This window comes from Nocardiopsis nanhaiensis, assembly GCF_054778635.1.
In genome coordinates, this window is the sequence record NZ_BAAGZJ010000041.1 from 1 (window position 1) to 57,289 (window position 57,289).

Here is a 57,289-nt window from a genome sequence, read left to right on the forward strand (position 1 = left end):
TAGCCGCCAACCCGCCGTCGTAGCGGAGCGGGTCAAGGTGGAGCGCCGTTGACGCGCGAAGCGCTCGATGGCGACGACCTTGAGGCGCGCAGCGGAGACGGCCACAATCGGGCGGCGGGAAAGGAGGGAACCCGCACCAACAAGGAACCTCAGCCATAGAGCGACTATCCCCACCAACAATGAACCCCGTCACACGAGACCAGCCCAACCCAACGGAGCAACCCCGAACGCCCTAAGGCAACGGTGCCGGTCCCGAGGCGGTGGCGCGGCTCACCCTGCGGCGGGGGCGAGGGCGCCTATCCTGGGGTGGTCAGCACCGTACACCCACAGGGATTCGATCGATGCACGTACTGCTCACCGGTGGCGCCGGGTACATCGGCTCCCACACCGCCGTCGAACTCCTCCAGGCCGGTCACGAGGTCGTGGTGGCCGACTCGCTCGTCAACAGCCACGAGGAGTCCCTGCGCCGGGTGGAGCGGATCACCGGCCGCAAGGTCGCCTTCCACCAGGTGGACTGCGCTGACCCCGGCGCGATGCGCGAGGTCTTCGAACGGCACGGCATCGACGCGGTCATCCACCTGGCCGGGCTCAAGGCCGTGGGCGAGTCCACCGAGCAGCCGCTGCGCTACTACCGCAACAACCTCGACGCGCTGCTGACCCTGTGCGAGACCATGGACGCCGCCGGGGTACGCGACCTCGTCCTCAGCTCCTCGGCCACCGTCTACGGCGACCCCGAGCGCGTGCCCATCACCGAGGACTCCGGGCTGTCGGCCACCAACCCCTACGGCAGCACCAAGCTGTTCGCCGAGGGGATCCTGGACGACCTGGCCACCGCGGACCAGCGCTGGAGCATCGTCTCCCTGCGCTACTTCAACCCCATCGGCGCCCACCCCAGCGGCCTGATCGGTGAGGATCCCCAGGGCGTTCCCAACAACCTCTTCCCCTACATCGCGCAGGTGGCCGCCGGCCGCCGCGAGCGGCTCAACGTGTTCGGCGACGACTACGAAACCCCGGACGGCACCGGCGTGCGCGACTACCTGCATGTGGTGGACCTCGCCCGCGGCCACCTGGCCGCCGTGGACCACCTCGCCGACGCCTCCGGGCACCGCGTCTACAACCTCGGCACCGGACAGGGCACCTCGGTCCTGGAGAGCCTGCGCGCCTTCGAACGGGCCACCGGCACACCCATCCCGTACGAGGTCGTCGACCGGCGCCCCGGCGACATCGCCGTCTGCTACGCCGACCCGGCCGCCGCCATCCGCGACCTGGACTGGAAGGCCGTGTTGACCGTGGACGACGCCTGCCGGGACGCCTGGCGCTGGCAGTCCGCCAACCCGGGCGGCTTCGCGGGCTGATTCGCGGGCTAACCCGCGTGCGGTTCCGCACGTCCCCCCCAACGCCCCGACTACGGCAACTACCTGCCGCCCACGCCTTAGACTGGACGGACATCCCATTTATCTGCGGAAGGTCCTCCGTCGTGTCCGTTGGTGCTGACAGCACGTTCGACACCGTCCTCGTCGTCGACTTCGGTGCGCAGTACGCGCAGCTGATCGCGCGACGGGTACGGGAATGCCACGTGCACAGCGAGATCGTGCCCTCGACCATGCCCGTCGAGGAGATGCTCGCCAAGAAACCCAAGGCCATCATCCTCTCCGGCGGCCCTTCCTCGGTGTACGCCGAGGGCGCCCCCAGCGTGGGTGCCGAGCTCTTCCAGACCGGGGTCCCGACCTTCGGTATCTGCTACGGCTTCCAGGCCATGACCCGCGCCCTGGGCGGGGTCGTGGACAAGACCGACCTGAGTGAGTTCGGCCGCACCGAGCTGTCGGCCGACATCGACTCCGTCCTGTTCGAGGGGCTGCCCGAGGACCTGAGCGTGTGGATGTCGCACGGCGACTCCGTGGTCCAGGCCCCCGACGGCTTCAAGAGCACCGCCAGCACCGCGGGTGCCCCGGTCGCCGCCTTCGAGGACACCGGCCGCGGCCTGTTCGGCGTGCAGTTCCACCCCGAGGTCATGCACACCGAGCACGGCCAGGACCTGATGCGCCGATTCCTCTACGAGGGCGCCGGGTGCCGCCCGACCTGGACGATGTTCAACATCGTCGAGGAGCAGCTGGAGCGCATCCGCGGGCAGATCGGCGACAAGCGCGTCATCTGCGCGCTGAGCGGCGGTGTCGACTCCGCCGTGGCCGGCGCCCTGGTGCAGCGCGCCGTCGGCGATCAGCTCACCTGTGTGTTCGTCGACCACGGCCTGCTCCGCAAGGGCGAGGCCGAGCAGGTCGAGAAGGACTTCGTCGCGATCACCGGAGCCAAGCTGAAGGTCGTCGACGCCGAGGAGCGCTTCCTGGCCGCGCTGGCCGGGGTCGGAGACCCCGAGGAGAAGCGCAAGATCATCGGCCGCGAGTTCATCCGCGTCTTCGAGCAGGCGGCCCGCGAGGTCGTGGCGGAGAGCGGCGAGGGCGCCGAGGTCGAGTACCTGGTCCAGGGCACCCTGTACCCGGACGTCGTCGAGTCCGGTGGCGGCACCGGCACCGCGAACATCAAGTCGCACCACAACGTGGGCGGGCTGCCCGAGGACCTCCAGTTCACCCTGGTGGAGCCGCTGCGCGAGCTCTTCAAGGACGAGGTGCGCAAGGTCGGCGAGGAGCTGGGCCTGCCGCCCGAGATGGTGTGGCGCCAGCCCTTCCCCGGCCCGGGGCTCGGTATCCGGATCATCGGCTCGGTGAACCGGGAGCGCCTGGAGATCCTGCGCGAGGCCGACGCGATCGCCCGCGAGGAGCTGACCCGCGCGGGCCTGGACCGCGACATCTGGCAGTGCCCGGTCGTCCTGCTCGCCGACGTGCGTTCTGTGGGAGTTCAGGGCGACGGCCGCACCTACGGCCACCCCGTGGTGCTGCGGCCGGTCAGCAGCGAGGACGCGATGACCGCGGACTGGTCGCGCGTTCCGTACGAGGTGCTCGCCCGCATCTCCAACCGGATCACCAACGAGGTACGCGAGATCAACCGCGTGACGCTGGACGTGACCAGCAAGCCCCCGGGCACCATCGAGTGGGAGTAGAGCGAGCGGGGTAGGGCCGCCTCCCAGGGCGGTAGGACCAGCCCGGGGCGGTCACCCCGGCTGCCAACGGCTCCCTCCCGCGAAGCGACGGGTCCCGGCACACGGAAGGTGTGCCGGGGCCCGTTCGTCGCTGGGCCCTCGCGACGGAGTCCTACTCGAGGACCGCGTCGACCTCGACGGGGGTGGGCGGGGCGTCGGCGTCGTGGGTGAGCTCCAGGACGGCGGGGTCCTCGTCGGCGCTGACACCGACGAACACCAGCTCGCCCTTGGCCCGTTCGTTCGGTCCAATGGGTGACCACAGGCTCTCCTGGGACCCCGTGGAGGTGGGCGTGTGGGCCTCGAAGCGCTCGTCGCTGTCGGTGATCAGCTGCTGTTCCCGAGAGCTGAAGTGGATGTTGTCGTCACCCAGGTTCTCCAATTCGATCTCGGCCACGCAGTACAGGCCTCCGGTGATCTCCGACCGGCCCGGGAGGTCCTCGACGCAGCTGACCTTCGTGACGTAGTACAGGGCCGTCTCGTCCTCGGAGAGCGCCATGCCGTCGGTGAGCGCCGACTCGGACGGCTCCATGTCGCCGAGGTTGTCGTCGGGGGCGTCGGCTCCGGACGTCGGGCCGCTGTTCCCGGGAGCTTCCTCGTCGGCGCCGTCACTGCCCAGGCTGAGGGAGTCCGCCACCATGAAGACCATGAGGAGGAGGACGATCAGCAGGCCGAAGCTCGCCAGGGCCACGCCCAAGTAGAGCCCGTTCCGCCGGCCGGGCGCGGTGGGTCGGTGCGGCGGCGGCGGGACCGGCGGCACGTAGGGCTGCGGACCGCGCTGCTGCTGGTCGTTGGGCGCCGCCATCGGGATCGGGCCGGTCTGGGCGGGGTGCTGCACGGGCGGTGGACCGCCCTGCCCGTGCGGCTGCTGTGCGTGCGGGGGCGGCGGCGGAGGCCCAGTGGGGTGTCCGGCTGCGGGGTGTCCGGGAGGCGGCCCCTGCTGGGGCCTGGCGTAATTGCCCGTCTGGTGCGGGGGCGGCGGCATCGGCGGGGCGGCCTGGTAATGCCCGGGGGCCGGGTGCCGCATGCCCGTCATGGTCTGGTGCGCCGGGTGGGGCATTCCGGGGGGCGGTCCGGGCGGCATCGGCGGCAGGTTGGGCCGCCAGGACTGGTGCAGGGCGTGGGACACCATGTCGTTGGGGTTGGTGGTGTCCTCGCCGCCGGCGAGCTCCAGCAGGAGGTCCTGCGCGGTCGGGCGGCGGCCCGGCTCCTTGGCAAGGGTGCGCGCCACGAGGCGGTCCAGCGGGTTGTCGAGGTTGCCGATCTGGGGCTCGGCGAACAGCACGCGCTTGCCCAGGGTCATGGCGTCGCCGTTGCCGAAGGGGTGCGTGCCGTTGCCGGCGAAAGCGACCAGGCAACCCCAGGCGAAGATGTCCGCCGAGGTGGTGACCTGCTCCTCCAGGAGTTGTTCGGGCGCCATCCAACCGGGGCTGCCCATGACGATGCCGGTCTGGGTGTGGTTGGTCGCGGTGTTCATCGCGCGGGCGATACCGAAGTCGATCACCCGGGGCCCGGAGATCGACAGCAGTACGTTGGCCGGTTTGAGGTCGCGGTGGACTAGACCGGTGCGGTGGATGGCGGCGAGCGCGGCGGCCACCCCCAGGGCGAAGCCGTGCAGTGTGGAGGAGTCCAGCGGACCGTTCTCCGCGATGTGCTCGGCCAGGGCCGTGCCCGCGATGTACTCGGTGACCATGTAGGGACGGTTCTCGAACGTCCCGTGGTCGAGCACCTTCGCGGTGCAGAAGGAGGCGACCTTGCGGGCGTTCTCCATCTCGTCGCGGAAGCGCGCCCGGGTCTGCTCGTCGAAGGCGAGCTCCGGGCGGATGACCTTGATGGCTACCTGATTGTTCTTATCCGGAGCACTGCCCAGGTAGACGGTTCCCATCCCGCCACTACCCAGTTTCCCGGACAGCGCGTAGGGGCCGATGGTGGCCGGATCTCCGGCGACCAGCGGTTCCAGGTTCTTCGGGAGCCCATCCGACGGCAAGCGACCCTCCCCGACGGTGTCCAAACTCCGCCTTGCCCCAAGGTAGCGGTGTTTGTGCCCTGATTCCCACTCACGGGCCGGATTGGGCCGTTCTGGGTGCGGGCGGTAATTGACATGACAGTGGTGACGAGTCCGGGATCTCCGGGTCCCGCTCTCCTTGGCGCGGGTGTTGTCGCCGGTGGGAGACGGTGAACACGGAGATCCCCGACCGGGGGTGTGTGTTCACACAAGGTGGGGGTTCCTTTACGATTGGGGACTCGTGACCGTTAATACCACCGTAACCGTGCGGGTCCCCGCGAAGGTGAACCTCCAGTTGGCGGTGGGGCCCAAGCGTGAGGACGGGTTCCACGACCTCGTCAACGTGTTCCACGCCGTCTCACTGTTCGACGAGGTTACCGTCAAGGCGGTGCCTACGCGTCAGCCCAGGGCCCTCACCGCGCTGACCGCCAGTGGCCAACTGGGATCGCACCTGGCCAGAGTGCCCTTGGACGAGAGTAACCTCGCGGCCCGCGCCGCTTCGTTGCTGGCGGAGGAGACGGGCCAGGGCACCCCGGTCGACATTCACCTCGACAAGCACATTCCGGTGGCCGGGGGCATGGCCGGCGGCAGTGCCGACGCGGCGGCGGCCCTGGTGGCCTGTGACCGGCTGTGGGGCTGCGGCCTGCCTCGGGGGCGCCTCCTCGATCTCGCGGCCCGGATTGGCAGCGACGTGGCCTTCGGGCTGGTCGGTGACACCGCGGTCGGAACCGGCCGCGGGGAGTTCCTGGAGCCGATGGCCAGCACCGGGCGTTACCGCTGGGTATTCGCCCTCTCCACACGGGGTCTGTCCACGGCAAGGGTCTTCGGGGAGTACGACCGGATGCGTCCGGACGCCCCCGAGCCGCGCCTGGACGGGGCGTTGGCGAAAGCTCTGGCCACCGGTGATGCCGAGGTGCTGGGCCGTTCCCTGACCAACGACCTCCAGCCCGCGGCGGTCTCCCTGCTGCCCGAACTCGAACGGACACTGGACACGGGCCGGTCGGCCGGGGCGCTGGGCGCCCTGGTGTCCGGTTCCGGCCCCACCTGTGCCTTCCTGGTCGGCGGCGGTGACGAGGCATCGGCTGTGGTCACTGAACGGGAAGCCGAGGTGGTCTCCGCGCTGGAGGCCACGGGGCTGTGCGAGCAGGTGGTCGCGGCGGACGGCGATGTCCCGGGAACCACGATTCTCTAGCCTCGAATGTGTGAGTTAAATCACCTGGGTTGGCGCCGCCGTCGCCCGCCTCTGCGCCCTTGACCTCAAGTTTGGTTAAGGACGAAGACTGGCGGACATGACAGCCGCAGCACTCTCCAGGTACGCCGACCTCCCGGCCCTCATCGGGCTGATGGAGGGGGACGACAAGCACACCGACGCCTCCAACTCCACCCTCGACGTCCTCTGGGTGCTCTACGACCGGATCCTCGAGGTCACGCCGAGCACCGCCGAAGACCCGGCCCGGGACCGGTTCCTGCTCTCCAAGGGACACGGGCCGGGCGCCTACTACGCGATCCTCGCCGCCAAGGGCTTCCTCGACGTGCCCACCCTGCGCGGCTGGACCAGCTTCGACTCACCGCTGGGCCACCACCCCGACCGGGTCCTCGCCCCCGGTGTCGAGATCGGCAGCGGTTCCCTGGGCCACGGAATGCCGCTCGGCCTGGGCACGGCCCTCGGCCTGCGCGCCCAAGGTGTGCGCAGGGCTGACGGCACCGAACCCCGCGTGGTGGTGCTGGTCGGCGACGGCGAACTCGACGAGGGCAGCAACCACGAGGCCATCGCTGCCGCGGCCCGCTTGGGCGCCGACAACCTCACCGTCGTGGTCATCGACAACTCCTCCGCCAGCCACGGCTGGCCGGGCGGGATCGGCAGCCGCTTCGAGGTCGAGGGGTGGGAGAGCCGTGAGGTCCAAGGCCGCAGCCACAACGCACTCCACGAGGCGTTCGCCCCACCCAGCACCGGACGGCCCCTGGCCGTCGTCGCCCGCGTCCGCAACGGAAGCTAGAGGAGCCAGGCCATGCGTGAGACCTTCATCGCCACCGCCGAACGGGCGCTGGACCAGGACCCCCGAACCGCCGTCGTCCTCGCGGACATCTCAGCGGAGCGGTTCCGCCGAGCGTCCATCGCCCACCCGAACCGCGTCATCAACCTGGGCATCCGCGAACAGGCCATGATCGACGTGGCCGGGGGCCTGGCGCTCACCGGCATGCGCCCGATCGTGCACAGCTACGCACCGTTCCTGGTCGAGCGCCCCTTCGAGCAGATCAAGATCGGGCTCACCCACCAGGACGTCGGCGCGGTCCTGGTGAGCATCGGCGGCTCATACGACGCCTCGAACGCGGGCCGCACCCACCAGTCACCCGGTGACGTGGCCCTCCTCGACTCCCTGCCCGGCTGGACCGTACACGTGCCCGGTCACCCCGACGAGGTCCGCGACGTGTTGGAACGGGCGATCCCCGGTGACGACCGCGTGTACGTGCGCCTGTCCGGCGACACCAACCGCGCGCCCCTGCCGGCCGGTCCCCGCCTCAACGTCCTGCGCACCGGCTCGCCCCGCTCGGCCGGAGTGGTGCTGGCGGTCGGCCCGATGCTGGACCGGGTCCTGGAGGCCACCGCCGACCTCGACGTCACCGTCGCCCACACCGCCACCGTGCGGCCCTTCGACCGCGAGGGCCTGAGCAAGCTGACCGCGGCCGCGGGCAACGCCGACGTGCTCCTCGTGGAGCCCTACCTACGGGGCACCTCCGCCCACGAGGTGTCCGAGGCCCTGTCCGACCGCCGCCACCGCCAGCTCTCCCTGGGCGTGGCACGCGACAGCGAGTTGCGTGCCTACGGAACCCCGGCCGAGCACGCCAGCGCCCACGGTCTGGACACCGAGGGAATCGCCAAAGCCGCCAGGGACTTCTTCTTGGTATAGGCCTTCCGTGGGAGGGCCTCCCTCACTCGGACCCGCCCGGGGCCTTGCGTGGTGCGGCCCCGGGCGTTCCCCCGCCGCAGGAACCTCCCAGCATCGCGCGGTTCGTGCACCTCTGCCGGGACCGCACAATGGAAGACGATGTCGAATCTGGTCAACCTTCAGGACGTGTCCCTGGCCTACGGGCCGCTCGTACTCCTCGACAAGGTCTCCCTTGGCGTGGACGGGGGCGAACGCATCGGTGTGGTGGGCCGCAACGGCGGCGGCAAGTCCACCATGCTCTCCGTGCTCTCCGGCTTCACCGAACCCGACTCCGGCCGGGTCGTGCACAACCGGGGCCTGCGGGTCGGCTTCCTGCACCAGCGCGACGACTTCCCCGACAGCACCGTCGGCGAGTTCGTGCTGGGCGACCGGGCCGAGCACGAGTGGGCCGGTGACGCGCGCATCCGCGACATCCTGCGCGGGCTCCTCAGCGGCTGGGACCTGGACCTGCCGATGTCCGGCCTTTCCGGGGGTGAGCGCCGCCGCTCCGGCCTGGCGCGCCTGCTCGTCGGCGACCACGACCTCATCGCCTTGGACGAGCCCACCAACCACCTCGACATCGAGGGCATCGCCTGGCTCGCCGAACACCTGCGAGGCCGTCCCGAGGCGCTCGTGGTCGTCACACACGACCGCTGGTTCCTGGACGCCGTGACCACACGCACCTGGGAGGTCGGGCGCGGCACCGTCGAGCGCTACGAGGGCGGGTACGCGGCCTACGTGCTGGCCAAAGCCGAGCGGGACCGCCAGGCCGCAGCCGCCGAGGACCGCCGCCAGAACCTCATGCGCAAGGAGCTGGCCTGGCTGCGCCGGGGAGCCCCCGCGCGCACCTCCAAACCCAAGTTCCGCATCGAGGCGGCCAACCAGCTCATCGCGGACGAGCCGCCCGCCCGGGACACAGTGGAACTGGTCCGCTTCGCGAGTTCGCGCCTGGGCAAGACCGTCATCGACCTCAAGAACGTGTCGTACTCCGTGCCCGACCGCACACTGCTGGACCGCCTCACCTGGCAGCTGGGCCCAGGCGACCGGGTCGGTCTGGTGGGGATCAACGGCGCGGGCAAGTCCACCCTGCTGAAGATCCTCGCCGAGGAGCGCGAGCCCGACGAGGGCACCGTGCGTACCGGGCGGACCGTGAAGCTGGCGCACCTGTCGCAGAACGTCACCGAGCTCGACCCCAAGGCCCGCCCGCTCCAGACCGTCATGGACGTGCGCGAGCACATCACCATCGGCAAGCGGGACTACACCGCGAGCCAGATGCTGGAGAAGTTCGGCTTCCGGGGCGAACGGCAGTGGACGCCCAACGCCGACCTGTCCGGCGGGGAGAAGCGCCGCCTGCAGCTGCTGTGCCTGCTCATGGACGAACCCAACGTCCTGCTGCTGGACGAGCCCACCAACGACCTCGACATCGAGACCCTCACCGAGCTGGAGGACCTCCTCGACGGCTGGCCCGGCTCCCTCGTGCTCGTCAGCCACGACCGGTACTTCCTGGAGCGGATCACCGACCGCGTGCTCGCACTCATGGGCGACGGTTCGCTGGCGTTCCTGCCCGGCGGAGTCGAGGAGTACCTGGAGCGCCGTGCTGCCGGCGCCGGAGAAGCCACCGTGCCGCTTGGCGCCTCCGAGACGGCCACCGGCGACGCCCCTGCCGCCGCGCCCGCCGTTTCCCAGGCGGAGCGGCGCGCCGCCCAGAAGGAGATGCAGCGGGTCGAGCGCCGGATGGACAAGATCGCCAAGCGTGAGGCCCAGCTCCACGAGCAGATGGCCGCGGCGGCCGAGGACTACACCAAGCTCGCCGAACTCGACGCCGAGGCCAAGACCCTGGCCGCCGAGAAGGACGAGCTGGAGATGGCCTGGCTGGAGCAGGCCGAGCTGATCGGCGACTGAACCGCTACCAGCGGCGGGTGCGGGTGATGAGGCCGACGACGAGCATGGCGGCTCCGGTGGCGGCGCAGCCCGGACTCGCCCCGCGGTGAACGCGTGCCCTTCCCCGTGCGTAAACACCCCTGACCGCCGCCCGGTGCGTGTCGGACCGGGCGCCCTTAGGTTGGTGAGGACTTTCCCGAACGCAGGAGGAGAACGCGATGGCCGCCCTGGACGAGATCCCGGTGACGTTGATCGACGGACGCGAGACCACCTTCGGCGAGTGGGCCCGAAAGACGCGGCTCGTGGTGAACGTCGCCTCCCGCTGTGGGCTCACCCCGCAGTACGGGGCGCTGGAGGAGCTCCAGAAGCGCTACTCCGACCAGGGGTTCACGGTGCTGGGCTTCCCCAGCAACCAGTTCCTCCAGGAGTTCGGCGGTGACGGCAAGATCGCCGAGTACTGCTCGATGACCTGGGGCGTGACCTTCCCGATGATGAGCAAGGTGAAGGTCAACGGCCGCGGCCAGCACCCGCTCTACAAGGAGCTGACCGAGACCGAGGACGCGGACGGCAAGGCCGGGAAGGTTAAGTGGAACTTCGAGAAGTTCCTCGTCCTGCCCGACAACACCGTCCACCGCTTCCGCCCGAGCACGGTCCCGGATGCTCCGGAGATCGTCGAGCGCATCGAGCGGTCCCTCCCCGGGCAGGCCGAGTAGGCGAAGCCCCCACCCAGCCGCCCCGCCGACCGAGGCCGTTTCAGAGACCTGCGGCGGCCCGCCCGCCTCAGACCTGGGTGTTCTCGGCGAACACGACGAGGTTGTCCTCGTAGCTGCCCTCCTCGGGGTCGAAGGCGCCCGTGCAGGTCACCAGGCGCAGGACGTCGCCCCCGGAGCCGCTGAACACCTCGAAGGTCGGGAACTCGTCGTAGGGGTGGACCTGGACGTCCACCACCTCGTACGTGTGCGTCCCGCCCTCGGCGTCGTCCACCTCGACCGTGTCCCCGTCGGCGAGTTCGTCGATCCGGGCGAAGACCGCCGGACCGTCGTTGGAGTCCACGTGCCCCAGCAGGACCGTCGGCCGCCCCTCGCCAGTGCGGCCGCCCTCCTCGTACCAGGAGGCCAGATCGAAGTCCTCCGGTACCTCAGCGGTCCCGTCCTGCCGCACACCCGTGTGCAGCAGATCCGACTCCACGTCCAGTGACGGGATCCGGACGCCGACCGGTTCGGGTCCCCGGGGTACCGGGGAGGGCTCCTGGTCCGGCGGCGACAGGTTGTGCGAAGTGTGGTCGTGGCCGCCGTCGTCGCCCTCTCCGTGACCGGACCCGTGCTCCTCGTGCGCGTGCCCGTGGCCCTGGCCGCCCCCGGCGTGGTCCGCGTGTCCCGCGCATCCGCCGAGGAACAGGGCCGAGGCCGCCAGAGAGGCGGTCAGGGCGCGCGGAGCCGTCCCGCGACCCAGCAGGGGACCGGAACGCCCGGGGGCGGGCCGTTCAGGAACGCGCATGGCGACGCAGCAGAGCGAAGGACGCCACCGCCGCCAGGAGCACACCCGCCCCGGTGGCCGCGGCCGCCCCGCCGATCCCGGCGCTGTCCGGGGCGAGGCCGCCCGCGCCGGTGTCCACCCCGCCGTGCGGCACCTGGGTCAGCTGACCGCGGACCGCACCCATCGGGTACTCCTCGGTGTGCGTGTCCCCGTAGAACTGGTCCGGGTCGTCCTCGATCTGGGAGAGCGTGAAGCCCTCGCCGGTGTCCACCCCGTCGTCGTCATCCAGCCCGGTCGTGAACGGTCCCTCCTGGCAGCCGGAGCTGCGCAGCATGCCGTCGTCGTCCTCCTCGGGGTCGGGGAAGGACAGCCGGGGCGGGCCCTGCACGCCCTCGGGGCTTTCGTGGATGTGCGTCGCGGTGTCCGCGGGGCTCTCGTAGGGCGGGGTCACCCCGTCGAGCTCGATGTCCCAGCAGACGATCTCCTCGTCGCTGTTGACCATCACGTCGAAGGTCCCCGTGGCGCCCTCCTCGCCGGGCTCGGAGTTTCCGTCCTCGTCGACGACCGTGTCCGGCGTCGCCTGCGCGGTGAACATGCTGGTGAACTCGCTGGGCTCGGACACCTCGTCGTCGGCCTGCGCGACGCCCAGGTTGAGGCCGACGAGGGCCCCGGCGGCGACGGTCGCGACCGCAGTACCCGCGATGATCCTGAATCTGCTGTTCATGGCTTTCCCCTGACGTTCCCGCCCTTGGGCGGCGCGGTCTTTGGGGGTGTATACGAACGGCGGTGCCGATGTGTTCACCATCACACCAGAAGGATGCGGGCGGGTGGAGCCGCGGTGGGGCCCGCCGACATCGGCGGACCCCTCGGTCCGTTCTGCTGCCCGGTCCTGCGTCCCGGTCGCCTGGGCCGCTAGCGGACTTGGCTCTCGAAGACCTCGGCGATCTCCTGGGCCCCGGCCAGGTTGGTGTGGATGTCCGGGCCCTGCGCGACGTTGCACATCCAGGTCAGGTCGCAGATCCGCTGCAGGTTCACCGGCATGTCCGTGTCGCTGTTCTCCGGAACGTCGGTGTTGGCGCCCTCGAAGACGGTGTCCACGTCGGCCACGTCGATCCCGGCAGCCTCGTAGGAGTCGGTCAGGGAGTCGTTCACCTCGCCGAGGATCTCGACGGTGCGGTCGGCCAGCTCCTCGTCGCCGTCTTCCGTGGACACGGCCCCGTCGTCTTCCTCGGTGCCCTCCGCGTCCTCGTCGCCTTCCGCTTCCTCCTCGTCCAGGAGGGCCAAGGCCAGGAACGGGTTGTAGTAGGTCATCGCGACGACCTGGGTGTCCGAACCGGCGGCCTCGGTCAGCCGGTCGGCGATCTCGGGGACCTCCGTCTCCAAGCGCTCCTGGCCGTCGGCCACACAGTCCTCGTCGACGCCGACGTCCTCGATGTCCAGCTCGATGTCGGGGTCGCGGTCCTCGTCGATGCCCTCGACGCAGTTGGTGAAGTTGTTCCCGCCGATGGTGACGGTAACGAGGCCGACCTGGTCGCCGTGCTCGTTCAGGAACTCCTCGGCCTGGTCGAGCTGCGAACCCTCTTCGTAGAGGGTGTCGCAGTGCGGGAGGCCGCCTCCGATGAAGGTCGTGGTGTCCTCGCCGCCGCAGCCCATGCGCTCGTGCTGGAGCGTGGAGTCCTCGTCCTTCAGGGAGCGGTAGAGGACGTCTGTGTACCCTTCCGAGGTCTCCTCGGCCTGGCCCTCTTCGTCGGGCTGTACGCCCACGGTCAGGGAATCGCCCAGGGACAGGTAGAAGTTCTGTGCGGTGTTCGCTTCGTCGTCGCCCCCACCGGAGCAGCCCGCGACCACCACGGCCGCGGTGACCGCGGCCATCCACCGGATTCTCAAAGTGCTCTCCAACCAAGACCCGTACTGGAAATGATGCGCGCCCAGAAAGGCGGGTCTCCCGGTGAGCAGACGGATACCGCCGAGTAACTACCCTTGCGGACCGGTGGGCGTCCTGTCGAGGGGGGCCAGGAGGCATCTCAGTAACGATGCCAGCTGCTCGCGCTCGGCAGCCGGCATGGGCGCGAGGAGGGTCTCCTCGTAGCTGAGGAGGGAGGCCAGGGCGGCGTCGATCCGCTCCGCGCCCTGGTCGGTCAGCCGGACCAGGACACCGCGCTTGTCGGCGGGGTCGGGCCTGCGGCGGACGAGTTGCGCGGCGGCCAGGCGATCCACCCGGTTGGTCATGGTCCCGGAGGTCACCAGGGTGGCTCTCAGTAGGCGGCCGGGGCTCAGCTCGTACGGAGGGCCGGAGCGCCGAAGTTCGGCCAGGACGTCGAACTCCCAGGGCTCCAACTCGTGCTCGGTGAAGACGGTGCGCCGGGCACGGTCCAGGTGGCGGGCAAGCCGGGACACCCGGCTGAACACCTCAAGGGGTGTCACGTCCACGTCCGGCCGTTCGGAGCTCCACGCCTCGATCAGCCCATCCACCTCATCGCGCATGGCACCAGCATATCTCTTGACATCAAGATAGTGGGGCGGGTATGCGCTTCACACCCGCCCCACCGGTGACCATGGACGATGTCCCCTCCTGTGAGTAGCCCCACAGGAAAGGGTCGTCAGTCCGAACGCCGTCGGCGCGTGTCCAGCTTCGGCTTCGCCTCCAGGGACGAGAGCCCGTTCCAGGCCAGGTTGACCAGGTGCGCCGCGACCACCTCGCGCTTGGGCTTGCGCACCTCCAGCCACCACTGGCCGGTCAACGCCCACATACCCACCAGGGCCTGCGCGTACATGGGGGCGAGCGCCGGGTCGTAACCCCGTTCGGCGAACTCGTCGGCCATGATGTGCTCGACCTGGCTGGCGATGTCGTTGATGAGGCTGGCGAAACTTCCGGTGCCGGAGGCGACGTGCGAGTCACGGGTCAGCACCCGGAACCCGACACTGTCCTCCTCGACGTAGCGCAGCAGGGCCAGAGCTGCCTTCTCGATCTTGCTCCGGGCGTGTTCGGCGGTCAGGGCCTCGCCCATCATGCCCAGGAGCGTGCGCATCTCCCGGTCCACGACGACGGCGTAGATGCCTTCCTTGCCGCCGAAGTGCTCGTAGACCACGGGCTTGGACACGCCGGCCCGCGCGGCGATCTCCTCGACGGAGGTCGCGTCGAACCCCCGCTCGGCGAACAGCTCCCGGCCGATCTCCAACAGCTGTTGCCGACGCTCCTTGCCCGTCATGCGCTTGCGGCGCACGCGGGTCCTCTGCTCGCTGTCGGCTGCTCCCATGATGGTTACCGATCCTAGACCTTGACCCGCTTGGCTGCGAGCCGTTCACTCTTGGGCCAGCGGACCTTGGTGGCCCAGCCGAACTTCTCGAACATCCAGATGACCCGTGCGGAGATGTCGATCTGGCCCTTGAGGACACCGTGGCGGGCGCAGGTCGGGTCGGCGTGGTGCAGGTTGTGCCAGGACTCGCCGAAGGACGGGATGGCCAGCCACCACACGTTGCGGGAGCGGTCGCGGACCTCGAAGTTCTCCTCGCCGATGGTGTGGCAGATGGAGTTGATGGACCAGGTCACGTGGTGCAGCAGCGCGACGCGGACCAGGCTCGCCCAGAAGAACGCGGTGACCGCGCCCCACAGGGACATGGTGACCAGGCCGCCGATGACGGCGGGGGCGAACAGGGAGAAGAGCACGATCGGCAGGAAGAGCCGGTCGATGAGGACGACGTCCTTGTCCTTGAGCAGGTCCGGGGTGAACCGGCGGGGCGAGGTCTTCTTGTCGTCCAGGTACATCCACGCCATGTGCGCGTAGTACAGGCCTTTGGCCACGGACTTCCAGTCGTCGCCGAAGCGCCACGGGGAATGGGGGTCGCCCTCGGCGTCGGCGTACTTGTGGTGGCGGCGGTGGTCGGCCACCCACTTGATGACACTTCCCTCGATCGCCATGGAGCCCGCGATCGCCAGCGCGATCCGGAGCGGGCGCTTGGCCTTGAAAGAGCCGTGGGTGAAGTGCCGGTGGAAGCCGACGGTGATGCCCAGGCCGCTGATCAGGTAGAAGACCGACGCGATGGCGATATCCGTCACGCTCAGGCCCCAGCCCCAGAAGAAGGGGACGGACGCGGCCAGCGCGATCAGCGGGATGAACACGAACGCGAAGACGGTGTAGCGCTCGGCCTTGCCCCTCAGCTCGGGCTCGTACTCGGGGATCGCTTCGCGCTTCGGCGCGCCAGTAGCGGTCGCAGTGCCGTCGGTCGGCACCTCGGGGGCAGCGGTCATGTTCTTCCACACCTCGTCATGGGGAGCTTCTACGCCGGTCAGGGCGGCTTCAGAGGGGTGTGGGCACCCGTCGAGACGGCCTAACCTATTCCTACGTAACCGTAACCTACGTACCCGTAGGTTTGGCAAGTCCTCCGTCAAAGGCGCTATGTTGGTGGCGAACGCACGGGCCGCACGGCCCGGCGCGTTCCCGGATGATGTAATCGGCAGCATGCGGGGTTTTGGTCCCCGTCGTCCAGGTTCGAGCCCTGGTCCGGGAGCAACCCCCGCCGCTACGGGCTTTTTGCGCATGCGGCGCCAGGGTGGGGGAGGGAAGCGGCGGCGTCACACGGCCGATGGGCGCCCGTGACACGCATGTATCCTTCCCATGTCGGCCGCTGGTCATCCGACGGCCGCCCGCGCGGCATGCGGGTCGCGCCGCCGCAGGGTGAGCCGACTGTTCATATGCCAGCTATCTCGAGGGGTCTCCTCCAGTGAGCGTGAACCGTCCGGCTGCCGTGATCATTCTCGCGGCGGGTGAGGGCACCCGGATGAAATCCAAACTTCCCAAGGTCCTTCACGAACTCAACGGCCGCAGCATGCTCGGCCATGTGCTCTACGCATCCCGTGAACTCGACCCCCTGAACTCGGTCGTGGTCGTCGGCCACGCCCGCGACCAGGTGCGGTCCCATCTGGAAGAAGTCGCCCCTGAGGCGACCACAGCCGTTCAGGAGGAACAGAACGGCACCGGTCACGCCGTGCGCATGGCGGTGGAGGACCTCGCCGCCAAGGGCGTCGAGCTGTCCGGAACCGTCGTCCTCACCTGCGGCGACACACCCCTGTTGCGGGGCGGGACACTCGCCTCGCTCGTCGCGGAGCACGAGAAGGCGGGCAACGCGGTCACCGTGCTGTCCGCCCGGGTGCCCGACCCCCACGGCTACGGGCGCATCGTCCGCGACGCCGACGGAGGCTTCACCGAGATCGTCGAACACGCCGACGCGACCCTCGAACAGCACCGCGTCGACGAGATCAACTCCGGTATGTACGCCTTCGACGGGGCGCTCCTGAGCCAGGTCGTCCAGCGCCTGTCCACCGACAACGCGAAAGGTGAGGAGTACATCACCGACGCCGTCGGCCTGCTGCGCGGCGACGGCCACCGCGTTGACGCGTGGAGCGCCGAGGACTGGAACGAGGTCCAGGGCGTCAACAATCGCGTGCAGCTCTCCGAGGCTCGCCGGGTGCTCAACGACCGGCTCCTCATCGAACACATGCTCTCCGGTGTCACGATCGTCGACCCCGCGACGACCTGGGTGGACGCCCAGGTCAGCATCGGCGCGGACACCGTGGTCCACCCCAACAGCCGCCTCTACGGCACCACCCGGATCGGCGAGGACGCGGTGGTCGGCCCCGGCGCCGACCTGCGCGACACCGTCGTCGGTGACGGCGCCGAGATCCGCGAGACCACCGCGGACCGGGCCGAGATCGGCGACGGGGCCTCCGTGGGCCCCTACACCTACCTTCGGCCGGGCACAGACCTGGCCGGGCGGACCAAGGCCGGAGCCTTCGTCGAGGTCAAGAACTCGAACGTCGGCACCGGGTCCAAGATCCCGCATCTGACCTACGTCGGTGACGCGGACATCGGTGTGGGCAGCAACATCGGCTGCTCCTCGGTGTTCGTGAACTACGACGGGGTCAACAAGTCCCGGAGCACGATCGGCGACCACGTGCGCATCGGCAGCGACAACACGATCGTCGCCCCCGTGCACGTCGCCGACGGCGCCTACTCCGGGGCCGGGACCGTGGTCCGTGACGACGTCCCACCGGGTGCCCTGGCGGTCTCCGAAGGGAACCGGCAGCGTAACGTCGAGGGCTGGACGCAGCGCAAGCGTCCGGGAACTCCGTCCGCGGAGGCGGCGGAGCAGGCGGAGCGGCGCAGAGCCGACGACGCGAACTAGTAGTGACTGTGGGGGAGAAGAACGTGACCGGCATGAAGGCCACCGGCCAGAAACAACTGATGCTGTTCTCGGGGCGTACGCACCCGGCGCTGGCCGAAGAGGTCGCGAAGGAGCTGGGGATCGAGGTGGTTCCCACCCGGTTCGACACCTTCGCCAACGGCGAGATCTTCATGCGGTACCTGGAGTCGGTGCGCGGCAGTGACGCGTTCGTCATCCAGAGCCACGCCGACCCGGTCAACGAGTCGATCATGGAGCAGCTGATCATGGTGGACGCGCTCAAGCGCGCCTCCGCCAAGCGGATCACCGTGGTCATGCCGATCCTGGGCTACGCGCGCCAGGACAAGAAGCACCGGGGCCGTGAGCCCATCTCCTCGCGTCTGGTGACCGACCTGTTCCGGACCGCCGGCGCGGACCGGATGATGGCGGTGGACCTGCACACGGACCAGATCCAGGGCTTCTTCGACGGCCCGGTGGACCACCTGTTCGCGCTGCCGATCCTGGCCGACCACGTCGCCAACCAGGTCGACCACTCGGAGATCACCGTGGTCTCCCCGGACGCCGGGCGGGTGCGCACCGCCGACCGCTGGGCCGACCGCCTCGGTGCCCCGCTGGCGATCATCCACAAGCGCCGCGACCCGGACATCGCCAACCAGGTGAAGGTCCACGAGGTCGTCGGTCAGGTCGAGGGCCGCACCTGTGTGCTGGTCGACGACATGATCGACACCGGCGGCACCATCGTGAAGGCCTCGGAAGCGCTCTTCGAGCAGGGCGCGAACAAGGTCATCGTGGCCGCCACGCACGGTGTGCTGTCGGGCCCCGCGGCAGAGCGCCTGCAGAACTCGCGCATCTCCGAGGTGGTCATCACCAACACGCTGCCCGTCCCGGAGGAGCGTTCCTTCGGGAAGCTCACGCAGCTCTCTATCGCCCCGCTGGTCGCCCGCGCGGTCCGCGAGGTCTTTACCGACGGCTCGGTCACGAGCCTGTTCGACTAGGGCGCGGCAGCTGCCGGGCTTCTGAGGCTCTCAGAACATCCCAGACGCCGTACCCGCCCACCGGTGGGACCGGGCCAGGTCCCACCGGTGGGCCATGTACGGAGTCGTCCCCAGAACCAGTAGACTTGACCGAGTGTCCCCGTGTCCGGACGGATTCCCGTTGTGTCTCCGTCCGGAATCAACGCGGGCAGGGGTGCGCGACGAGCGTTCCCGGGCCGGACGGGTCCGGTGGCGGCTCGCCGGGCACGCCTGGAACCAGGGCGGTCGAGTCCCCAGCCAGCTGGGTGACCCCGCCGCTTTCCCCGCCTAGGGCGGGATTCGTTCGTACTACTGGAGTCGTGTTCCCCGTGCTGCGGGGTTGAACCCGAGGAGTTTTGTCGTGTCCGAGGTACGTATCGCTGCCGAGCCCCGCACGGAATTCGGCAAGGGCGCCTCCCGTCGCGCCCGCCGCGCGGGTAAGGTGCCGGCCGTCCTCTACGGCCACGGCACCGAGCCCCGCCACCTGAACCTGCCGCGCCACGACCTCATGCTCGCCCTGAAGACCCCGAACGTCCTGATCCGTCTCGGCGGTCTGGACAAGGACAACCTCGCCCTGCCGAAGAGCGTGCAGCGCGACGCCATCAAGGGCTTCCTGGAGCACGTCGACCTGCTCGTCGTCTCCAAGGGCGAGAAGGTCGAGGTCGAGATCCCGGTCACCCTGACCGGTGAGGTCAAGGCTCCCGGCGTGCTCAACCAGGAGCTCGTCGCCGTGTCCGTGGAGACTGAGGCCACCCACATCCCCGAAGGTGTCGAGTTCGACATCGACGGGCTGGAGGTCGGTGCGACCCCGACCGCTGCCGAACTGAAGCTGCCCGCGGGCGTCACCATGGTCACCGACCCCGAGTCGGTCCTGCTCACCGTCGCCGCCCCGCGCGTCGAGGAGGAGCCGGAGACCAGCGAGGAAGCCGCTGAGTCGGCTGAGGAGGCCGCCGCCGAGTAAGGCGGTGCTCGCACCACAAGCTGCACGACCGGACGCGCGGTCCCCTGAGACGGGGCCGCGCGTCCGGCGTTTCGGGACCCCTTGGGCACGCGGTTTCCGGTGATGGCCCGGGGTCGGTAGTGTCGTGCGGCATGTGGGCTTGGTTGAGCAGGTTGGGCATCAGGAAGAACGAGGGCGACGAGGACATGGCTGAGGCTGAGCGCTGGCTGGTCGTGGGGTTGGGCAACCCGGGCCCCAAGTACGCGGGGAACCGGCACAACGCCGGGTTCATGGTGGTGGACGCCATCGCCGCGGAAAAGGGTGAGCGGTGGAAGGTCCACAAGGCGCACGCCGAGGTCGTGGAGACGCGGATCGACGGTGTGGCCGCGGTGCTGGTCAAGCCGCGCACGTTCATGAACCTGTCCGGGGGACCGGTCGCCGGGCTGGCGCGGTTCTACAAGGTCCCCATGGAGCGGATCATCGTCGTGCACGACGAGTTGGACATCGACTTCGGGGCCCTCAAGCTCAAGAAGGGCGGTGGCTCGGGCGGCCACAACGGCCTGAAGTCGACCACCGCTTCCCTGTCCGGTCCCGACTACCTGCGGGTTCGCTTCGGTGTCGGTCGGCCTCCGGGCCGGATGGACGCCGCCGCCTACGTGCTGCGCGACTTCTCCTCGACCGAACGCGCCGAGTTGGACCTGAACGTCGAACGCGCCGCCGACGCGGTCCGCACCGTCCTCACCGACGGACTGGGCAAGGCCCAGAACATCTTCCACACCGCGGCCTGACCGCCCTGGGGCGGGAACCGGCCCGAAGTGGGTCCTTGGTCTGAGCCGGGCCCGGGCGGGGCGGTGATCTGGGAGCTGCCCCGCCCGGGGGTTCCGGTTTCTAGGACGCGGCCAGGAGGGTGTCCCGGAGCGCGTCGTAGGCGGGCTTGGTCGTGTAGTCGTCCCACATGATGGTCGCCGCGCCCTCACCCTCGAAGGTGTTCGGGACCCAGGAGTACATGTCCGGGAAGCCCCAGGCCGTGAACGACTGGCAGCTGCTGACGTTCAGGCAGGCCTCCAGGGCCTGGGCGTAGTAGTCGGCCTGCTGCTCCAACTGCTCCTCGGTGGGCTCACCGCCGTCCGGCAGCTCCATCCGCACGTCCACCTCGGTGAGGGCCGTGCCCAGGCCGAGGTCCTCGAAGCGCTCGAGGTTCTCCTGCAGGGAGTCCGGGAAACCGTACTGCAGGCTCAGGTGGGTCTGGGCGGAGAAGCCGTCCAGCGGGACCTCATCGGCCAGAAGCTGCTGGGCGAGCTCGTAGTATGCGTCGCTCTTGGGGTCGATCGCCTCGACGCTGTAGTCGTTGAGGTAGAGCTCCGCTGACGGGTCGGCCTCGCGCGCCCAGTGGAACGCCTCCCCGATGATCTCCTCCCCGAGCTCGCGGATCCAGATGTTGTCCTCGGTGCGCAGGTTCCCGTCGTCGTCGAAGATCTCGTTGGCGACGTCCCACTGCTGGATCTGGCCCTCGTACCTGCCGACCACGGTCTCGATGTGGTCCTGGAGGATCGCGCGCAGCTCCTCCTCGGAGAAGTCCCCGTCCTCCAGCCAGTCTGGGTTCTGGCTGTGCCACAGAAGGGTGTGGCCGCGCACGTCCTGGCCGTTCTCCGCGGCGAACCCCATGATGGCGTCGGCGTCGTCGAACGCGTACTCGTCCTGGCTGGGACGCAGGTGGTCCCACTTCATCTGGTTCTCGGCGGAGAGCGAGCTGAACTCCTCGCCCAGGAGGTCGCGGTACTGCTGGTCGCCGGTGAAGGGGTCGGGGTAGTCCTCGTCCTCGTGGTGACCGCCGCCGGCGACGGCACTGCCGATGACGAAGCCGCTGGGCGCGGCGTCGCGCAGCGTTCCGTCCTGGGCTTCGGCGACGGTCTCGACCGCCGCCGGCTCGGATCCGGACAAGTAGGGGATGGCGGCGAGGGGGACCGCCAGTACGGCGGCAGTGAACACTGCGGTGGAGAGTCGTACGGGTTTCACAGCGGGGGCTCCAGACTCTGGCGTTCGCATAAGTTCCGGAAAATTCCGTAACTTGTTGGAAATGGACAGTAAGTTCTGGAGGGGAGGCCGTCAAGACCTGTTCCACGGGTCAATTAGCGGCCCCGGAGTGGGGCGAGGTCCCCCGTGTGGTCGGGGCGTGGGCTCGGGAAGGGCCGGAAAGCTCGTACTCTGGGTGAGTACAAAGGAGGTTCAGTGGGCGCCACCCCCTCACGAGACGTCACCATCTCCGTCATCGCGGCGGAGGCGGGCGTGTCAGCGCCGACGGTCTCCCGTGTCCTCAACGGCCGGGGCGATGTCGCACCGGCCACCAGGGAGCGGATCGAGACGTTGCTGCGCACGCACGGCTACCGCCGCCGCGGTTCCCGGCTGAAGGAACGGGTCGGCCTGCTCGATCTGGTCTTCAACGACCTGGACAGTCCGTGGGCGGTGGAGATCATCAGGGGCGTCGAGAACGCCGCCCACCTGTCGGGCGCGGGAGTGGTCGTCTCCGCCATACACCGCGAGGCCAGTTCGGCCCTCCAGTGGTTGGACAATGTGCGCGCCCGGGTCAGCGACGGCGCGATCCTGGTGACCACCGGCCTGGAGCCGGCGCTCAACGAGGAACTGCGCAGCCTGGACGTGCCCGCCGTCGTCATCGACCCAGTGGGGATCCCCGACCTCACCACGCCGACCATCGGCGCCACCAATTGGGCGGGCGGGCTCAGCGCCACCGAACACCTGATCCACCTCGGGCACCGGCGGATCGCCTTCGTCGAGGGACGACCGGAACTGTGGTGTAGTCGCGCGAGGCTCGACGGCTACCGGGCAGGGCTGGAGACGGCCGGTCTGACCGTCGACCCCGACCTGATCGCCCCGGCCGAGTTCACCTACGAGTCGGGTTTCCGCGCGGGTGAGCGCCTCTTCGACCGCGACGAGCGGCCCACCGCGGTGTTCGTCTCCAGCGACCAGATGGCCCTCGGCGTGTACGAGGCGCTCAGGCAGCGCGGTCTGCGTGTACCCGAGGACGTCAGCGTGGTGGGCTTCGACGACCTGCCCGAGGCGCGCTGGTCCTCTCCGCCGCTCACCACCGTGCGCCAGCCCTTGGCCGACATGGGCAGGCTCGCGGTGCGTACGGTGCAGCGCCTGGTGCAGAACGAGACCATCGAGAGCTCTCGGGTGGAGCTGGCCACCGGCCTGATCGTCCGGCACAGCACCGGCAGGGTCCCGGAGCCGGAGACCGGCTGAACCCTTGGCGCGCGACGAGCGGGACCCCACCCGAGAGGCGGGACCCCGCTGACGTGTCCTGAACCGGGGCCTGTACGTGCCGACACCGCAGTACGGTGCCCCTCGCTAGCCGGTGCGCACCAGTTCGGCGAGCAGGTCGAGCTGGCGGGGGTCGGCCAGGGCCGAGCCGACAGCGACGGTCCTGGCTCCGGCGGCCAGGTAGTCCGCGGCGTTGCGGGCGTCGATCCCTCCGGTGGCAACCAGGCTCACCTGGGGGAACGGGCCCGGCATCGCGGAGAACCACTTCGTGCCCAGCGCGGTCGCCGGGAACGCCTTCATCCACGTGGCCCCGGCGCGGAGCGCGTCCTGGATCTCTCCCGGGGTGGCCACCCCCGGCAGGTGCGGCATCCCGGCCTCCTCGGAGGCCGCTAGAACCCCGGCGTCGAACCCGGGGGCGACGGTGAAGGACGCACCGGCACGGGCCACCTCCGCGACCTGTTCGGTGTCGATGACCGTCCCGGCTCCGATGGTCCGCCTTCGCTCCGCTGCGGCAGCCACGGCCGCGCGAAGCGAGGGCAGGGCGTCGGGTGTCTGCACGGGCACCTCGACCAGTTCGATGCCCAGGTCCCACGCCCGGGTGGCCAGCTCCACCGTCTCGCTCTCAGGGAGACCTCTGAGGATCGCCATCACCCGCTGGTCGGCGAAGAAGCCTGCTGCCGTACGGGGTGTGTGCTCCATCAGTGCCTCCCTGAGGTGTGCTGGACGGGGCTGTCGGGGTCGGCCACGGTCAGCTCCCGCCATGCGGTCTCGTCGGCCGCGACCATGCGCTCGCATTCCTCCGAGGAGGGAAAGGTGGTCAGGTCCCGTACGCTTTGCAGTGTCACCGCAGCCATGATGTGGCCCAGCCGCAGCCGGTCCCGGACGGGTCGTCCGTCGAGCAGACCCGACAGGAATCCGGCGGCGAAGGCGTCGCCCGCGCCCACGGCCTCCCTGACGTCCACCCTCAACGCCGGGACGAATACGCCTCCGTCCGCAGAGAAGCAGGTGGCGCCGTTGGCGGCGTCCTTCACGACCAGGCAGGGCACGCCGGGGAACAGTTCCCGCACCTGGTCGGGCGTGCTGACTCCCCACAGGGTCTCAGCCTCGTCCAGCCCCACCAGGACCACGTCGCAGGCCCGTGCCAGGGGCAGCAGCGCCCGGGCGGCGGGCTCCGCGGCCCACAGAGCCGGACGGTAATTGACGTCGAAGACCACAGTGGGACCGCCCGGCGCCCGGCCGATCGTGAGTCGCTCGATAAGTCCGGCGCACTCCTGGGAGAGTGCCGGGGTGATGCCGGACAGGAGCAGCAGGCGCGCACCGTCCATGGACTCGGACCCGGCGAGCTCCGGGCGCATGGCCGAGGCTGCCGACCCCGACCGGTAGTAATGCACCGCGGTCCCCTCCGGGGCGGGGTCCTTGAAGTACAGACCGGTGGGCCGGTCGGGGTCGGTACTGGTTCGGCTGACGTCCACCCCGTGGCCGGACAGCGTCTCGGTGATGATGCGGCCGAACGGGTCGTCCCCGACCCTGCTCAGCCAGGCGGCTCGGTGGCCGCGCTGGGCCAGACCGCATGCCACGTTCGATTCGGCACCCCCTACCTCCATGGACAGCACCGGCCGTTCGACGAGTGAGGCGCCGGACTCCGCGGTGAGGAGCACCATGGTCTCCCCTATGCAGAGGGCGTCGAGCCCGCCGTATGCGGGGCTGTTGCGGGGCGCGGTCGCGCGCGACATCGTCTGGATCTCTCCTCTGTTCACTGGGTTGGGACACGGGACGGTCATTTCGTCTGGTCCGGCCCCTGTCCGGGAGAAGCCGTCGGCCCCTGCCCTTCGGAATCCTCGGATCCCTCAGACTGGTCCGAGCCGTGCTCGGCGGACGGCTCCCCCCGGCTGTCAGACGGTGTGGACACCGACTGAGCCGCCTCCTGCCGGGCGGACCTGCGGGAAGACAGAGTCGTAGCCACCATCGCGGTCACGATCAGGATGATCAGCGCGATCGGGATCGGCCGGGCCAGCCACTCGAAGCCGCCGTCATTGATGATCAGGGACAACCGCAGGTTGGACTCGGCCATGGGGCCCAGGATGAGTCCGATCACCAGCGGTGCCAGGGGGTAGCCGCCGCGGATGAGCCAGAAGCCCAAGGCACCGGCGGCCAGCGCGACAACGGAGTCCATCAAGTTCAGCCGCAGGGCGAACGCCCCGCTCAGGGAGAGCAGGATGACGGCTGGCCAGAGCATCTCCGTGGGCGTGGAGGACACCCTCGCCCACATCCGGATACCGCCGAGGCCGAAAACCAGCATCAAGACGTTGACCAGGATCAGGCCGAATACGGTGCCGTAGACCAGGTCCGGGCTGCCCTCGAACAGTTGGGGCCCGGGCTGGAGCCCGTGCACGGTGAGTGCGCCGATCAGAATCGCTGTGACGCTGTCACCCGGGATACCGAGGACCAGGGTGGGTGCCAGAGAGCCCGCGGTGGAGGCGTTGTTCGACGACTCCGCCGCAGCGACACCGGCACTGTTGCCCTTGCCGAAGTCCTTCTTGCGCGACCAGCGCCGCGTCTCGTTGTAAGCGACGTAGGAGGCTACGTCACCGCCTGTGCCGGGCAGCAGCCCGATGAAGAAGCCGATCAGCGAAGAGCCGCCGGTCGCCGGACCGAGGCGCCGGAACCAGCCTTTGCCCAGGATGAAGCGGCCCACGCTCGGCCGTTCGTAGTGCTTGGACTTGCGGGCCCGTGAGATCTGGGTGAGCGCCTCGGAGATGCCGAACAGGCCGATCAGTACCGCGATGAAGGAGATGCCTGAGGCCAGCTCTGTCATGCCGAAGGTCATGCGGGCGAAGCCCTGGACCGGGTCCATGCCTACCAGGCCGATCGCGACGCCGAGCATGCCGCTGATCAGGCCCTTGGAGAGCTTGCCGCCGCTGACGGAGGCGATGATGGTCAGCGCCAGCACCGCGATCATGAAATATTCGGGCGGCCCGAATCTCAGCGCTACACCGGCGAGCTGGGGTGTGAACAGGGCCAGCAGCACCGCCCCGACGAGGCCGCCGACGACCGAAGCGACCAGGGAGACGGTCAGAGCTTCGCCCGCCCGGCCCTTGCGGGCCATGGGATAGCCGTCGATCAGTGTCGCGGCGGCGGAGGGTGTTCCCGGCGCTCCGATCAGGATCGCCGGGATCGACCCCGCATACAGGGTGGACCCGTATACGCCTATCAGGAGCATCATCCCGGGCAGGGGGTCGAGTGTGAACGTGATGGGCAGCAGCAGGGCCACTGCCATGGTCGCGGTCAGCCCTGGAAGGGCTCCGCAGACGATGCCGATCGCGACGCCGAGGGCGATCATGGAGATCGCCTGGATCGACATGACCGCGTCGATTCCGATGAGCCATTCGTTCATATCAGCAACGTCTCCAACGGGCCGGTCGGGAGCCGCACGCTGAATGCGACGTTGAAGGCCAAGTAGACGGCCACGGGGGTCACAGTCGTGTACAGGGCGATGCGGACGGGGCGGCGCTCACCTGCGATGAGCGAGCCCGCTAGCAGTAGGACCGCTGCACCTACCAAGAAGCCGACCCAGGTCATCGCCCAGAGCGCGACCCCGCCGACACCGAGCATGATCAGAGCCGGGACGATCATGCCGGGCGGATGGGGGTCCTCGCTGCGGGCACCGCGGAGCACCAGGCGGGTTACGCCCAGAGCCCCCAGTGCGAGGGCGACCAGCAGTGGCAGCAGCACCGGACCCGGATCACCGGACTGGGCCCCTTCCGGGAAGCCGCGCGTGGCCGCCGCGATCGCTGCGGCTACGGTAATGGTCGCAACCGCGATGCCGATGTCGGCACGGCGTTCGCTATCCATTGCCCAGTCCGGCGATGAGATCTTCGTAGCGCTCGTACTCAGAGTCCATGAACTCGTTGAACTCGGCGGAGTCCCGGTATTCCTGGCCGAAGGCGTTCTCCTCCATGAACGAGGTGAAGGCCTCGGACTCCGCGGCTTCGGTGATGCAGGACTCGAGCTCCGCGACGATCTCGTCCGGGGTGTCGTTGGGGACCGCGAGGCCGCGCCATGTACCGGAGATCCAGTCGATCCCCTCTTCCGTCAGGGTCGGGGTGTCCGGGAGGGCCTCCAGGCGCTCTTCACCCATGACCGCCAGTGCGTTGAGTTCGTTGGACTGGACCTGGCCCAGGACCTCGGCACCGGAGGCGCTGGTGGCCTCGACCTGGTCGCCGAGGACGGCGGTGATGGCGGGGGCGGCGCCGTTGAACGGCGCGTAGTTCAGCTCGATGCCCTCCTCCTGGGCGAGCCCGGCCGCGGAAACCTCCCAGATCGAGCCGGCCCCGGAGGTACCTACAGTGATCCCCTCGCCGCTGTCGGCGGCGTCGATCACGTCATGGATGCTCTCGAATTCACTGGACTCGGAAACGGTGAATGCGGCCGCGTCGAAGTTGTACTGGAGCAGGCCGGTCAAGTCAGCGGGGCTGACCGAGGCGATGTCTTGGTGTTCGAGCATGGCCAGCTCGACGGAGACGACTCCGATCGTGGTGCCGTCAGGCGTGGCGTCGGCCGCAGCCTGGAAGCCGGTGCCTCCGCCCGACCCCTCTTGGTTGGTGATGACGGTGCTGACACCGCAGGTGTCCTCCGCCGCCGAAGCCAACTGGCGCGCGGTGTTGTCAGTTCCGCCGCCTGCCGCGTAGGGGACGATGAGCTCGAGCGGACCCTCCAGGACCCCGTTCCCGGACTGGTCCGTGAGCTGTCCGCATCCGGCCAGCCCGAGGGCCAGCACCGGGAGTATGACGATGGGTCGTTTTGGCATCGCTTCCACCTTCGATGGGTAATATGCGTGGGGAGCGCCAAGATTAATACGGCGTTTCAAAAAGAGTCAATGCTCTGACGAGCAAGTTTCCGGACTGTGGTGTACGTGCCGCATGAGGGGAGAGTCGTGACTGCTGGGAGTGACGTCGGGCCCAAGGCCCTGGTCAAGGGGCTGCAGGTGTTGAACGTCCTGGCGGAGTACCCGGTCGGGCTGACCCTGCGCGAGCTCGAGGAGGCCACCGGGATCCCCAAGCCGACTGTTCACCGTTTGGTGGCTGCGCTGGCAGACTCCGGGCTGGCGCGCTTCGACGCCGACCACGGCCGGTATCGCGTCGACCGCGGTGCCCTTACCTTGGCCGGGGCCTTCCTGGAGGGCGTCGACATCCGGCAGACGTGCCTGCCGTCTCTGCGAGGGCTGGCCAAGGAGTGCGGAGAGACCTGTCACCTGGGCGTGCGCGACGGCGTGCAGATCGTCTACATCGACAAGAGCGAGGCGGACTGGCCGGTCCGGATGTACTCCCGCATAGGGGCGACCAATCCCATGTACTGCACGGCTCTGGGCAAGGCGGTCCTGGCCTGGTCCGACGAGTCGGTGTTCGATGCTGTAGTGGAAGCGGGCATGGAGCCGCGCACGCCCGCCACCATCACCGGGCGTGAGGCCCTGCGTGATGAGCTGCGGGTCTGCCGCGAGCGGGGTTGGGTGATAGACGACGTGGAGAACGAACTGGGTATCCGCTGCGTGGCTGCCCCCGTCTTCACCTGGGACGGTGAGGTCGCCGCCGCGCTCAGCGTCGCCGGTCCAGAGAGCCGAATGACCGACGAGGCCCTGGCCCGGTTCGGCCCGATCGTGCGGGATGCGGCCCGGGAGGCCTCCGTCCAGCTCGGCTGGAGTCCTTGACGCGGCGCGGTTTTCCGCACCCCTCTTACAGCTTTTTTCTGCGGGCGAGGCGGGCCGCTCTAGGGCGTGTTCGTCGAAGGTTGCCCGGAGCTGTCGCGCAGTCGGGTGAGGCAGGGCGGCTACTGGGCGGGGCTGGATAAGACCAGTCTGACCGTCGGCCCTGACCTGATCGTCTGGCACAGCACCGGCAGGGCCCCGGCGCCGGAGGCCGGCTGAACGGCGCGTTCAGTCCCGCAGCAGGCGCCAGGTGGCATGGGCGGGTGATTCGGGGGAGTCCTTGTCCGCGGCCGCGGCGATCACCCCGACCAGTGCCCCGGCCAGGTAGGCGGCGTGCAGGTCGGGCGCGACATCATCGAACCCGGGCGGCCGGGCGCCCTGGGTGAAGCGCGCGGCCAGGACCTCGGTGATCCGGTCGCGCAGGCGGTTGGTGAAGCGTGCACTGCCCTGCTCGGAGAACATCCTCCGGTACAGCACCGCGTGCTCCGCGACGTGTGCGAACAGGTCGTTCAGGGGTGCCGGTATCCGGTCCCGAGGGGCGTCCAGGGGACACAGCTCCGCGCAGCGGGCCACATGCGCGATCGCGTCCCCCATCGCGTCAGCGACGAGGGCGTCCAGGTCGGCGTAGTGCTTGTAGACGGTGGCGCGGTTCACCTCCGCGCGGCGGGTGACGGCGGCCATCGTGACCGATCCGAGTTCCTGTTCGGCGGCCAGGGAGAGCAGGGCGGCCCGGAGCCGGTCACGGGTGCGCTGCACACGGGGGTCTTCAGGGTTCATGCCTGCCAGTATAAACAACAGGTGTTGATTAAACGACAGATGTCGCTTACTCTTCCCTTATGAGGATCGAGATCTGGGCGGACGTGGTCTGCCCCTGGATGTACATAGGTAAGCGACGTCTGGAGCGCGCGCTGGCCGAGCGGCCCGGCGAACCGGTCGAGGTCGTGTGGCGGCCTTATCGGATCGACCCCACGGCGCCCGCCGTGTCCGAACCGATCGACGAGGTCCTGCGCGACCCCTTCGTCGAGACCGCGCTGGAGGCCTGTGGTCCCGTCGGGAGCGGCGACGGCGAACTGGCCCAGATGTCCGAGCTGGCCGCCGCCGAAGGACTCGGCGACCGCTGGGGCGCCGCATGGCGGGCCGACAGCCACGACGCCCACCGGCTGCTCGCCCTGGCGGAGGCCGAGGACGGGCCCGCGATGCAGGGCGCTGTGGCCGAGGGGATACTGCGCGCCCACTTCGTGGCGGGTCGCGATATCGCCGACCCCGATGTGCTGGCGGGTATCGCAACTACGGCCGGGTTCGCCCGGGGCGGCGAGCTACTGGCCAGTAGGGGCGGCGAGGAGCAGGTTCGCGAACTACTGCTGTGGGGTCGCGCCGAGGGGGTGCGCACTTCGCCGACCTTCGTGGTCAACGGAATCGCGCTGACCGGAGCCCAGCCGCCCGAACTGATCGGCGAGTTCCTGGACGAGGCAACCGGGCGGCGGCCGAGGGAGCTCCCGGCCGAGGTGGAGCGGCTGCGCCGAGCCGAGGCGCTGTTCGACCTCGCCAACCCGCTGGGAGCGCTCGAACTGCTCAAGCCGCTGGCCGAGGCCCACGCCGAGGACCGCAACGTGCGCTTCCTGGCCGCTCGTGCCTACTACCGCTCCGCCCAGCTGAACCGGGCACGGAGCACCCTGGAGGCGCTGCTTCAGGAGAGCGCCGACGACGCCTATGCCCACCTGCTGCTCGGACGCACCCTCCAGCGCCAGGGGCAGCGGGGGCTGGCCGAACCGCACCTGCGGCTCGCGGCGGTCATGGACCCCGCGCTCGGGTAGGGCGGATGACCACTGGGCCTTCACGTTCCGCGCAGGGTTTCGGTCCGGTCTTCCGTTGGTCGAGGCCTGTCCCATTGAGTCCCAGTCCGTACGGTTCACCCGGTCTCAGGAGAGACACATTCTCGCTGGGGCCGGGACTTCTTCGCCAACAGGCCGACACTCCGGGCGACTTTTCCACTACTTTTGGTTACTGTTCGGGTGGCAGAGTGAGTTCCGCGCCCGACGTCACGCCCCGCTCCTGATCCTCCGCGTGAGTCCCATGGCGCCAGGGGTGATTACGCATAGTAAGTATCCGAATCTGTACGTGGTCTTGGGGGATATGTGGTCACAACCAGTGGGGCGGGTACCGTCAGGTGCCCCACCACAGAGCAGCAGGAGACCCTGGACGGGCGGGCCGCACTGCCGCGGCGGATCCCGTTGGGTACCGGGCCGAGGGCCGACGCCTGGATGCGCCCCTACGTCGCCGGACTGGTCGTGCTCGATCTGCTCGCCGCGCTGGCGGCCACCCTCGCGGGGACCGCGCTCCGATTCCACGACTCCCTCGCAGCGGCCAGCACCACCCCCTACTTGGTGCTCTCCCTGCTGCTCCCGCTGGTCTGGATCGCTTTCGTTGCCTTGGGCGGGGGTTATGAGCGGCGCTTCCTCGGCGTCGGCACCGAGGAGTACCGACGGGTCGCGGTGGCCGGGGCCGTCCTGGCCGCGACCGTGGCGATCGGCGCCTTCGCCGTGAAGTTCGACCTCGCCCGCGGATACGTCCTGGTCGCGCTCCCCCTGATCGTCCTGCTCAGCCTGGGTATGCGCTACGCGCGCCGTAAGGCGCTGCACCGTCGCCGCCGCTCCGGTGCGTGCATGAGCGGGGTCGTGGTCGTCGGCTACAGCGTGGCCGTGAGCGACCTCATCCAGCGGTTCCGCGACGAGATCTACCACGGCATGCGCGTCGTGGGCGTCTGTCTGCCCGAACACGAGTCCGACGCGACCGAAGTGGAGGGCTGCCCGGTCCTGGGTACCTTCACCGACGCCGCCGAAGCCGCCGCCCTCGTCGGGGCGGACACGGTCGCCGTCCTGGCCTGCCCGGAGATGGACGGCATCGAACTGCGCCGACTGGCCTGGCGCTTGGAGAAGACCGGGACCGACCTCACCGTCGCCTCCGCCCTCATGGAGGTCGCCGGACCGCGCACCACCATCCGCCCCGTGGCCGGGCTCCCCCTCCTGCACGTGGAGCACCCCGAACTGGTGGGGGCCCGCCGACTGGTCAAGGGGGTCTTCGACCGGTGCGCCGCCGCCCTCGCCCTCGTTCTGCTCTCGCCCCTGTTCGCGGTGCTCTGTGTGCTCATCCGCTCCGAGGGCGGCGGGCCCGCCCTGTTCACCCAGACCCGAGTCGGGCGGGGTGGGGCCGAGTTCACCGTGTACAAGTTTCGTACGATGGTGACCGGGGCGGAGTCGTTGAAGTCGATCCTCCAACCCCGCAACGAGCACGACGGTGTGCTGTTCAAGATGCGTCAGGACCCCAGGGTCACGCCCGCCGGGGTGTGGCTGCGCCGCTACTCGCTTGACGAGCTTCCCCAGCTCATCAACGTGGTGCGCGGAGAGATGTCGCTTGTCGGACCCAGGCCCCCGCTTCCGGAGGAGGTCGCCCAGTACGGGCACGACGTCCGCCGCAGGCTGGTGGTCAAACCGGGGATGACGGGGCTGTGGCAGGTCAGCGGCCGATCCGACCTCTCTTGGGAGGAATCGGTCCGTCTTGACCTGAGGTACGTGGAAAACTGGTCGCTGACGTTGGACATCCAGATCCTGTGGAAGACGTGGTCAGCGGTGATCCGTGGGGCGGGAGCATACTAGCCGGTGAAGAGCATCCGAAACGATCATGAGGTAGCCCGGGACCTGGCGAGCGAGGCGGGGCAGCTGCTGCTGCGCCTGCGCGCCCGGCACGGCTTCGACGAACCCGAGGTTCTGCGCACCCTGGGTGACCGCACCTCGCACGAATTCCTCTTCTCCGCGCTCGGCCGGCTACGGCCCAGCGACGCGGTGCTCTCCGAGGAGGGTGCCGACGACCCGGCCCGGCTGGCCGCCCGCCGGGTGTGGATCATCGATCCGCTCGACGGGACCCGTGAGTTCTCCGAGCCGGGCAGGACCGATTGGGCCGTGCACGTCGCGCTCTGGGAGGACGGCGACCTGGTCGCCGGGGCGGTGGCACTTCCCTCGCAGGGCAGTACCGTGTCCACGGTCGACCCGCCGTGGCTACCAGAGGAGCGTCCGGAGGGGCAGCGGCTGCGCATCACCGCCAGCCGGACCAGACCGCCCGCGTTCGTACAGCGCATGGCCACCCAACTCGGGGCCGAGGTGGTCCCCATGGGTTCGGCCGGTGCGAAGATCTGCGCCGTCCTCCTCGGGATCGCCGACATCTACGTGCACGCCGGCGGCCAGTACGAGTGGGACAGCGCCGCCCCGGTGGCGGTCGCGCGCGCGGCCGGCCTGCACGCCTCGCGCATCGACGGCTCCGAACTTCGCTATAACGTAGCCGACCCGCTACTCCCCGATGTCCTTGTATGCCGATCGGAATTGTCGGGTATGTTGTTGGCTAGCATCCGCGACGGCGCGGACCTAGACAGCGCCGGTCCGCACGCGGGGGGCTGAACCTGCAGGGCCCTCCGCGCTGGAACCGGTCGTGTGTGTCGGTATTTCTAAGGCGGATTTCCATGGGTCAGGCGAGTCAGCAGGCGCTCGGGCGCTACCAGCTCTCCCAGCTGGACGTTCTCGAGGCCGAAGCGATCTTCATCATGCGCGAGGTGGCGGCGGAGTTCGAGCGCCCCGTGCTGCTCTTCTCCGGCGGCAAGGACTCCATCGTCATGCTGCGCCTCGCGGAGAAGGCGTTCTGGCCCGGGCCGATCCCGTTCCCCGTCATGCACGTGGACACGGGGCACAACTTCGACGAGGTCATCGAGTTCCGGGACCGCCGTGTGGCGCAGGCCGGGGTGCGCCTGGTCGTCGCTTCCGTCCAGGAGCAGATCGACCAGGGCAAGGTGGTCGAGCATACCGGCCGCTGGGCCAGCCGGAACCAGCTCCAGACCTCGGCGCTGCTCGAGGCGATCGAGGACCACGGCTTCGACGCGGCCTTCGGCGGCGCCCGCCGCGACGAGGAGAAGGCCCGGGCCAAGGAGCGGGTCTTCTCCTTCCGTGACGAGTTCGGCCAGTGGGACCCCAAGAGCCAGCGGCCCGAGCTGTGGAGCGTGTTCAACACCCGGATCAACCGGGGCGAGCACATCCGGGTCTTCCCGATCTCCAACTGGACCGAGCTCGACGTGTGGGGCTACATCAAGCGCGAGCGGCTGGAACTGCCCTCGATCTACTTCGCCCACGAGCGGAGCGTGTTCGAGCGCGACGGCATCCTGCTGGCCGAGTCCGAGCTCATCCGGCGGGACGAGACCGAAGTGCCCTTCACCGAGACCGTCCGCTACCGCACGGTGGGCGACCTGACCTGCACGGGTGCGGTCAAGTCCACGGCTGTGGAACTGGACGACATCATCGCGGAGATCGCCGCGACCCGGGTGACCGAGCGCGGCCAGACCCGCGCGGACGACCGGGCGAGCGAGGCCGCCATGGAGGACCGCAAGCGCGAGGGCTACTTCTAAGCCCCGCTTGTTGCGGACCTCCGCAGTGTTTACCCGGGGCCGCAGCGCCGCTTCGGCCCCTCCCCGGCCCACCACTCCGCCCCGTCCCGCGATGATCTTGCCCCCAGCGCCACCCTCGCCCGCTGAGGTTGGCACCAGAGGCAGGACCATCGCTGAAATACGCACATTGGACCAGCCAACATGAGTAACGACATCCTGCGGTTCGCCACGGCGGGTTCCGTCGACGACGGAAAGAGCACCCTGATCGGCCGCCTGCTGTACGACTCCAAGTCCATCTTCGAGGACCAGCTCGACGCTGTGGAGCGCACCAGCGTCGCCCGCGGTGAGGAGCAGACCAACCTCGCGCTGCTCACCGACGGGCTCCGCGCCGAGCGCGAGCAGGGCATCACCATCGACGTGGCCTACCGCTACTTCGCCACGCCCAAGCGCACCTTCATCATCGCGGACACCCCCGGGCACATCCAGTACACCCGGAACATGGTCACCGGTGCCTCCACCTCCGACCTCGCGATCATCCTGGTGGACGCCCGCAAGGGCCTCCAGGAGCAGAGCCGCCGCCACGCCTTCCTCACCACCCTGCTCCAGGTGCCGCACCTGGTCCTCGCGGTGAACAAGATGGACCTGGTCGACTACTCCCAGGACCGCTTCGAGGAGATCAAGGCCGAGTTCACCGAGTTCGCCGCGAAGCTGGACGCGCGCGATCTCACGTTCGTTCCGATCTCCGCCCTGCACGGCGACAACGTGGTGAGCCAGTCGGAGAACATGCCCTGGTACACGGGCGGTTCGCTGCTGCACCACCTGGAGAACGTGCACATCGCCTCCGACCGCAACCTGATCGACGCGCGCTTCCCGGTGCAGTACGTCATCCGCCCGCACAAGTCCGACGACCCGGAACTGCACGACTACCGGGGCTACGCGGGCCAGCTGGCGGGCGGTGTCCTCAAGCCCGGCGACGAGGTCACCCACCTGCCGTCGGGACTGTCCACGCGCATCGCGAAGATCCTCACCGCGGACGGGGAGGTCGCGGAGGCCTTCTCTCCGATGTCGGTGACGCTGACGCTCGAGGACGAGATCGACATCTCCCGGGGCGACATGATCTGCCGCCCCAACAACACCCCCGCGGTGTCCCAGGACATCGAGGCGATGGTCTGCTGGATGACGGACTCGCGCAAGCTCACGCCGCGCTCCAAACTCATCGTCAAGCACACGACCCGCACCGCGAAGGTCATGGTCAAGGACCTGCGCTACCGGCTGGACATCAACTCGCTGCACCGCGATGAGTCCGCCGACCACCTGGCGCTGAACGAGATCGGCAGGGTTCGGCTGCGGTCCACCCAGCCCCTGTTCGTGGACGAGTACCAGAAGAACCGCCAGACCGGCGGGTTCATCCTCATCGACGAGGCCACCAACACGACGGTCGGCGCGGGCATGGTAGTCAAGGCCGACTGAACTTACCCGAGGAAAACCGGGGAAAACAGAATATCGGGAAATAATCGGGGGCTGCCTGCGGGCGGCCCCCGATTCGTGTGATGACACCGCTTGGCTGGAGCCGGGTTGTGTCGGACGAGTACGGGATTCTTTCGGTCATATTTCCGGATGTAAAGGGTGGGTGTGTTTTCTCGGTCCCCGGTACCACGTGGAACTCCGTGAATGGGGTTGCGGCGGAGGGGCGGAAGTTACCCGTCGTTAGGTCGATCTCCAGCCGAGTGGGGCAAGCAGAGTGTCATCTTCGAGCGGTGGATTCTGACGCAGTGGCTAGGACTCCGGAGGGTGATGGTTGAGAAAAATTCGCCCCGGCTCTGGTAATCAAGGTTCAAACCTGTCTAAAGTGTGCGAATCGCAGACGGGTTCTCAATCCAGGCAATCCATGCGATCGGGGCCCGCTGTGTACTCCAACCCCCATTACCCCCACAAGGAGGAAACCGCGTGAAGAAGCACCCCACCCGCAGGGTCGCGTTCAGTGCCGTCGCGGTCGGCGCACTCACCATTCCCATGGCGCTCTCCGGCGCCACGAGCGCCGGCGCCTCAGACCTCGCGCCGGTGTACACCAGTTCCGCCGCCGGCAGCGACTGGTTCGTCGTCCTCGAGGACACCGTCACCACGGCCAGCGTGTCCCCCTCGGCCTTCGGCATCGCCGAGAACAAGGTGAACCACACCTACGAGGAGGCCCTCAACGGCTACTCGGCCGAGCTGAGCACCGCCGAGGTCGAGGAGCTGCGCGCCCAGGACGGCGTCGCCTACATCGAGCAGGTCGGTGAGGCACAGGCCCTGGTCCCTTGGGGCCTGGACCGGATCGACCAGGAGGACCTGCCCCTGGACGGTTCCTACACGACCGACTCGGACGGCTCCGGCAGTTCCGTGTACGTCCTCGACACCGGTATCGACGTCGACCACCCCGAATTCGACGGCCGTGCCTCGCTCGGCTACGACGCCACCGGCGGCGACGGCGGCGACGTCCAGGGCCACGGCACGCACGTCGCGGGCACCGTGGCGGCCGACAGCTACGGTGTGGCCCCGGGCGCCGACGTGGTCGACGTCAAGGTCCTGGGTGACGACGGAAGCGGCACCTACGACGACATCATCGCCGGTATCGAGTGGGTGGCCGACAACTCCGAGTCCAACGCGGTCGCCAACATGTCCCTGGGCGGCCCGGCCTCGCAGGCCGTCGACGACGCCGTCAACTCCCTGGCCGACTCCGGTGTCTTCGTGGCCGTCGCCGCGGGCAACGAGGGCCAGGACGCCGGCAACACGTCCCCGGGCGGAGCCAGCGGTGTGGTCACGGTCGGTGCCTCCGACGAGACCGACGCCGCGGCGAGCTTCTCCAACCACGGTTCGTCCGTGGACATCTACGCCCCGGGCGTCGACGTCGAGTCCACGGTCCCCGGCGGCGGCACGGACAACTACGACGGCACCTCGATGGCCAGCCCGCACGTGGCCGGCGCCGCGGCTCTGTACAAGAGCGGGCAGGGCGACGACGACCAGGACACCGTCCTGGACTGGCTCGTCGACAACGCCGGTGAGGACAAGCTGAGCGGTGTCCCCAGCGGCACCGTGAACCTCCTGCTTAACGTCGAGGGTCTGTAGGACACCGCCGACTGCGGAGTCCCCGCGCGTCCGCAGCTCGGCAGGTTGACAGCCGACGGGTAGTCACACGGCCCCGGCCAGGGAGAGATCCCCGACCGGGGCCGTTACGTTTCTCCGACACCGGTTTTCACATTATGACCCTGGTTGATTACTCCGAGTATTAATCTTGGGTCGTGGATGGATATCGTCTGGTGTTTGTCGGCGGGATGGGCCGCTCCGGGTCGACGCTGATCGAGCGCCTCCTTGGTGAGCTGCCCGGGTTCTGTTCCGTGGGTGAGGTCGTGCACCTGTGGCGCAGGGGGCTGGTGGAGAACGAACGCTGCGGTTGCGGCCTGCCCTTCGCCGGCTGCGGGTTCTGGGCCGAGGTGGGCAAGCGCGCCTTCGGCGGCTGGGACCGTGTGGACGCCCACGGCGTGCTGCGGCTCAAGGACAGCGTCGACCGGACCAGGTTTCTGCCGGTCCTGCTCAACGGCCCGTCCGGTGAGGGCGCCCTCGCCGCCCGCAGTGACCGCTACACCGAGCTCTACCACCGCCTCTATTCGGCGGTCGCCGAGGTGAGCGGTGCCCGGGTGATCGTGGACGCCAGCAAGCACGCCTCGCTGGCCGCCTGTCTGCGGTGGCGGTACGGCTCCCGGATGCGCCTGCTCCACGTGGTGCGGGATCCGCGGGCGGTGGCGCACTCCTGGGGGAAGCGGATGGCGCGGCCGGACGCCTCCCCGGACAGCTCCGAGCAGGAGATGGCCCGCTACTCGGCGGGGCGCTCGGCGCTGCAGTGGATGACCCAGAACTCGTCGTTGGACGCCCTAGCCCGGCGGGGGACCCCGACGCTCCGGGTGCGGTACGAGGATTTCGTGGCCGACCCCGAGGGCGAGTTCGGGCGTATCGCCGATTTCGCCGGCCATGCCGGAGCGCCGCTCGCGCTGGGGGAGGGCGGGGTGCGGCTCTCGGAGGGGCACGCGGTCTCCGGCAACCCCATGCGGTTCCGGTCCGGCCCGGTGGGTGTGCGCGCCGACCACGGGTGGCGGGAGGGGCTCGCCCCGTGGCGCCGTGGCCTGGTCACGGTGGTCACCAGCCCCACGCGGGGGCGGTATGGGTACTGATGTCCGGTGTGTTGCCCCGGGGGATGTTGCATGCCCAATCCGTAACGTATTGTTATTTGTTAACTACTCTAAGTCGCAATCGGGGGAGCTGGGGGCGGTTGACCATGGGCGGCGGACCGGTACGAGGGATGGCGGCGACGGGGGCTCTGCTCCTCGCCCTGGGGATGGCCAGCGCGGGTGACGGCCCCACCGGGGCTTCGGCTCCGGGAGAGGACCAGTCTCCGTCTGACCGCCCGGTCCTGAACTCGGCCACGTTCCTCGGGATGCCTGCGGCGCCCGAGTTCCACTGCACCGTCTCCGACATCCTCGAGCCCTCCTGCGGGGTCTGGTGGGGTGCCAGTCCCGAGGACGACGACGTGGACGAGCTGGAGTCCGCGGTCGGCCGCGACATGGACATCGTCTACACCTGGCGGGGCATCGACCAGGCAGAGGTTCCGGGTGACCGGGAGCAGAGGATGGTCGCGGAGGGGCGCTTCGTGCACACCAACATCGAGGCCCGCCGCTTCACCCGCTCGGGGCATCCCGACATCCCGTACGAGGACATCCTCGCCGGAGAGTTCGACAGCTCCCTGCGTTCCCAGGCGCGGACCATCGCGGAGATGGAGGTGCCCTATTTCGTCACGTTCGACCACGAGGCCGACGGCAACAACCGCTACAACTACCGGGGCGCGCCCGAGGAGTTCGTGAGCTCCTGGCAGCACATCGTCGACCTGTACCGGGAAGAAGGCGCGGACAACGCCATCTGGGTGTGGAACGTGACCGGCTGGCCGGGCAACCTCGAGCGGCTCCCCGGCCTCTGGCCCGGCAACGACTACGTCGACTGGATCAGCTGGGAGGCCTACAACATGACCGGCTGCGACCTCATGCCGCACTGGGACCACGTCGACTCCTTCGAGGACGCCCTCGCCCCCACCTACGACTGGATCCAGGAGGAGGGCCCCGAGCACGGCATCGACCCGGAGAAGCCGGTCATGATCGGGGAGATGGGCACCACCGACATCGGCCCCCGAGAGACCCTGCAGTGGTACAAGGACATCCCCGACGTACTCAAGCGCTATGAGCGGGTGCGCGCGGTCAAGCTCTGGGACAGCAAGGTCTCCGACAGCTGCGACTTCCGGATCCGGGCCAACGAACACGCCCAGCGCGGCTTCGAGCTGGCCGGGCAGGACCCCTACGTGAACCTGCCCGAACGGGTCCGCCGCCTCGCCGAGTACACCGCGACCCGGGACTGACCGACCGCCGCGCCGAGTGCCTTGACCCGGGGCTGAACGCCCGGGTCGGCCTGCCCCGGTCAGCCGCCCGCCGGCCTGTGCATGGACCAGGTGCGCGGGCCGTCGTCGGGCAGGTCGTACTCGGCCGTCACCCGGAATCCCAGAGACTCGTACAGCCGAACGTTGGCTGACGCGGAGGTCTCCAGAAACGCAGGCACACCCGCGGCGTCCGCCTCGCGCAGGCCGGCGCCGATGACCTCGCGGCCCAGCCCCCGGCCCTGCGCGTCCGGGTGCACACCCACGGTGCCCAGGAACCACACGGGCTCGGTGGGCCGGTGCTGCCCCATGGCTGCCTCGGCCGCGGCGGAGGCGTCCGCGCGGTTCCCGGCGAGCTCCGCCAGTGTGGGCAGGAGCCCGGCGATGGCCGCCCCGGCCCCGCCTGAGTCGGGCGTGGACCAGACGGCGACGGCGTCGAGGTCCTCGCTCACCCAGACCCGTCCGTGGGGCAGGCCGACCTCCGCGATGAAGAGCCGTTGGAACTCCCGGAGCCGTGAGAGGTGATCGTCCGCGTCGATAGTGTGCCGGGTGAACGGGTAGTCCCGGAAGGCCGCGGTGAGTGTGTCGGCCGCCCGCTCGATGTCCGTAGGTGTCGCTTCCCTGGCCACGCGTTCCCCCTGATGTCCGCAGGTGTGCTCAGTTCGGTCCCCGTCCCGCGCGGGGTCCGTGAGCGAGGCTATCGGCGGTCCCCGGCCGGCGTCTTCCGGTTTTTGACCGGTAGTGCTATATTTTGTCCATGCGTTCAAAATACGGGGCGACGTTCACCCAGGCCGCCCGCCGCGAGCAGATGATCCAGGCGACCATCGCGACCGTCGCCGAGCTGGGGTTCCACAAGGCCTCGCTGGCGCGCATCGCGGAGCGGATGGGCATCGCCAAGGGCGGGATCATCTACCACTTCGCCAGCCGGGACGAGCTCATCAGAGCGGCTCTCCAAGACGTTTTCGCCCGGCTCACCCGGCACGTGGTCGAGCGGCTGACCGACGCCGCCAGCGTGCGCGAGGCCACCCGGACCTACGTGGTCGCGCTGGTCGACTACCTGGACGGGCACCGCGACGAGGTCCGGCTGATCTCCGAGGGATTCGGCGCGGCTCAGAGCCATGAGGACGCGGACGAGCAGGTCCAGACCCGCTGGAGCGGCCTGGCCGACCTCCTGGACCAGGCCGTCGCGGAGACCGGCCGCACCGGGGTCGACACGAAGGTCCTCGCCATCAGCGTCAGCGGGGGTATCGACGCCCTGGTCGCCGAAGCGCTGCGCGACCCCGGATTCGACCTCCGCGAGGCCGGTGACCGCCTGGCGGGCATGGTCGACCGGCTCATCGCACCCGAGGACACAGCGGACCCCGGCCGAGCGCAGGACGCCGGGGAAGGAGCCCTCGGATGAGCGGGGAAGCGGTCATCCAGGTCAGGGACCTCCACGAGTCCTTCGGCCACACCCGCGCGGTCCGGGGCGTCAGCATGCTCGCTCTGCGCGCCCCGTCCGCCGGGAGGCCCTGCCTGCTCAGCCCGAAGCGGTCCCTACAGGCCCTTGCCGCGCAGGTGCAGCAGGCGTAGGACCCACCCCGGCGGAACACCGCAGACCACAAGGAAGGCCAGGTAGGCCCGACCCTCCGACGGTCGGTGCCGCAGCGTGTGCCCGGCCCAGCCCAAGGCCGTGCGCCGACGTTTGGCGGACGCCTCGGCGAAGGCGATCTGCCCCGCGATCCGGGCGTACCCGTGCGGCACCAGACCGAACTCGGGGTAGCGCTCCAGCAGCCACCTCAGCGCCGTGGAGATGGTCTGCCAGCGCTCGGAGAAGAACGACTTCTTGTGCCACAGCACGCGCACCCCCGGTTCGGGGATGTTGCGGATCGGGCCGCGCCGGGCCAGCCGGAGGAGCAGTTCGTAGTCCTCGCCGTAGCTGCCGGGGATCTCCTCGCTCACCGTTCCGCTGCCGCCGACCATGGCCTCGCGCCGGATCAGGAACGTGGACGGGTGCAGCTCGGTCAGGCGCGATCCGAGCAGGTCGGCGAAGGTGACGCTGGTCCGCTCGAGAACCCTTTCGGACTCGACCTCGTCGTAGACCACGCGGATGCCGCAGCACACCATGTCGGTGCCGGGCTCCGCACGCATCACCTCCACCTGGGCCCGGAGCTTGTCCTGCATCCAGGTGTCGTCGTCGTCGCAGAAGGCCACGAGGCTGGTGTCTGCGCTCAGGACCCCGGTGTTACGGGCACCCGCCAGCCCTGGGGTGAGCGAGTTGGTCACCACTCGGACGGGGCGGTCGCCCTCGGTCCGGGCGAGTGAGGGGTCGGGCTGGTCGTTGTCGTACACGACGATGGTCGTGATCCGGCCGGGGTAGTCCTGCTCGGCGACCGCCTCCAGGGTACGGCGCAGCAGTTCGGGCCGGTCCCGGGTGGGCACGACGACGGTCACCGGGGGCCAGGTGTCGGTCGGGTCCCCGGTCTTTGCCTCAGTGCCCGCCTCCACGGACCCCGCCTCCACTGACTCAGCAGAGCCTCCGGCCACTGCCGCATCCGCCACCGGTGTTGCCTCCACCGCTGTTCCGTCCATCGGGCCTTGCGCTATCGATCCGCCCACAGCGGTACCGCGCGGCAGCGGACCGCCCCCGACCGGGCCGGCGGCCCCGGCGCCGTCGGTGAGCAGGTCGATCAGCTCACCCGCGCGCAGTGCGGCGCGCTTGGGCCCGTCGTCGGTGGCCGGGTCCACCCGGAACTCGTCGGGGGAGGCCAGCGCCTGGTCGAGCAGCGCGTGCAGTCGCTGGGAGGTCGAGCAGGCGCGCACCCGCCCCGCTTCCTCCACCCGCCCCACGAAGAGCAGCTGGTGTTCGTCCACGTGTTCCGCCAGCTCGGGGTCACGGGCGACCACGATGGGCAGGTGGCCGGCCGACCGCGCCTGGGTGATGGTGCCCGGGCCGCCGTGGGTGACCACGGCCGAGGCACCGTGCATCGCCTCGGAGAGGTCGCCACTGGGCATGAAGGGTGTTCCCGAGGCCTTCTCCGGGGCTGAACTGTGCCCGTGCTGCACGAGGATCCGCAGGTCGGGATGGCGGCGGGAGTAGTCGTCGACCCAGCGCACCAGGCGGTCGAACCCGTGGTGGTCGGTACCGACACTGACGACCACGTCGGGGTGGTCGCTCCGGTCGGGGCGGTGCTCGGGGCGTGTGGTCTGTTCCGTCAAAGCAGCGGTCCTACGGTGATCGCGGTCGGCATGAATGAGCGCTGTTCCTCCCACTGGGCGAGGAACAGTCGGGTGAAGGGCTTGCAGAGCCGGGTGGTGAGCGTGGGTGTGTCGATGCGGTCGTAGACCTCGATGTAGACGGTCGGGATCCGCAGCAGCCAGGCGAGGACGAAGAACGGCAGGGCGACCCCGGCGCCGGTACTGACGACGGCCGAGGGGCGCAGCTCCCGAAGCACCCGCAGGGCCAGGGCCGTGTTGCGCAGCAGGTTGCCCATGTTGCGGGTGGTCGGGTGGTGGGCCCAGCGCACCGTCTCGTCGGAGAGCGAGGACTCGGCGTCCGGGGTGCGGAAGGTGACCCAGGCGCGTTCCTTGTCCTGCCACCACGGGCGCAGCGATCGCAGCTGGGTGAGGTGGCCTCCGCTGGAGGACACCAGGAGTACCGGTCGTGCTGTCATGGAGTGATCCATCCATTGCTCAGTGTGGTCGAACGGGAGTGTCGGGTAGCGAGGTCGCGGTTCACCCCCGGAGTTCCAGGTGGTCACGGACGCGCCACACCGTGAGCAGGTGCCCGGCGGCACCGGTGAGCACGGCCAGGGCAACGATCGGCAGGCCGCCACCGGTCAGTGCCCCCAACAGCAGGGGAAGCCCGCCGAACCACACCAGGCAGCTGCCCGTCGCCACCAGCACGGGGCGGCTGAACGGGTGCAGCACCACCAGGGAGCGCAGCTGCCACATCGGCAGGAGCTTGCGGACGAGTACCGAAGCCACCAGGGCCACCGCCGCGCCGACCGCCCCGTACGAGGGCACCAGCAGCACGCACACCGCGATGTTGGCGAGCAGCGACAGCACGTTGTTGAGCAGGTTCAGCCCCGTCCGGCCGGTCATGGTCAGGATGAGGTCGCCCATCCCCAGCGCCGAGGCGGCCAGCTGCCCGGCGCACACCACGATCAGCACCGCAGCCCCGGCCGAGTACTCCGCGCCGAACAGCCGCATCACCTCGGGGGCGAACACCAGCGCCGAAAGGTACAGCGGCCACGTGAGGCAGACCAGCCAGGACGTCCCCGCCTGGTAAAGGGAGCGCACCCGTGCGTGGTCCTGGTCGGCCAGCAGCTCAGCGAACCTGGGCTGGGCCGCGTAGAGGACCGCCTGTGTGCCGAACTGGCCCACGACCATGACCCGGGTGGCCGCGGTGAACACGGCGGCTCCGGTCAGCCCGTTGAGGAGCGCCACCATCACCACGCCGCCCCGCTGGACCCCCATCTGGGCCACACCGCCCAAGGCACGGGGCAGCGCGAACGTCCAGAACGCCCGAGGCGTGACCGGACCCGCCTCGGTCACCGGGGGCTCACCCGGCAGGGACCGCTCCGGCGCGGCCCGGCGCACGATCCTCCCCAACCAGAACCAGGCCAGCACCGCCGCTGGCAGGTACGGCCCGGCCCAGGCCAGCGCGAGGAGTCCGGCCGAGCCGGTGGCCGCGATCATCGCGACCAGCCCCAGCTGGGCCAGCGGACGGCCCACCTTGTCCACCAGGACCGTGACCGACATGTCGTGGTGGGCGCGGGTCGCGGCGAGCGCGGAATCGGCGAGTACCGCGAACGGCAGGAAGAGCGCGAGTATGCGCAGGTATGTGGTGGCCTCCTCCGGGCCCAGCACGTCCGCCAGCGGACGGGCGAAGAGCAACAGCAGCACGGCGACCAGGCTCGCCGTCAGCACTGCGGGGCCCAGCGCCAGGCGCAACAGCTGGGGGACACCGCCGGGACGCCCGAAGACCCGCATCCGGGCGATGAAGTACACCAGCCCGTCCGGGGCACCCGCGTTGGCCACCGCGGCCATGATGAGGAATACCGACGTGGCCGAGAACAGCAGCCCGGCCGTCTCCTGGGAGAACGCCCGGGTGATGGTCATGATCAGGGCGAGGTTGAGGGCCGCGCCCACCACCGCGCCCGCCATGTTGACCATGCCGCCGCGCAGGACACGGCGCAGGCCGGAGTCGCCGCTGCCCGAACGGGCCTCGACCGTCACACGCACCACGAGGGTGTGCGCCCCCACCAAGCGGTCAGGCGCGCGTCGCTGTCGGTGAACCGGGCGGCGAGGTCGGCGCGCAGGGTCTCCGGCATCCCCGTGCGCTTGCGGGCGTTGTGATGGCCCGGCGCACGCTGGGGAACCGGGGGGAGGTCGAGGAACTGGGCGATCTCGTCCAGGGCCCGGGAACGCCCGTCGAACAGGTCCGCGTAGTCCACCACGTGCATCCGCTCACGCCCGACGTGCCGCTCCATCCGCTCCAGCTGGTCGACGTAGCGGCCCCGGGACACGTAGCCGTGGTGCTGGTGCGAGTGCGAGTAGTAGCCGGGTTCCTCCAGCAGCCGCTGCTCGGAGCCGGCCAGCCGCCCCTCCTCCAGCTCGAGCGCCTTGGCGAACGGCTCCGTCTCGAAGCCGCGCGCGGTCTCGTGCGCGTGCGCGGAGTAGGCGCGCTCGACCGGGTCGCGCAGGATCACCACGATCCGGGCCTCGGGAAGGTCCTTGGCGATCCGTTCGGCGGCAAGGGGGTGGAACAGGTAGTACGGGCTGGACTCGCACACCCGGATCCGGTCGCGCCCCCGCCGCGCGCGCAGGGTGGCGCGCAGCGGGAAGTGCGCCCGGTACCAGTCCAGCCCGTTGTGGTGGCCGGTGTCGAAGTAGTGGACCCCCTTGCGCAGGGTCGGTCCGGTCACCGCGGGGTGCAGGGAGAGGGCCTTGAACAGCGAAGTGGTGCCGGAACGCTGGGCTCCGCAGATGAGGAAGTCGGGCAGGGCGCGGGCGCCGCTGGTCACACTGCCGAGGCCGTCGGCGAGAGGAAGCAGGGCGCGCCTGGCCGGTGCGGCCAGGCGGGTGAGAGCAGAGGTGGCCCGGGGCATCGCGAGCTCCTTCGGTGTGCGGTGGTCCCCGGTCGTGGCCGGGGCCGTCGTGGGTGGGCGTCTTGCCGTGGTGCCGCGGGAGTCGGGCCGCGTGCGTAACGGATGGTGCGGGCGTCCGGCTCGTGCGGGTGGCCGCTGGGTGCCGGGCCTGTTGGCGGGCCGGGCACCGTGGCCGTCAGGCCGCGTGCGTGGCCTCGTGGGACGCTCTCTCCTGAAGCCCCGCCAAGGCGGGCAGCAGCCAGTCGTCGACGGCGGCGAAGCGGCTGCCGGTCTCCGCCTGGCGGTCGTGGAGGTAGCGGGTGGCGAGGTCGATCAGGTACAGCGCCATCACCGTGGACACCGTGTGCGGCCGCAGTCCGCGCTCCGCCATCAGCGGGTCGCGCAGCAGCCGCGAGCCGCTGTCCAGCCAGCGGTGGACGCCGGGGTGCACCCCCGCCTGGACGGACTCGTTGAGGTCGTAGTGCAGGGCGTCGAACCCCGCGGGTGCGTCCCAGGCGAGGCGCTCCCAGTCCCAGACGAACGCCCGCCTCGCGGTGCTGGCGATGTTCCATCTGGTCAGGTCGCCGTGCCAGGCGCCGAAGGGCAGGGACACGTCCGGGAGGCGGTGCAGCGCGCCGCGCAAGGGGGCCGCTTCGGGGCGCGTACCGAGCTTCGCGATCCGAGCGTCCAGGGCCTGCCGGTAGGGGCTCGCCGAGAGCTTGCGCTCGCGTACCCGATCCAGGCCCACGATCTGGCTGACGCAGCGCAGGAGCTGGTGCCGGGTGGGCCGGTCGGTCTGGTCCCCCACCGGCAGGGCCTCCTGGACCAGGAGCGGGTGCCCGTTCCACTCGCCCTCGTAGAGCAGGCGCGGAACGGTCACGTCCTTGAGTCTCGACTCGGCCAGGTGGCGCAGGGCCCGGGTCTCGGCCCGCACCAGCTGGGAGGTGAGGTCGTTGATGGCGATTTTGGCGTAGCCGATGGTTCGGCCGCCGGGGGTGAGCAGGAGCAGGACCGGCTTGCGGTTGGCGCGCGGCGGGCCCACGTGGATCGCGATGGTGAGCTCGCGGTCCAGGGCGATGGAGAGCGCGTGCTCGATCCCCGGGCCTGCTCCCACGTACAAGCGGTCGCGCAGGAGCAGCGGGGCTATCCCGGTGGCGAACGCCCCGGTCAGCATCAGGGTCTGGAGCCGTTCGCGCAGGGAGTGGCCCTGGGCGAAGGACGTGATGCCCCGGGTGGCGGCCGAGCGGTTGTGCGCGGGCAGGATCACCCGCGGATTGTGCGCGTTGGGTACCGGGAGGTACTGGTTGCCCCGGTTCCGGTGGACGATGCGCCGAAAGGCGCCGTCACCGGGGCCGAGCAGGCCGCCGCAGGGCCACAACACGGCCGCGAGGTCGGTCAGGTAGGTCGTCTCGCTGTTCACCAAGCACCCCCGCCGGTGCGCGCGGTCCCTCGACGACGGAGCACCGGTTCCTCGCGGCGCCAGAGCAGGGCGACGGCGATCATGGTGACGGCGAGTGGGGACATGAGCGCGACGTAGAAGAACATGTACCAGAACAGAAGCAACACGGTGAGCAGTGCGCCCTGCCCGACCGCGGTCGACGCGGCCCGGTAGCGCCAGGCCACTTGTGCGAAGAACGCGAAGAGCAGGAGCGTGCCCACCCATCCGCTGGAGATCAGGGTGATCCACAGCTGTCCGGCGTTGCCGATCACGTGCTGGCCGCAGCCCGGGCACTCAGGGGTGGGACCGATCGCGATCGAGTCGGAACTGCCCAGGCCCTCGCGGGTGGTGCCCCACCCGAGGACCGGGGACAGGTCGGCGGCGGTCACGGACGCGGCGTTGGTCGCTGCCCGGCCGTCGTCGCTGTGAGGGCTGTCCGCGCGTGCCTGCACGACTTCGGACAGCGGTGACAGGGCCAGGGCGATCAGGACCGCGGCCATGGCCGCCGCAGCGGAGCCCACCAGGACCACACGGCCCCGGCGCAGCGCCTGGACCGCGGCGAAGGCGAGCGACAGCGCCAGGCCCGCCCAGAGCGCGCGGTTCAGCGAGTACACGATCGGGGCCACCGACAGCGCGACCGCGGCCAGCGCACCCAGGCGCACCCATCCGGCCCCCTGCACGGCCCAGCCCACCACCACCCAGATGAGCAGCAGGGACAGCATGTAGCCCCAGACGTTGGTGTACTCCCAGGGGGCCTTCGGGCGGGCCGACTCGACGCCGCCGAAGACGTCCATGATCTGCGCGGAAGCGGGGTGGACCAGGGTCCGCATGTAGGGGTCGTCGGCCAGGGTCCCCGGGATCAGGTACTCCAGCGGAGCGGTGAACTCGAACCGGGGCGCGAACATGCCCAGGTAGCCGCCGACGATGGTGACCAGGCACAGCACGGCCAGGGACCACACCACCAGCCGAACGGGCAGCTCGCGCTCGGTCAGGTTGCCGACGTAGAGCAGCAGCACGGTGAGGACGAGGTAGTTGACCACGCGGAGCAGGGCGCCGGGATAGCCGCCGCTGCCCGGCACGGTCCCGGGCATCTCCAAGGGGACCAGGGCCAGCCCGAGGACCGCCCACACGAGGAACAGGCCCCACAGCCAGAAGCCCGGGGGTACCCGCAGCCCCACGGTTCGATGGCGGCGCACCAGCTCGGCCAGCATCGGTACGGCGAACAGCCAGTACGCGAACTGCCCCATGCCCAGCGCCCACCAGACCGGGTACCCGGCCAGCAGCCACACCAGGGGCCACCCGGTGACCGGGGCGGGGCCGCTCCGCGGTGCGGCGCTCCAGGCCGCACCGGTCGTGCGCGACCCCTGGGCGGCGCCCTGGCCGGTCAACGCCGGGACCCCGCGGGTTCGGCCCCGTCATCCGCGGACGCGGCACTGTCGTAGCCGGCCGCCGTGCTGTCACCGGTGGTGGCGTGCGGGGCGTGGGCCCCTGCCTCGCTGGGACGGCGGGGCGTCGGGGGCACGGGACGGGGAACGGAGGGTGCCGGTCCGGGGTCCGGTTGGCGCGGAACGGTGACCGCTCCGGGAACGGTGACGCCGAACCGCGAGCCCGCGGTGACCGTGCCGGTCAGGTCGGCCCTGCGGGTCCTGCCCAGCTCGACCACGGGGAGGAGGACGTCGGCTGTGGCGGCCAGGGCGTGCGCGTCGGCGCGCTCACCGATGGCGGCGGTGGTGATGACCACGAACTCGGCGTGTCCGCGCAGCAGCTCCACCAGTTCGGTGGCGCCGCCCTGGACCGGGGCGGCGGCCCCGGGGTTCCCGTACCGCAGTACCCGGAGACGCGGTACCGCGGAGGTCCGGGCCACCAGCTGGGACGGGTCCTCACCGTCGACCAGGACTTCCGCCAGGCCGGGGCCTTCGGGCAGATCGAGCAGGTCGAGGGCGGTGTCGGTACGCGGGTCGGCGCAGACCAGCAGGGTCTCGGAGCCGGTCCGGGCCAGGGCCGCCGCGAGGTTCACGGCGGCGGCGGTGCCCGCGCGTCCAGGGGTCGTGCCGGTGACCACGAGTACTCGGCCGGGGGCGGGAGGGCCGTCCTCCTCGGGGGAGACCGCCCCGGGGGAGGCGGACTCGGGGCCGGCCGTCTCAGGGGCCGTGGCGGCCAGCCGGGCGCGGACCAAGTGGGCGAACTCGTTCGCGCGCTGGCCGTCGGGATCGTCGTCGGTGAGCAGACCAGGGGTGCGGTCGGGACGTTCCCCGGGCGTGGACAGGTCCAACAGGACGGGTACGGCGCCGATCCTCGCGGTGTCCTCGGTGTCGTGCACGCGGGGGTCGAGGCGGTCACGGGCCACGGCCGTGAGGAGCCCGGCGAGCAGGCCGAGGGCGGCACCCGAAGCCAGCCACAGCAGGGGCATCGGGGAGGAGGATGCTTCGGGCAGGTCGGCGGGCGTGATGACCTCGCCTGGGGAGACGGTCTCACGCAGGGCGTTCAGCGGACTGATGCCGTTGCCGAGCTCGACGATCTCCTGGAGCAGGGCTTCGGCCTGGGAGTCGCCGCCTTGGGCTTCACCGGTGGCCGCGGTGCCCTCCGGGGAGAGCGCGGCCAGGGACTCGTAGAGCTCCTCCTGCTCCTCGCGCAGGGCTTCGGCCCGGCCGCTGATGAGCGCGCGGGCCTGTTCACCCCGGTGGTCCAGGTAGGCGTCGGCGAGGGCGGCCGCGCCCTGCTGCGCGTCCTCGGGCGAGCGGGCCGAGTACTCGATCTCCAGGATGTTGCTGTTGGACGGCACCGTCACGTCGATCCGCTCGCGGAGGTCGGTGGGGGAGGGGGAACCGGGGACTTCCGCGGCCAGGGCGGCGGTGACCTGGTCCGACAGCACGACCTGGGCCTCGCTGTCGAGGTTGACGTCGCCGGTCAGGCGGCCGGACTGCTCACCGGTGAACTCCGCCATCTCCGTGGGGTGGACCTGGACCGCGGTGGCGGAGGTGTAGGCCGACGGAACCACGAGCACCCCGGCGGTGGCGAGGGCGAGCCCGCCGAGCACCCCGGCGCCCACCAGTCGCCAGCGCCGCCTCAACAGGGCGGTGTACTCCTTCAGTTCCGGTCCGGCAGGGCCGGCCGCGTCGGTGTCCATCGGGTCCTCCACGCAGACATGGCAGCACTTTTAGTGAACGATTGCATACTAAGTGTAATCCCTTTGGTTCTGCCTGGTGCTTTGGGAAACAGCCGAATTCCCAGGCGGGGCCGTCCGCAAACCCGCCGCGGGGTGCGGACGGGTTATCGCGCGGGGAGAGGTGCGCACACGAAGGGGGCGGCGGGATGCATCCCGCCGCCCCCTCGAAGCGTGCCCGCCCCCGCGCACGGAGGCCGATATGTGTGAACTGCCCGGTTGCCCGCGCTCTCTGTGGATCCTGCCCAGTCGATCGGCTAGACGCCCAGGACCAGTGGCGGCAGACCGGTGTGGGACTCCCACGCGCTGTCGCACTCGTTCTGTGTGGACACCGTGTTGGCCCGCGCGGAGCAGTCCCGGTAGTCGGTGACCTGTTCCTGGTAGACGAAGAGGATCCCGACCATGGCCGTCGAAACGGCGATGCCGACCGCGCCCAGACCCACGCTCAGGATGGCGCCCGGCGCTGTCGTGCTGTTGACACGGGCGGCCCGGCGGGCTCGGAAGCCCTGCACGAAGCCGAACACGGACAGCACGCCGCTGTAGGGCGGGAACAACAGGCCCGCCAGACCCAGGAACAGTCCCCACAGGCCTCCTCGTTCGGCCTTGGGCTGCTGTCCGTCGGCGCGGGGCTCCGGGCTGTTGTCGGTCAAGGTTCACTCCTTCGGTGGCGCCCCGCACCGTGGGGCGCCCTGGTCCGCTCTCGCCTGCGCGGAGCGTACCGGGTGTCGTCGGTGGTGCGGTCCCGCCATCGTTCCATGGTCTCGGTGAGCGCTGGTACGAAGGTCCGGTCCGCGTGAGGTAGACGGTACCCAAGCCGATAGGGTGGGTACGCGGACGGGCCGAGTAGGGCCAGTGCCTGGCGCCTGTACCAGGCGTACGCGAAACCCGGATGCTGCGCCGTCCCCCGGCGCCCCCGGGCGCGGGGGTAACTCCCGTGTCTTCCGCACCGTTCTTCTACACATGAGGGAGAAGCACGCTTTGTCCGCGCGAGTGGTGGTTCTCATATCGGGGACGGGCAGCAACATGGCCGCCCTGATGGAAGCCGCGAAGGACCCCGCCTACGGGGCCGAGATCGTCGCCGTCGGAACGGACCGTGAGGGAACACGCGGGGTCGAGGTAGCCGAGGCGGCCGGCGTACCCACGTTCGTCGTACCCTTCCGCTCCTACTCCGACAGGTCGGCCTGGGACACGGCCATGTCCGAGAGCATCGCCGAATACCGCCCCGACCTGGTCGTCTCCGCCGGGTTCATGCGCATCCTCGGGCCCGCCGTGATCGGCCGCCACCAGGCCGTCAACATCCACCCGGCGCTGCTGCCCTCTTTCCCCGGCGCGCACGCCGTGCGTGACGCGCTCGCCCACGGTGTCCGGGTCACCGGCACCACCATCCACTTCCTCGACGAGGGCGTCGACTCCGGTCCGATCATCGACCAGGTCGCGGTGCCCGTCGAGGACGGCGACGACGAGTCCAGCCTCCACGAGCGGATCAAGGCCGTGGAGCGGCGGATGCTGATCGACACGGTCGGCCGCCTCTCGCGAGAGGGCTGGAGCATCGACGGCAGGCACGTGCGGTTCGGCCGCACCGAAACGAAGGAGAAACGGTGACCCAGCAGGCCATCAGGCGTGCGCTGATCAGCGTGTACGACAAGACCGGTCTGGAGGAGCTGGGCATCGGCCTGGCCGAGGCCGGAGTGGAGATCGTCTCCACTGGATCCACCGCGGGCCGGCTCACCGCCGCGGGCATCCCCGTCACCCCCGTCGAGGACGTCACCGGCTTCCCCGAGATCATGGAGGGCCGGGTCAAGACCCTCCACCCCTCCGTGCACGCCGGGCTCCTCGCCGACCAGGGCAACCCGGACCACGTCGCCAAGATCGACGAGCTGGGCATCGCACCCTTCGACCTGGTCGTGGTGAACCTCTACCCCTTCTCCGACACGGTGGCCTCGGGCGCCTCCCAGGCCGAGTGCATCGAGAAGATCGACATCGGCGGCCCCGCGATGGTGCGCGCCTCGGCGAAGAACCACGGCAGCGTCGCGATCGTCGTGGACCCCGCCAGCTACGACGCGTCCCTGCAGGCCGTCCGGGACGGCGGCTTCACCCGCGAGCAGCGCAAGCACCTGGCCGGGCTGGCTTTCCAGCACACTGCCGCATACGACGCCGCGGTGGCGGACTGGTTCGCGGGTGACTACGCCCCCGACGCCGAGGCCGAGGCCTCCGGATGGCCCGCCTTCCGCGCTTCGGTGCACACCCGTGAGACCGCCCTGCGCTACGGCGAGAACCCGCACCAGAAGGCAGCGCTGTACACGGAGGCCGGTTCGGGCGGAGGCGGCTTGGCCGGGGCGGAGCAGCTGCACGGCAAGGCCATGTCCTACAACAACTACGTCGACGCCGACGCCGCCCTGCGCGCCGCCTACGACTTCGACGGCCCGTGCGTGGCCATCATCAAGCACGCCAACCCGTGCGGGATCGCCGTGGGCGCTGACAACGCCGAGGCGCACCGCAAGGCGCACGCCAGCGACCCGGTCTCCGCCTTCGGCGGCGTGATCGCCACCAACCGCGAGGTCGGCGCCGAGCTGGCCGCGCAGATCGCCGAGGTCTTCACCGAGGTCGTGGTCGCCCCCGGTTTCATCCCGGAGGCCGTCGAGACGCTCTCCAAGAAGAAGAACATCCGCCTGCTCGTGGTCGCCGACCCGGCCCAGGGGCCGCGTGTGGAGACCCGCCAGATCAGCGGCGGACTCCTCGTCCAGGACACCGACGTCATCGACGCCGAGGGCGACGACCCCGCCTCCTGGACGCTGGCCACCGGCGAGGGCGCGGACGAGGCCACCTTCGCCGACCTGGCCTTCGCCTGGAAGGCCGTGCGCGCGGTCAAGTCCAACGCGATCCTCCTCGCCGCGGACCGGGCCACCGTGGGCGTGGGCATGGGTCAGGTCAACCGGGTGGACTCCGCCCGCCTGGCCGTCTCCCGCGCGGGCGACCGGGTCACCGGGTCAGTGGTCGCCAGCGACGCCTTCTTCCCCTTCGCCGACGGGCTGGAGATCCTCACCGGGGCCGGTGTACGCGCCGTCGTCCAGCCCGGCGGCTCGATGCGCGACTCCGAGGTCATCGCCGCCGCCGAGGCGGCAGGGGTCACGATGTACCTCACCGGCACCCGCCACTTCTTCCACTAGACGCACCCGAGGAGCTACGCATGAGCGCGATCGTTCTGGACGGCAAGGCCACCGCCAAGGCCATCAAGGAAGAAATGGCGGAGCGGGTGGCCAAGCTGCACGCCAAGGGCATCACCCCCGGCCTGGGCACCGTCCTGGTCGGTGACGACCCGGGCAGCCACACCTACGTGCGCGGCAAGCACCGAGACTGCGCGCAGGTGGGCATCGCGAGCATCCGCCGCGACCTGCCCGCCGACGCCACCCAGGAGCAGGTGGAGCAGGCGGTCCACGAGCTCAATGAGGACCCCGCCTGCACCGGCTACCTGGTACAGCTGCCGTTGCCCAAGGGCATGGACGAGAACCGGGTTCTCGGGCTGGTCGACCCGGTCAAGGACGCCGACGGCCTCCAGCCGGTCAACCTGGGCAAGCTCGTCCTCATGGAGAAGGCCCCGCTGCCGTGCACCCCGCGCGGCATCGTGGAGCTGCTCAACCGCTACGAGGTACCGATCAAGGGAGCGGAGGTCGTGGTGGTCGGGCGCGGTGTCACCGTGGGCCGCCCCCTCGGCCTGCTGCTGACCCGCCGTTCGGAGAACGCCACCGTCACCCTGTGCCACACCGGCACCCGTGACCTGGCCGCGCACACCCGCAAGGCCGACATCGTCGTCGCCGGCGCGGGCGTGCAGGGGCTCATCACCAAGGACATGGTCAAGCCGGGCGCGGCCGTGCTGGACGTGGGTGTGTCCCGCACCGACGAGGGTCTGGCCGGTGACGTGGCCCTCGACGTCAACGAGGTCGCCGGACACATGTCGCCGAACCCCGGCGGCGTCGGCCCGATGACCCGGGCGATGCTGCTGGTCAACGTGGTCGAGGCGGCCGAGCGCCAGGCCGGTCTCGCGGTCTGACGACCGCAGCCTGACCGGGACCTCTCGGCCCAGAACCGGCGCAGAGGGGTCGTCCCCGTCCGGGGCGGCCCCGCCCCAGCGCCTCCCGAACCCGTGCGCCTTCGCGGTCAGCTGGCGCGGCGGGAGGAGCTGCCCACCGGCATCGGTCGGACCAGGCCCAGGGCCACGACCTCGTTGGCCAGGCGGGTGCGCCGGTTCTGCCCTTCGGGGATCCGGAACTTCTGGTAGAGCCGCAGCAGGTGCTGTTTGACTGCGGCTTCGGTGACCACGAGCGTTTCGGCGATGTCGCGGGCGGTGGCAGGGGCGACGAAGGCCTCTTCCGAGAGGGCCGGTTGGCACAGGGCGGTCAGCACGTCCAGTTCGCGGCGGGTGAGCTCGGGCGCGGAGCCCCGGCGCAGTCCGATCTCGGGGCTGAGCTGTTCGCTGGGCAGGCCGCCGATCCGGCAGCGGGCGGTGCCGAAGCTCACGATGTCGCCCTCCTCCAGGACGCGCCGGGCGATGGGCCGTCCGTTGACGCGGGTGCCGTTGCGGGACAGGCCCAGGTCGACGACGTACACGTAGGGTCCGCGGCGGACGAGCTCGGCGTGGAGCTGGGAGACGCTCCGGTCGTTCAAGCGGATATCGGCGCCCTCACCGCGGCCGACCGTGGTGACCTCACCGGTGAGCTGGCAGAGGTCGCCGGACTCTTCCACCCCTAGGTAGGGACCGTCCACGGTGGCTCCTCCCGGGCTACTTGGGCGCGGTCGGTGGGGGTACGGGCGGCGGTGGGGGAGGGGAGGCTGTCGGGCAGTGGAGGGTCGGTCTACACGTCGAGTGGGCTTCATGGGGGTAGTCCTCGCTCACCGGTGCACTCATCTCCACTCTGGTTACCCGGCTGATACATGTTCTACGCGCTTACTCCGGAGTTAGGCGGATGCGACGCGGAAATACGGTTCTGTGGCCAAACCGGAAGGAGGAAACGGTCAGAGGCGTGCTCCGAGGGGGGCGAGTCCGTTTCTGTGAGCCCTGGGCTCGGCGGTGCCGTTCACTACAATGGGTTCGGTCTCTCCTCGTCGGTGAAGCCGCGTTCGCGTGGGACCGGCCCAAGTCACCAGGAACATGAGCCAGACTGGAGCGCTGTTCGGTTTCGGACAGGGAGCTCCCGCCGGGTGGCCGGACTGTGCCAGGGGCGGGGAAGAGGCCGTGGAGAACGAACCGCGCGGCGGTCAAGCAATTCGGAAGCGAACAGGTCGGGACGCGGTGGACGACGCGGAGCAGACGGAGGCGGCGGGCTCGGACGGGGGCGCGGCGGACGGCAACACGCCGGACCGGAGCGCCTCAGGAGCCGGCACGGGCGAGACGGGCGGCAACCGGAAGAAGGTGCCCTACTGGCTTTCCCAGGTTCCCTACGCCCTGGTCCTGTCGGCCCTGGCGGCGGGGATCGTGGTCGTGGCCGCGGCCTATTTCAAGCGCGGGCCGGCGATCATCGCGGGTGCCCTGCTGCTCGCCGCGACCTTCAGGTTGTTCCTGCCCAAGGACTGGATCGGCCTGCTGGCCGTGCGTCGGCGCTGGGTCGATCTGCTCACTCTGGCCGGACTCGCGGTCCTGCTGATCGTGTTGGCCTGGGTGGCGCCGCAACTCTCCCCCTAGGCGTCGAATAAGCTTGATGTCGAGATACCGCGACACCGACAAGCACCGCCTCCCCGGGAAGCACGGACACCGGGCGGGATCAGGGGATTGCCGCGCGCGCGGAGCCGGGCCCGGCCACAAACCGGTCCCGGGTCTCTGCCGCACGAGGCGGTAGCGAAGACTGAAGGGACAGCCACACAGCCATGGCCAAGATCAAGGTCGAAAACCCCGTAGTCGAGCTCGACGGCGACGAGATGACGCGGATCATCTGGTCCTTCATCAAGGACCGCCTGATCCTTCCGTACCTCGACGTCGACCTCAAGTACTACGACCTCGGTATCGAGGAGCGCGACCGCACCGAAGACCAGGTCACGGTCGACGCCGCCCACGCCATCAAGGAGCACGGCGTCGGCGTCAAGTGCGCCACCATCACGCCCGACGAGGCCCGTGTCGAGGAGTTCGGCCTCAAGAAGATGTGGCGGTCGCCGAACGGCACCATCCGCAACATCCTCGGCGGCGTCGTGTTCCGCGAGCCCATCATCTGTGAGAACGTGCCGCGGCTGGTGCCGGGCTGGACGAAGCCGGTCATCATCGGCCGTCACGCCCACGGCGACCAGTACAAGGCCACCGACTTCAAGGTGCCCGGCGCCGGTACGGTCACCATGACCTACACCCCGGCCGACGGCAGCCAGCCGGTCGAGTTCGACGTCGCTGACTTCCCCGAGGAGGGCGGCGTCGCGATGGGCATGTACAACTTCCGGAAGTCCATCGAGGATTTCGCGCGCGCCAGCCTGAACTACGGCCTGGACCGCAACTACCCGGTGTACATGTCCACCAAGAACACCATCCTCAAGGCCTACGACGGCATGTTCAAGGACGTGTTCGAGGAGATCTACGAGGCCGAGTTCAAGGAGCGCTTCGAGGCGGCCGGCCTCACCTACGAGCACCGCCTCATCGACGACATGGTCGCCGCCGCGCTCAAGTGGGAGGGCGGCTACGTCTGGGCCTGCAAGAACTACGACGGTGACGTCCAGTCCGACACCGTCGCGCAGGGCTACGGCTCGCTCGGCCTGATGACCTCCGTGCTGCGCACCGCCGACGGCCGCACGGTCGAGGCCGAGGCGGCCCACGGCACCGTGACCCGTCACTACCGCCAGCACCAGCAGGGCAAGCCCACCTCGACCAACCCGATCGCGTCCATCTTCGCGTGGACCCGCGGTCTGGAGCACCGGGGCAAGCTGGACAACACCCCGAAGGTCGTCGAGTTCGCGAACACGCTCGAGGACGTCGTCATCAAGACCGTCGAGGGCGGCCAGATGACGAAGGACCTGGCCCTGCTGGTCGGTTCCGACCAGGGGTGGCTGACCACCGAGGAGTTCCTCGCGGCTCTGGACGAGAACCTGAGCAAGCGTCTCGCCTAGAAGGGATCGATCCGCTTCCGCCATGAGCCGGCGGTCGCGGTGAGACCTTGACCACGCCCGGGTGCACCCGTGTGGGAGCGCCCGGGCGCGGTCGCCTCTAGGGCGTGTTCGGGCCGAGACGCGCGGAAGGCGGTTTTCGCGGGGGATCGGGGGCGGGACCGCCGAAGTCGTCC

General features: G+C 69.9%; 52 protein-coding genes. 28 read left to right on the plus strand and 24 right to left on the minus strand.

The window, feature by feature from the left end; all coding sequences use genetic code 11:
• Positions 1–341 precede the first annotated feature (341 nt).
• Together galE and guaA are read left to right on the plus strand one after the other, a co-directional pair.
• The gene (gene galE / locus ACYVD1_RS19640) at positions 342–1,355 is read left to right on the plus strand and encodes a UDP-glucose 4-epimerase GalE (RefSeq protein ID WP_460774787.1); all 1,014 of its coding nucleotides are present in this window, start codon (positions 342–344) and stop codon (positions 1,353–1,355) included.
• Between the two features lie 122 nt (positions 1,356–1,477).
• Positions 1,478–3,055: a glutamine-hydrolyzing GMP synthase gene (gene guaA, locus ACYVD1_RS19645; RefSeq protein ID WP_460774791.1), complete on the plus strand. Its 1,578-nt coding sequence runs from the start codon at positions 1,478–1,480 to the stop codon at positions 3,053–3,055.
• A 151-nt stretch (positions 3,056–3,206) separates the two neighbouring features.
• On the opposite strand, the gene ACYVD1_RS19650 is transcribed toward guaA, so the two are convergent.
• Positions 3,207–5,078, minus strand: coding sequence for a serine/threonine-protein kinase (locus ACYVD1_RS19650; RefSeq protein ID WP_460774794.1), 1,872 nt, complete (start codon positions 5,076–5,078; stop codon positions 3,207–3,209).
• 259 nt (positions 5,079–5,337) lie between these two features.
• Here ACYVD1_RS19650 and ACYVD1_RS19655 point away from each other — a divergent pair, with 259 nt between their 5' ends.
• The 5 genes from ACYVD1_RS19655 (at position 5,338) to ACYVD1_RS19675 (ending at position 10,617) form a co-directional block, all read left to right on the plus strand.
• Positions 5,338–6,288 (plus strand): 4-(cytidine 5'-diphospho)-2-C-methyl-D-erythritol kinase, encoded by a 951-nt coding sequence (locus ACYVD1_RS19655; protein ID WP_460774797.1) that lies wholly within the window; start codon positions 5,338–5,340, stop codon positions 6,286–6,288.
• Positions 6,289–6,385: 97 nt separating this feature from the next.
• Positions 6,386–7,093 (plus strand): thiamine pyrophosphate-dependent enzyme, encoded by a 708-nt coding sequence (locus ACYVD1_RS19660; RefSeq protein ID WP_460774799.1) that lies wholly within the window; start codon positions 6,386–6,388, stop codon positions 7,091–7,093.
• Between the two features lie 12 nt (positions 7,094–7,105).
• Positions 7,106–8,005, plus strand: a complete 900-nt coding sequence (locus ACYVD1_RS19665) for a transketolase family protein (protein ID WP_460774802.1) — start codon at positions 7,106–7,108, stop codon at positions 8,003–8,005.
• A 138-nt stretch (positions 8,006–8,143) separates the two neighbouring features.
• Positions 8,144–9,925 carry an ABC-F family ATP-binding cassette domain-containing protein gene (locus tag ACYVD1_RS19670; RefSeq protein ID WP_460774804.1) on the plus strand — a complete coding sequence of 594 codons (1,782 nt, stop codon included), beginning with the start codon at positions 8,144–8,146 and terminating at the stop codon, positions 9,923–9,925.
• Positions 9,926–10,122: 197 nt separating this feature from the next.
• Entirely contained in the window at positions 10,123–10,617 is a 495-nt protein-coding gene (locus tag ACYVD1_RS19675) for a glutathione peroxidase (protein WP_460774808.1), read from the plus strand.
• A 67-nt stretch (positions 10,618–10,684) separates the two neighbouring features.
• On the opposite strand, the gene ACYVD1_RS19680 is transcribed toward ACYVD1_RS19675, so the two are convergent.
• The 6 genes from ACYVD1_RS19680 to ACYVD1_RS19705 form a co-directional block, all read right to left on the minus strand.
• Positions 10,685–11,401 carry a class F sortase gene (locus tag ACYVD1_RS19680; protein ID WP_460774811.1) on the minus strand — a complete coding sequence of 239 codons (717 nt, stop codon included), beginning with the start codon at positions 11,399–11,401 and terminating at the stop codon, positions 10,685–10,687.
• Positions 11,388–12,104, minus strand: a complete 717-nt coding sequence (locus tag ACYVD1_RS19685; protein ID WP_460774813.1) for a CHRD domain-containing protein — start codon at positions 12,102–12,104, stop codon at positions 11,388–11,390. The genes ACYVD1_RS19680 and ACYVD1_RS19685 overlap by 14 nt, the downstream gene beginning before the upstream one ends.
• A gap of 188 nt (positions 12,105–12,292) precedes the next feature.
• Entirely contained in the window at positions 12,293–13,252 is a 960-nt protein-coding gene (locus ACYVD1_RS19690; RefSeq protein WP_460774816.1) for a GDSL-type esterase/lipase family protein, read from the minus strand.
• Between the two features lie 102 nt (positions 13,253–13,354).
• Positions 13,355–13,864, minus strand: coding sequence for a MarR family winged helix-turn-helix transcriptional regulator (locus ACYVD1_RS19695; RefSeq protein ID WP_460774819.1), 510 nt, complete (start codon positions 13,862–13,864; stop codon positions 13,355–13,357).
• Between the two features lie 116 nt (positions 13,865–13,980).
• On the minus strand, positions 13,981–14,637 hold the full coding sequence (locus tag ACYVD1_RS19700; RefSeq protein ID WP_460763231.1) for a TetR family transcriptional regulator: 657 nt from the start codon (positions 14,635–14,637) through the stop codon (positions 13,981–13,983).
• 14 nt (positions 14,638–14,651) lie between these two features.
• Entirely contained in the window at positions 14,652–15,629 is a 978-nt protein-coding gene (locus ACYVD1_RS19705; RefSeq protein WP_460774822.1) for an acyl-CoA desaturase, read from the minus strand.
• 473 nt (positions 15,630–16,102) lie between these two features.
• Between ACYVD1_RS19705 and glmU the strand changes: the two genes are divergently transcribed.
• From glmU to pth, 4 genes are all read left to right on the plus strand, one after another.
• Positions 16,103–17,563: a bifunctional UDP-N-acetylglucosamine diphosphorylase/glucosamine-1-phosphate N-acetyltransferase GlmU gene (glmU, locus tag ACYVD1_RS19710; RefSeq protein WP_460774825.1), complete on the plus strand. Its 1,461-nt coding sequence runs from the start codon at positions 16,103–16,105 to the stop codon at positions 17,561–17,563.
• 23 nt (positions 17,564–17,586) lie between these two features.
• Positions 17,587–18,555, plus strand: coding sequence for a ribose-phosphate diphosphokinase (locus ACYVD1_RS19715; protein ID WP_460746626.1), 969 nt, complete (start codon positions 17,587–17,589; stop codon positions 18,553–18,555).
• Between the two features lie 379 nt (positions 18,556–18,934).
• Positions 18,935–19,534, plus strand: a complete 600-nt coding sequence (locus tag ACYVD1_RS19720) for a 50S ribosomal protein L25/general stress protein Ctc (RefSeq protein WP_460774827.1) — start codon at positions 18,935–18,937, stop codon at positions 19,532–19,534.
• Positions 19,535–19,665: 131 nt separating this feature from the next.
• On the plus strand, positions 19,666–20,301 hold the full coding sequence (gene pth, locus ACYVD1_RS19725) for an aminoacyl-tRNA hydrolase (RefSeq protein WP_460774829.1): 636 nt from the start codon (positions 19,666–19,668) through the stop codon (positions 20,299–20,301).
• Between the two features lie 100 nt (positions 20,302–20,401).
• Here the strand turns inward: pth and ACYVD1_RS19730 are convergent, their stop codons facing one another.
• The gene (locus ACYVD1_RS19730) at positions 20,402–21,529 is read right to left on the minus strand and encodes an endo-1,4-beta-xylanase (protein ID WP_460774831.1); all 1,128 of its coding nucleotides are present in this window, start codon (positions 21,527–21,529) and stop codon (positions 20,402–20,404) included.
• A 213-nt stretch (positions 21,530–21,742) separates the two neighbouring features.
• Between ACYVD1_RS19730 and ACYVD1_RS19735 the strand changes: the two genes are divergently transcribed.
• Positions 21,743–22,774: a LacI family DNA-binding transcriptional regulator gene (locus tag ACYVD1_RS19735; protein ID WP_460774835.1), complete on the plus strand. Its 1,032-nt coding sequence runs from the start codon at positions 21,743–21,745 to the stop codon at positions 22,772–22,774.
• Between the two features lie 105 nt (positions 22,775–22,879).
• Here the strand turns inward: ACYVD1_RS19735 and ACYVD1_RS19740 are convergent, their stop codons facing one another.
• Genes ACYVD1_RS19740 through ACYVD1_RS19760 form a run of 5 tightly spaced genes read right to left on the minus strand, consistent with a single transcriptional unit; the run spans position 22,880 to position 27,599 of the window.
• Positions 22,880–23,491 (minus strand): bifunctional 4-hydroxy-2-oxoglutarate aldolase/2-dehydro-3-deoxy-phosphogluconate aldolase, encoded by a 612-nt coding sequence (locus ACYVD1_RS19740; RefSeq protein ID WP_460774837.1) that lies wholly within the window; start codon positions 23,489–23,491, stop codon positions 22,880–22,882.
• Entirely contained in the window at positions 23,491–24,525 is a 1,035-nt protein-coding gene (locus ACYVD1_RS19745; protein ID WP_460774840.1) for a sugar kinase, read from the minus strand. The genes ACYVD1_RS19740 and ACYVD1_RS19745 overlap by 1 nt, the downstream gene beginning before the upstream one ends.
• A 44-nt stretch (positions 24,526–24,569) precedes the next feature.
• Positions 24,570–26,186, minus strand: coding sequence for a tripartite tricarboxylate transporter permease (locus tag ACYVD1_RS19750; protein ID WP_460774843.1), 1,617 nt, complete (start codon positions 26,184–26,186; stop codon positions 24,570–24,572).
• Positions 26,183–26,644, minus strand: coding sequence for a tripartite tricarboxylate transporter TctB family protein (locus tag ACYVD1_RS19755; protein WP_460774846.1), 462 nt, complete (start codon positions 26,642–26,644; stop codon positions 26,183–26,185). The genes ACYVD1_RS19750 and ACYVD1_RS19755 overlap by 4 nt, the downstream gene beginning before the upstream one ends.
• Positions 26,637–27,599, minus strand: a complete 963-nt coding sequence (locus tag ACYVD1_RS19760; RefSeq protein WP_460774849.1) for a tripartite tricarboxylate transporter substrate binding protein — start codon at positions 27,597–27,599, stop codon at positions 26,637–26,639. Before ACYVD1_RS19760 ends, ACYVD1_RS19755 begins: the two co-directional genes overlap by 8 nt.
• Before the next feature lie 126 nt (positions 27,600–27,725).
• Here ACYVD1_RS19760 and ACYVD1_RS19765 point away from each other — a divergent pair, with 126 nt between their 5' ends.
• Positions 27,726–28,496, plus strand: coding sequence for an IclR family transcriptional regulator (locus ACYVD1_RS19765; RefSeq protein WP_460774852.1), 771 nt, complete (start codon positions 27,726–27,728; stop codon positions 28,494–28,496).
• 225 nt (positions 28,497–28,721) lie between these two features.
• Here ACYVD1_RS19765 and ACYVD1_RS19770 read toward each other — a convergent pair whose 3' ends face one another.
• The gene (locus ACYVD1_RS19770; protein ID WP_460774854.1) at positions 28,722–29,270 is read right to left on the minus strand and encodes a TetR/AcrR family transcriptional regulator; all 549 of its coding nucleotides are present in this window, start codon (positions 29,268–29,270) and stop codon (positions 28,722–28,724) included.
• Positions 29,271–29,329: 59 nt separating this feature from the next.
• On the opposite strand from ACYVD1_RS19770, the gene ACYVD1_RS19775 reads away from it, so the two are divergent.
• From ACYVD1_RS19775 to ACYVD1_RS19810, 8 genes are all read left to right on the plus strand, one after another.
• On the plus strand, positions 29,330–30,307 hold the full coding sequence (locus tag ACYVD1_RS19775; RefSeq protein ID WP_460774858.1) for a DsbA family protein: 978 nt from the start codon (positions 29,330–29,332) through the stop codon (positions 30,305–30,307).
• A 321-nt stretch (positions 30,308–30,628) separates the two neighbouring features.
• Positions 30,629–32,146 carry a sugar transferase gene (locus ACYVD1_RS19780; protein WP_460774861.1) on the plus strand — a complete coding sequence of 506 codons (1,518 nt, stop codon included), beginning with the start codon at positions 30,629–30,631 and terminating at the stop codon, positions 32,144–32,146.
• Between the two features lie 3 nt (positions 32,147–32,149).
• Positions 32,150–32,941, plus strand: coding sequence for a 3'(2'),5'-bisphosphate nucleotidase CysQ (locus ACYVD1_RS19785; RefSeq protein ID WP_460774864.1), 792 nt, complete (start codon positions 32,150–32,152; stop codon positions 32,939–32,941).
• Positions 32,942–33,003: 62 nt separating this feature from the next.
• A complete protein-coding gene (gene cysD / locus ACYVD1_RS19790) occupies positions 33,004–33,936 on the plus strand; it encodes a sulfate adenylyltransferase subunit CysD (protein WP_460774867.1) in 933 nt (310 codons plus the stop codon).
• Between the two features lie 180 nt (positions 33,937–34,116).
• Positions 34,117–35,385, plus strand: coding sequence for a sulfate adenylyltransferase subunit CysN (gene cysN / locus ACYVD1_RS19795; protein WP_460774872.1), 1,269 nt, complete (start codon positions 34,117–34,119; stop codon positions 35,383–35,385).
• 477 nt (positions 35,386–35,862) lie between these two features.
• Positions 35,863–37,020 carry a S8 family peptidase gene (locus ACYVD1_RS19800; RefSeq protein ID WP_460774876.1) on the plus strand — a complete coding sequence of 386 codons (1,158 nt, stop codon included), beginning with the start codon at positions 35,863–35,865 and terminating at the stop codon, positions 37,018–37,020.
• A 206-nt stretch (positions 37,021–37,226) separates the two neighbouring features.
• Positions 37,227–38,120 carry a sulfotransferase gene (locus ACYVD1_RS19805; protein ID WP_460774934.1) on the plus strand — a complete coding sequence of 298 codons (894 nt, stop codon included), beginning with the start codon at positions 37,227–37,229 and terminating at the stop codon, positions 38,118–38,120.
• Between the two features lie 104 nt (positions 38,121–38,224).
• Positions 38,225–39,352 carry a glycoside hydrolase family 26 protein gene (locus tag ACYVD1_RS19810; protein WP_460774937.1) on the plus strand — a complete coding sequence of 376 codons (1,128 nt, stop codon included), beginning with the start codon at positions 38,225–38,227 and terminating at the stop codon, positions 39,350–39,352.
• A 59-nt stretch (positions 39,353–39,411) separates the two neighbouring features.
• Here ACYVD1_RS19810 and ACYVD1_RS19815 read toward each other — a convergent pair whose 3' ends face one another.
• Positions 39,412–39,996, minus strand: a complete 585-nt coding sequence (locus tag ACYVD1_RS19815) for a GNAT family N-acetyltransferase (protein ID WP_460774879.1) — start codon at positions 39,994–39,996, stop codon at positions 39,412–39,414.
• Between the two features lie 128 nt (positions 39,997–40,124).
• On the opposite strand from ACYVD1_RS19815, the gene ACYVD1_RS19820 reads away from it, so the two are divergent.
• Entirely contained in the window at positions 40,125–40,769 is a 645-nt protein-coding gene (locus ACYVD1_RS19820; protein ID WP_460774882.1) for a TetR/AcrR family transcriptional regulator, read from the plus strand.
• Positions 40,766–40,939 (plus strand): hypothetical protein, encoded by a 174-nt coding sequence (locus ACYVD1_RS19825; RefSeq protein WP_460774884.1) that lies wholly within the window; start codon positions 40,766–40,768, stop codon positions 40,937–40,939. Before ACYVD1_RS19820 ends, ACYVD1_RS19825 begins: the two co-directional genes overlap by 4 nt.
• On the opposite strand, the gene ACYVD1_RS19830 is transcribed toward ACYVD1_RS19825, so the two are convergent.
• The 8 genes from ACYVD1_RS19830 to ACYVD1_RS19865 all read right to left on the minus strand — a co-directional run bounded on the left by ACYVD1_RS19830 (position 40,904) and on the right by ACYVD1_RS19865 (position 50,689).
• Positions 40,904–42,565 (minus strand): glycosyltransferase, encoded by a 1,662-nt coding sequence (locus ACYVD1_RS19830; protein WP_460774886.1) that lies wholly within the window; start codon positions 42,563–42,565, stop codon positions 40,904–40,906. The two genes, ACYVD1_RS19825 and ACYVD1_RS19830, sit on opposite strands and share 36 nt — an antisense overlap.
• Positions 42,562–43,020 (minus strand): UDP-N-acetylglucosamine--LPS N-acetylglucosamine transferase, encoded by a 459-nt coding sequence (locus tag ACYVD1_RS19835; RefSeq protein ID WP_460774888.1) that lies wholly within the window; start codon positions 43,018–43,020, stop codon positions 42,562–42,564. Before ACYVD1_RS19835 ends, ACYVD1_RS19830 begins: the two co-directional genes overlap by 4 nt.
• Before the next feature lie 61 nt (positions 43,021–43,081).
• Entirely contained in the window at positions 43,082–44,614 is a 1,533-nt protein-coding gene (locus ACYVD1_RS19840; protein WP_460774940.1) for a lipopolysaccharide biosynthesis protein, read from the minus strand.
• A complete protein-coding gene (locus tag ACYVD1_RS19845) occupies positions 44,584–45,459 on the minus strand; it encodes a sulfotransferase family protein (protein ID WP_460774890.1) in 876 nt (291 codons plus the stop codon). The genes ACYVD1_RS19840 and ACYVD1_RS19845 overlap by 31 nt, the downstream gene beginning before the upstream one ends.
• Positions 45,460–45,634: 175 nt before the next feature.
• Complete coding sequence (locus ACYVD1_RS19850) at positions 45,635–46,858, minus strand: phosphotransferase (RefSeq protein WP_460774893.1); 1,224 nt, start codon at positions 46,856–46,858, stop codon at positions 45,635–45,637.
• Positions 46,855–48,264, minus strand: coding sequence for a ligase (locus ACYVD1_RS19855; protein ID WP_460774896.1), 1,410 nt, complete (start codon positions 48,262–48,264; stop codon positions 46,855–46,857). The genes ACYVD1_RS19850 and ACYVD1_RS19855 overlap by 4 nt, the downstream gene beginning before the upstream one ends.
• Complete coding sequence (locus ACYVD1_RS19860) at positions 48,261–50,003, minus strand: Wzz/FepE/Etk N-terminal domain-containing protein (protein ID WP_460774900.1); 1,743 nt, start codon at positions 50,001–50,003, stop codon at positions 48,261–48,263. Before ACYVD1_RS19860 ends, ACYVD1_RS19855 begins: the two co-directional genes overlap by 4 nt.
• A gap of 293 nt (positions 50,004–50,296) precedes the next feature.
• Entirely contained in the window at positions 50,297–50,689 is a 393-nt protein-coding gene (locus ACYVD1_RS19865; protein ID WP_460774903.1) for a DUF4190 domain-containing protein, read from the minus strand.
• A gap of 340 nt (positions 50,690–51,029) precedes the next feature.
• Here ACYVD1_RS19865 and purN point away from each other — a divergent pair, with 340 nt between their 5' ends.
• Genes purN through ACYVD1_RS19880 form a run of 3 tightly spaced genes read left to right on the plus strand, consistent with a single transcriptional unit; the run spans position 51,030 to position 54,087 of the window.
• A complete protein-coding gene (gene purN / locus ACYVD1_RS19870; protein WP_460774943.1) occupies positions 51,030–51,641 on the plus strand; it encodes a phosphoribosylglycinamide formyltransferase in 612 nt (203 codons plus the stop codon).
• Positions 51,638–53,206, plus strand: a complete 1,569-nt coding sequence (gene purH / locus ACYVD1_RS19875) for a bifunctional phosphoribosylaminoimidazolecarboxamide formyltransferase/IMP cyclohydrolase (RefSeq protein ID WP_460774907.1) — start codon at positions 51,638–51,640, stop codon at positions 53,204–53,206. The genes purN and purH overlap by 4 nt, the downstream gene beginning before the upstream one ends.
• A 20-nt stretch (positions 53,207–53,226) precedes the next feature.
• A complete protein-coding gene (locus ACYVD1_RS19880) occupies positions 53,227–54,087 on the plus strand; it encodes a bifunctional methylenetetrahydrofolate dehydrogenase/methenyltetrahydrofolate cyclohydrolase (RefSeq protein WP_460774910.1) in 861 nt (286 codons plus the stop codon).
• A 107-nt stretch (positions 54,088–54,194) separates the two neighbouring features.
• Here the strand turns inward: ACYVD1_RS19880 and ACYVD1_RS19885 are convergent, their stop codons facing one another.
• A complete protein-coding gene (locus tag ACYVD1_RS19885; RefSeq protein ID WP_460774913.1) occupies positions 54,195–54,800 on the minus strand; it encodes an FHA domain-containing protein in 606 nt (201 codons plus the stop codon).
• Positions 54,801–55,326: 526 nt separating this feature from the next.
• On the opposite strand from ACYVD1_RS19885, the gene ACYVD1_RS19890 reads away from it, so the two are divergent.
• A complete protein-coding gene (locus ACYVD1_RS19890; RefSeq protein WP_460774946.1) occupies positions 55,327–55,716 on the plus strand; it encodes a DUF3017 domain-containing protein in 390 nt (129 codons plus the stop codon).
• 182 nt (positions 55,717–55,898) lie between these two features.
• Positions 55,899–57,116: an NADP-dependent isocitrate dehydrogenase gene (locus ACYVD1_RS19895; RefSeq protein WP_460774916.1), complete on the plus strand. Its 1,218-nt coding sequence runs from the start codon at positions 55,899–55,901 to the stop codon at positions 57,114–57,116.
• Positions 57,117–57,289 lie beyond the last annotated feature (173 nt).

Bases quoted from the DNA above. Each gene is read 5' to 3' on its own strand.
- galE (WP_460774787.1), top strand. From the start codon at position 342: ATGCACGTACTGCTCACCGGTGGCGCCGGGTACATCGGCTCCCACACC.
- ACYVD1_RS19660 (WP_460774799.1), top strand. From the start codon at position 6,386: ATGACAGCCGCAGCACTCTCCAGGTACGCCGACCTCCCGGCCCTCATC.
- ACYVD1_RS19665 (WP_460774802.1), top strand. From the start codon at position 7,106: ATGCGTGAGACCTTCATCGCCACCGCCGAACGGGCGCTGGACCAGGAC.
- ACYVD1_RS19670 (WP_460774804.1), top strand. From the start codon at position 8,144: ATGTCGAATCTGGTCAACCTTCAGGACGTGTCCCTGGCCTACGGGCCG.
- ACYVD1_RS19675 (WP_460774808.1), top strand. From the start codon at position 10,123: ATGGCCGCCCTGGACGAGATCCCGGTGACGTTGATCGACGGACGCGAG.
- ACYVD1_RS19680 (WP_460774811.1), bottom strand. From the start codon at position 11,401: ATGCGCGTTCCTGAACGGCCCGCCCCCGGGCGTTCCGGTCCCCTGCTG.
- ACYVD1_RS19685 (WP_460774813.1), bottom strand. From the start codon at position 12,104: ATGAACAGCAGATTCAGGATCATCGCGGGTACTGCGGTCGCGACCGTC.
- ACYVD1_RS19690 (WP_460774816.1), bottom strand. From the start codon at position 13,252: ATGGCCGCGGTCACCGCGGCCGTGGTGGTCGCGGGCTGCTCCGGTGGG.
- ACYVD1_RS19695 (WP_460774819.1), bottom strand. From the start codon at position 13,864: ATGCGCGATGAGGTGGATGGGCTGATCGAGGCGTGGAGCTCCGAACGG.
- ACYVD1_RS19700 (WP_460763231.1), bottom strand. From the start codon at position 14,637: ATGGGAGCAGCCGACAGCGAGCAGAGGACCCGCGTGCGCCGCAAGCGC.
- ACYVD1_RS19705 (WP_460774822.1), bottom strand. From the start codon at position 15,629: ATGACCGCTGCCCCCGAGGTGCCGACCGACGGCACTGCGACCGCTACT.
- pth (WP_460774829.1), top strand. From the start codon at position 19,666: ATGTGGGCTTGGTTGAGCAGGTTGGGCATCAGGAAGAACGAGGGCGAC.
- ACYVD1_RS19740 (WP_460774837.1), bottom strand. From the start codon at position 23,491: ATGGAGCACACACCCCGTACGGCAGCAGGCTTCTTCGCCGACCAGCGG.
- ACYVD1_RS19745 (WP_460774840.1), bottom strand. From the start codon at position 24,525: ATGTCGCGCGCGACCGCGCCCCGCAACAGCCCCGCATACGGCGGGCTC.
- ACYVD1_RS19750 (WP_460774843.1), bottom strand. From the start codon at position 26,186: ATGAACGAATGGCTCATCGGAATCGACGCGGTCATGTCGATCCAGGCG.
- ACYVD1_RS19755 (WP_460774846.1), bottom strand. From the start codon at position 26,644: ATGGATAGCGAACGCCGTGCCGACATCGGCATCGCGGTTGCGACCATT.
- ACYVD1_RS19760 (WP_460774849.1), bottom strand. From the start codon at position 27,599: ATGCCAAAACGACCCATCGTCATACTCCCGGTGCTGGCCCTCGGGCTG.
- ACYVD1_RS19770 (WP_460774854.1), bottom strand. From the start codon at position 29,270: ATGAACCCTGAAGACCCCCGTGTGCAGCGCACCCGTGACCGGCTCCGG.
- ACYVD1_RS19775 (WP_460774858.1), top strand. From the start codon at position 29,330: ATGAGGATCGAGATCTGGGCGGACGTGGTCTGCCCCTGGATGTACATA.
- cysD (WP_460774867.1), top strand. From the start codon at position 33,004: ATGGGTCAGGCGAGTCAGCAGGCGCTCGGGCGCTACCAGCTCTCCCAG.
- cysN (WP_460774872.1), top strand. From the start codon at position 34,117: ATGAGTAACGACATCCTGCGGTTCGCCACGGCGGGTTCCGTCGACGAC.
- ACYVD1_RS19805 (WP_460774934.1), top strand. From the start codon at position 37,227: ATGGGCCGCTCCGGGTCGACGCTGATCGAGCGCCTCCTTGGTGAGCTG.
- ACYVD1_RS19810 (WP_460774937.1), top strand. From the start codon at position 38,225: ATGGGCGGCGGACCGGTACGAGGGATGGCGGCGACGGGGGCTCTGCTC.
- ACYVD1_RS19820 (WP_460774882.1), top strand. From the start codon at position 40,125: ATGCGTTCAAAATACGGGGCGACGTTCACCCAGGCCGCCCGCCGCGAG.
- ACYVD1_RS19825 (WP_460774884.1), top strand. From the start codon at position 40,766: ATGAGCGGGGAAGCGGTCATCCAGGTCAGGGACCTCCACGAGTCCTTC.
- ACYVD1_RS19835 (WP_460774888.1), bottom strand. From the start codon at position 43,020: ATGACAGCACGACCGGTACTCCTGGTGTCCTCCAGCGGAGGCCACCTC.
- ACYVD1_RS19845 (WP_460774890.1), bottom strand. From the start codon at position 45,459: ATGCCCCGGGCCACCTCTGCTCTCACCCGCCTGGCCGCACCGGCCAGG.
- ACYVD1_RS19860 (WP_460774900.1), bottom strand. From the start codon at position 50,003: ATGGACACCGACGCGGCCGGCCCTGCCGGACCGGAACTGAAGGAGTAC.
- ACYVD1_RS19880 (WP_460774910.1), top strand. From the start codon at position 53,227: ATGAGCGCGATCGTTCTGGACGGCAAGGCCACCGCCAAGGCCATCAAG.
- ACYVD1_RS19895 (WP_460774916.1), top strand. From the start codon at position 55,899: ATGGCCAAGATCAAGGTCGAAAACCCCGTAGTCGAGCTCGACGGCGAC.